This window comes from Neoalteromonas flava (assembly GCF_002807685.1).
Lineage (GTDB): Bacteria > Pseudomonadota > Gammaproteobacteria > Enterobacterales > Alteromonadaceae > Alteromonas_E > Alteromonas_E flava.
Genome location: NZ_PEAX01000001.1, coordinates 634,387 through 692,057 on the forward strand (window position 1 = coordinate 634,387; position 57,671 = coordinate 692,057).

Sequence of the window (57,671 nt, forward strand, 5' to 3'; positions counted from 1 at the left end):
CGCTTAAATAGCGAAAAATCACACGCGAATCAAAAATAAGATTTTCATCGTCCTCCAGCATGGGTATTTTCATCGCAGGATTACGCTCGGCAAGCAGGGTCCGGTCAGGACCGTCAAAGATTTGCATATTGATGAATTCATGCTCAGTATTGGCAAGCCAGATCCGCAGTCTGCGAACAAAAGGAGATGTGGTAGAACCGTATAGCTTCATAGTTAAATTCTATTTACTTTTTCCTTGAGTATAGCTTAGCAGTTGGCGATCAACGCAGGCAACTTCCGGCCAGCCATTGTTGAATTTCGTGCGCGAAAGTGGCACGCCAGCGCTGCGCTGCTTGTTGTTCGCTTAGTCCTTCAACAAATACCAATGCAGGTGCTTCAATCAACATTTCCTGACTAAAACTGACATTGACTAAAAACTCATAAACACATGGATGTGATTGGGTTAAACCTGGCCAGATCAGCTTTTGGATCCAAACGTCAGTTGGATTGGCACAATCATGGGTCATTTGCGGATTTACCCCCCACTTTGGATCACTTTCACACTCTTTTGTGTATGGAGGAAATTTAACGAACTCGCCGGGTATATGTTTTTCGGTCCAATTTGGCGTCCAATTGTGCAGCAATATTGGCCTTTCACTTTCAGCATACCGCCTGAGTGTTGACCAGAGTTCCGACGAATTGGTCATGCGATTAATAGTAAAATCCAAATTTAAAGAGCGGATAATTTCAGCATCATGGCTGTCCCATCCGCCACTGAATAAGGTGCCTTTGGTGACTACTTGCTCATCATCAGTGGGCTCGGCAAAAATCGCCGCACAGGCGTTTAACGCGCGCCAATCGGGTAGACCTGGACAATATTCCTCAACATACTTGGGATACCACCATTCCTCTCGCGCACGCACTTGATGAGTACCAATGACCAAAATTTGCTTGCGCGCGACAAGTCTATCGTAAGTCTCTGACTTGTCGGGTTCCCAAGCCTCAATCTGAACGTGAGCAACACCAGACCTTAACGCACCGAATTGCTCGTTATACTGTAACTGGACAAAGTCTGCAGCTATTCCATGCTCTTCCAGTATCTGGGCAATTGCAACCGTATGCACGCGCTGTGAAGCCCAATCATTCAGGACAAAACTAACTGGCGGTGGTTTATCTTGACTATAAACACTAGTAACAAACCAGTGGGTTAGCATGGCGACAACAATAAACTTATACAAAAGATGACTTCGACTAAGAGACATACTGATATAAAGGTATAAATAGTAATCAACGTTTAATCAAGTCAGCGTCTGTATTTGGACACTCAACCTTGAGATAAAGAAAAGAGCACTGAACTAGCGCATAGTCCGTTTGAACGCTTTAGGCTTGCTATTGATCAGTCAAAAGCACCAAGCTAGTTCGCAACAGTCGATAAAAGGGATCTACAATGCAGCGCTACGTAAAACCATCAAACAACTCATTTAGCATTAGCACTGCGTTGTGTTTACTGTTACTCGCCTCGAATGCGCATGCTGGGTGGGAATTAGCGTGGATAGACGACTTCAGTGGTGCATCCGTCAATTGGCAAAACTGGACTGCGCAAACTCAAGCCAATTACAACAATGAAGTGCAATGCTACACCGATGACGAGACTTCGGCTCAGCGCAATTACGAGGTTTCTGACGGCACATTGAAGATCACGGCTCGACGAATGGATATAGCCTGTCCGGGGCTCAGCGATGAGCCTCGCACATGGACATCTGGGCGTATCAACAGCAAAGATAAAGCCGAGTTTTTGTACGGTAGAGTAGAAGCTCGACTGCGCTTCCTAGAACTAAAAGGGGGCACATGGCCGGCATTTTGGATGTTGGAAAATAGGATCTCTGAACAACCCTTCCAAGGCGACAACGATTTCGCCAATTGGCCAAATCCTGGCGCGGGCGAAATAGACGTTTGGGAATGGTTTTCCAACTCTGGCAGCAGTTACATTACCAACTTTTTTAATACTGGTGGCTGTGGCAGTGAATATCGTCCGGTCTATGCTAACGGCAGCACTGATGTTACCGAATACCATACTTATGCGATGGAGTGGACGCCCGATAAAGTTGCCTTTTTTATGGACGACACCTTGGTCGTGGAACATGACATGACCAACTGTGGGCAATATGAAGAACCCATGTTCGTACTCCTTAATGTCGCAGTGGGGGGTAATCTGGGCGGTGCCATTGATCCCAACCTCAATAGCGCAACCTTAGAAATCGATTATGTTGCCCACTGTGCACACTCTACCGCCAATAGCATTGCAGGATGTAGTGCGGCAACCCCAGTTTTGCAAGATGCGGATGGTGATGGCGTGAGTGATAGTATTGACCAGTGCCCGGATACGCCAGCAGGTGCATCGGTCGATTTTTACGGCTGCCAAATACAAACCGAGCCAAGCTCAGGTGCAGCAGTTCCAAGCGAATCTGAAGCAAACGTGATTTCACTCTACAGTGACAGTTTCACCAATATTACCGGTATTGACTACAACCCAAATTGGGGACAGGCGACAGCAGTTTCCGAAGTCGATTTCGACGGTAATAACGCACTGAAATACACCGGATTAAATTACCAAGGGACCGATTTTAACAATAACCGTCAGGATGTTTCTGAATTCGATTACTTGCATATCGATTTTTGGACCTATAATGCCGATGCACTGAGCCTCTACCTGATCAGCCCTGGCCCGGTTGAAACGCCTTTTCACTTTGCGGTCGAACAACAAAGCTGGCAACGTCATAAAATTCCGTTATCACACTTTGTTAATGTGGATCTGACCAATACGTTTCAACTTAAAGTGGAAGGCAATGGAGATGTTTACATCGATAATATTTTCTTTAGTCGTGAAGCAGAGGCCAACATAGCGCCCACAGTCAACCTCACCGCCAGCCAAGGCAATGGTTCAATCACTGAAATCACTGCCGGGAATGGCGACGTAACCGTAACGGCTGAAATCCAAGATCCGAATGAATCTGATGGGCATGTAGTTGAATGGCAGGTAGAGGGTGTTGCAACGTATACCGATAATGGCACGTCGATTGTAATCGCTGAAACCAACATCAACGCGAGCCAACTGAATATTTCGGCTACAGTGACGGATGATGGCGAACCCCAGTTAACCGCCTCTTCAAGTATAACGCTGACTGTTCAAGCAACAACGCCGACAACACCAGCCCCATCACCAAATCAAGCAAGCTCATCTGGTGGAAGCTTGAATTACGGCCTGTTGTTGCTGTTAGTAATCAGCTTGCTGAAAATTCCGCAACGATATAAATAACCCACTACAGGTAATTACAGTTGTATGAAAATGTGTCTGCAACGCGATGAACATTAAGCTAATGCAGACTAAAAATGCATCAAAATGTTACAACCGTGTTTGGTCGAAGAAATAAGTGGAATAGGCGTTACCCGTGCAACGATTTGGTCTTTAAAACCTACTATTAAAGGGCAAGCTGATTATTTTGACCCTATGAGGATGAGACCATGCGCCCAATCAACAAACGTTTTACAGTAACTCTTTTGGCATTATTTAGCGGAGTCGCTAGTGCTAACCCCTTTACCCCAACTCAAATTAATGATGCTGTTTATGTATCCCTTGCTCATGAAGTAGCCACAGTACAACAAGCCCTGCATGAAGAGCTGCAAGCAGATCTCAGTTGTGAAATTAAGAATGTGGGTGAACGAGCTAGATTTGCATCAAAAGCGCAACCCATGATGCTGGCATTATCAGCTAAAAAGTCGGATACAAGCGCTTCTGAGTAAATGCGTATACACAGAATGTTACCTGAGTACTGCTAACGTGTGTCGCGGTCAGCCTTAACCGCGACGTGCACTCCTTTAATTGTGCGACTGATTAAATGCTAAAACTAGCGCCGCAGCCACAGGTAGTTGTGGCATTAGGATTATCAACCAAGAAACGTGAACCTTCTAAACCCTCGGTGTAGTCAACTACGCCACCCACCAGGTACTGTAGACTCATAGGGTCGACTACTAAGGTTACGCTATCTTTCTCGATTTGCATGTCATCCGGGTTGACATTTTCATCGAAGGTAAAGCCATATTGAAAGCCAGAGCATCCCCCTCCGGTGATATAAACACGGAGTTTCAAATTCGGGTTTTCTTCTTCAATCAAACTTTTGACTTTCGCTGCAGCAGCATCAGAAAACTCGATGGGCATAGCACTTTCAACTGACACTAATTACCTCTTTCTATGCAAATTGACTAAATTCAGGGCTCAGAATTATCTAATAACCAAGTAATTTAATCAAGTATTCAAATCCTCTAGACAGATTAACCATTACCAAAGAAACGTTTTTTCAATAGGTAATTTAAGCTATATTAAAAAGCCAACTGATCCTGAACTGTCGTATGCTATTGAAGATTGATATCTCGCGCTTGTAGTCATTAGCTCAACTCGTACAAGGAAGCATATTGTGGCATCAAATTTCAGCGCAACTATCCTTCTTCACTTAATTAGCACGCTACTTTTATCTGTAGTTAATGTGTCATTTTCTTTTGCTAGCGACTTAAATGCTAATACTCAGTTTGAGTCAGATAATGTTTTCCTGACAACCCGGGTAAACAAGTCACAAGAACAATTCTCTACCTCTGTGGATAGTGTGCAGTTACTGTTTGATATTCTTGGCTATGAGACTCCAGTGAATCACGTTCCCATGCAGCGCAGTTTGAAAAAGCTCGATGAAGGCGCAACTATCTGTGTGGTAAATAGAATTAAAACAAACGAAAGAACAGATACTTACGCGTATTCCTTGGCACTAAATTTCTTTCATACGCAACGCCTATATCAGCACGCTGAACTGCCCGCCCTATCCCCAGATTTACTTAATGACAGTGGTGAAGTAGTGAGTTTGAACAGAGTTTTTGAGTCATACCCTGAGGCATTGATCGTAACGGCAAAAGGGTTCTCGTTTGGCGAAAACATCGATCGTCAGCTTCGCAAAATTTCCCACACACAGAAAATACAATTAGCCTCCGATACCTACTACCAACGTGCTATTCAATTACTGACCAAAGGACGTATTCAATTTGGACTATTTTTTCCGGCGTCAATGTATCTTCAATTTGGGGAGCGAGTGCCGGTTGCCACGCGACAATATATGATTGCGGATAATCCTCGATTTACAACCGGACATTTTATTTGCGCCGATAATGCTACAGGACGCAAAACCATTCAAATACTCAACTCAGGCATACGTAATCTATATGGCGAACCTGAGTTTTTGGCCTTACACACTCGCTATCTTCCCAGTAAGTCTCACGCTGAAATAGAGGCTATCATTCAGAGATATATTGAACGTTTAAATACAGAGAAACCAAAATTGTAGGCTAGAGTGCAAGCCTCGCTTATTATTGAATCAACGTATTCACTAACCAAGCACCCTCGTCATCCACTGTTATTTTGAAGCTTTGACGGTAAGTACCTTTGTAACGTTGGTACTGGCGGATACCGGCCTCTATCTGAAGGGCTTCAGGAACAAACTCTTCAGGCACAGAGAAATAGGTATCAATGATCTGAAAATACTTGAAACGGAAGGCGAAAGGATCGCCATCGCTAACCAGTTCTTGCAAATCTAACGTGATGGCCTGCCCCGCAATATTGCCAAGTAATTGGATCTTTAATGTTCCATAAATAACGCCTTTCAAGCGCAATTGCTGCACTAACACCAGCGATAACTGCAACCGGTTTGCGGTAGCGGATGGCGCTATCTGAATGCTGTCAATGGTAAAGCCGTCTTCACTCTCCTCAGGCGCAATGACCTTTTGATAGAATGACAGCTGTTCTTTTAACTGAGTTTCACGGGTTAATCCTTGCTGGATCTCTTGATCGAGGTTTTCTTTAGTTAACTCAGCAATTTCAAGTTGCGCGCGCAGCGTGTTGTTAGCACTTGTTAAAGCTTCATTCTCATTAGTGAGATTCGTCATAGTCACCTGTAACTGCGCTAATGATTGTTGTTGCCGCTGTTGGTTAAATAACGCTAATTGATAACCTATATAGACCATGAGTAGCATGACCCCAACCATCACCAGGGTGTAGCGCGTTTGGCTTAATTGGGTGCGTAATTGATGTAAATTCATTTCACTCCACGACTTTACATGCTGATTTTGGCGCTTGGCCTACATTCCATGCACCTAGTATGCCGTAAATGTTTCACACTGTCGCTGCTTTGCACATCAGTGTTATTTTCGACAGCTTTGATTATGCTATTAAATACAAGTACTTGTGATATCCTCTGTATAACCGTTATTGGCATTGAATAAGCATGACGTTACAAGGATTGAGATTCGAACTTGCCCACCCCCGCACCAGCATTCAATTATGTGTGTTGGGAATCATTGCTGGGATAATGGCCGCGTCTCTGATTATTGTATTCCGACTTTGCTATGAATGGCTGCAACTGTATGTGTTGGCAGAGCTCGGTGATTACGCCAGTGTATCTTTAGCGACACGATTTGCCATGCCGTTTGTCGCAGTAAGCGGTATTTTGATGGTTGCTTATTTAACCGGCTTTAAACACTATCGCCTCGGCATTCCCTTTGTCATCCACCGGGTTAAATACCATTTTGGCCACATTCCTTTCCGTACCACAATCAATCAATTTTTGGGCGGTATGTTAGCGCTATCCAGCGGTTTTTCTGTTGGCCGCGAAGGACCGTCTGTGCACTTGGGTGCTGCTGGTAGTAGTTTCATCGGGCAATGGCTGCGCTTACCCTATAACAGTATTCGTATTCTTGCTGGCTGCGGTATTGCCGCAGGTATCTCTGCGTCCTTCAACACTCCATTTGCTGCCGTCATATTTGTTATGGAAGTCGTGCTGCGGGAATACAAGATCCATATATTTGTGCCGGTTATGCTCGCAGCTGCATGTGGTTCGCTACTGACCCGCGCTGTGTTCGGCGAATTCAACGAACTGGCTTTTCTAACTTTCGGCGAGTTTAATCCGTGGCTCTACGCCTATTTGGTTTTATTTGGCATTTTACTCGGTGGTTTAGCGGCGTTATTCAATAAAAACCTAATGATGGTGATGCGTTTTTTTCGCCCCGTTGCAATGCACTGGCGTTTAGTGCTGGCCGCATCTATCACCGCTGGACTTGGAGCCCTAGTGCCTGAAGCTATGGGAGCGAACTTTGAAACCGTGGATCGTTTGTTTAGCCAACAACCAGGGTTGTTATTGCTAACCGTCGTCTTGGTGGTTAAATTTGCACTAACCATTGCTGCCATTGGTTTAGGTATACCCGGCGGTATTATGGGCCCGGTTATGGTGATGGGGATGATCGCTGGAGCACTCCTGTTAGTCCCCATGAACTACTTCTTCGACACCCAAAACTTAACCAGTAGCTTTGCCTTGCTGGGCGTCGCCGGCATGCTAACCGCGGTTTTACACGCTCCGCTAGCAGCCCTCTCAGCTGTAATGGAGCTATCGTATAGTCCACAGATTATATTGCCCGCTATGCTGGTTATTGTGCCGGCGTATGTAACCTCTACCCAATTTCTTAAGAATCGTTCAATATTTATTCAACAATTGGATTATCAAAAGCTTCCCTATGCGACCTCTTCGGTGCGCGAAGCGCTACAAAAAACCGGTGTATTAGCCGTAATGGATACCGAGTATAAGATGTTTTATGATGCGCCAGACAAGGCCATTTTGGCATTTCTGGATAAGTCCCCTACGCACCCTGTGGTTCAGCGTTCCAATTTTGAAATAGACGTCTTGTATCAACTAGTCGAGTACAACGTATCTTTAGAACATGATGCCTCGCCATTAAACTATACCAGCATGGAAGGGTTAAGTTTTCAAGCCACGCTATCAGAGGTTTACGAGGCTCTGCAAAGTGCTCGCAGTGGCGCGGTCTATATTTATCAGGATAGTCATGAGCAGCTCATCGGGGTTATTACCTGGAACATGCTGCAAAGTTATTTGATGCGCGAACAATATTAGGGGGACCAATGTCTATTTTGTGGCTTAAAGGACTGCATATCTTTTTCATGCTGGCATGGATGGCAGGCTTGTTTTATTTACCCCGCTTATTTGTTTATCACGCTGAGAGCAACAATGCAGACGTACGCGCACAGTTTTGTATCATGGAACGCCGCTTATGGTGGTTTGTCACTCCTTTCGCCATACTCACCGCGGTTTTTGGCGGACTGTTAATTTATCAATACGGGCGTGACTGGTTCAGAGTCTCGACATGGCTGCACATAAAACTCGCACTTTTACTTGCGATTTACGGCTATCACTTCTATTTATTAAAGGTATTACGCGACTTTGCGGCCGACAAAGTAATGCGTAAACCGGTGTTTTATCGCTTCCTCAATGAACTACCGGTTTTCGCAATCTTAGCGATAGTGCTTTTGGCCGTCATTAAACCGATGTAACTGAACAAACGGACACCTATCAAGGAGTTGAAATGGACGTCAATAATGCTCACCTTAAACAACTGATTGACCGCACTGACGAAGCGTTTAAAGAGTTGATCAGAGATCCGGCCTCAGATGAACTGAACAACGCCTACGAAGATGCCAAAAAGCAACTTGAACAGTATTTGCTGGCGGTTAGGCAGCGCCACGATATTGAACAAGAACGCTAATCATTGTGGCGTCATTTGTTGAGTAAACGACTCGAACTGATTGGGTAAATAACCTGCCAACGTATTGGCTAATTGTGCGTATTGATTTAGCGCACGTGGTAGCGTTTTTGCGATGCTGGGAAGCTGTTCTCGAAAGTCTTGCTGCTCAGATTTAATGGTTAAATTATCCGGATCAGCGAGCACTGAAAATACCTTCAAACAATGCTTGAGCGTATTGGCGGCTTCCACTGCAGCCGCATCATCGCTTTGCACCTGCAAATGCTCCCATGCATTCTGCCATACGGGTTGCAATTGTTGATGAGCAAGCAAAAAGCCTTGTAACCACATCGCTTGAGATGACTTACTGCCTGCGGCTGGTTCATACTGATAAGATGTCGGTAATAGCGTCTCGCCCGCACGCAGGGCTGATAAGATATCGCGTAATTGCCTGACTAAACAATCAGTTATCAATTCCCAGCGCGCCATATCACCACCCGCTAAGTCATCACCGGCATCAGCTGCAAACACCCAAGGCATCCACTGTGGCGGCATGGGAATTTCAGGGCAACAAGAAACAGCGGCAATAATCCCCTCAACAAACGCTTGCGGTTGCAGTTTACCGACAATAAGTGGGTCTTGATACAGTTTAGCGATTACAGCCACGGGTTTAACTCTGATCATTTAGCAATATTTGCAGCTTAACAGGATTATACGTAGAGTGAAGCCAAACGAAATGATTAGGTAAAATTGCAGTGAGCAAGCCGACTGAGGTGAAACCAAAGCACAACCAAAATCGCTATGCTGCGTGGCTTATAGCTGCCGCGTTTATTGGACCCGGTACTGTTACCACCGCAAGCTTAGCGGGAGCACAATTTGGTTATCAGTTACTTTGGGCATTACTCTTTTCCATTGTCGCAACCCTCGTGCTGCAAGATATGGCCGTACGTCTCGGAGTCGTTACCCGACTTGGCTTAGCTGATGCGATTCACCGATTGTTCCAGCGCAAATGGTTGCGTTACAGCGCTTGTGCGTTAGTCATTGCGGCAATTGGGATAGGAAATGCTGCCTACGAGGGCGGAAACCTCACCGGAGCCGCATTAGGATTAAGTCAATTGACCGATGGCAGCATGACCCTTTGGGTAGTGATTTTGGCGAGTCTCGCGGGTGGGCTTTTGTGGTTTGGGCACAGTGGTGCTGTGGAAAAGGTTCTAGTCGCACTCGTCGCTATTATGAGCGTGATTTTTATTATCACTGTAATTGCGGCCAAGCCCGACTGGACAGGGTTATTCAATGATGCAATCCGTCCTCGTTTTGACAGCACCACAATTACCTTGGTTCTAGCACTCATTGGTACCACCATCGTGCCCTACAATCTGTTTCTGCATGCCAGTCTGGTGAGTCAATATACCAACGAACCAGAGCAAGAACTGCGAATTCAGCGTCACAACACCCGCATTGCGGTCCTAACCGGAGGACTCATTACCCTCGCCATCATGACCACCGCAACAGCCGCTTTCTATCAGCAAGGTCTTGCACTCGACGCCAGCAATATTGCTTCGCAACTGGCGCCGCTATTAGGTGATATGGCAGGTAATATCTTCGCTATTGGGCTTTTTTCGGCAGGACTAACAAGCGCGATAACTGCACCGTTGGCTGCCAGCTACGCAGTGTGTGGCGCACTAAAATTACCGCAAGAGCGCACCTCTGCACCCTTTCGCGGAGTATGGTTGAGCGTATTGCTGTGTGGAGCGTTAGCCGCTAGTTTGGGGATAAAACCACTTCTCGCAATGCTCTTTGCCCAAGCAACTAATGGGTTACTACTGCCATTTATAGCCATCTTTTTACTGTTTGCTATGAATGACAAACAGCGCCTGGGTGAATATCGTAACCGCATTGCCATGAATGTTGTAGGCAGCGCTATCGTTTTGGTTACCTTATTCCTTGGCTTGAGTAAACTTATCGCAGCCTTTTAATCAGCCGCCCGCAGCCGTTGAATTGCGGTTTCGAGATCCGCGCGCGGACAGCCAAAGTTCAAGCGAAAAAATCGCTGCTCACCAAAGTCTCTCCCCGGCGAGGGGCCGACGCCACGCTGCTCACACCATTGCTGAGTATCTTCCACATTCAGGCCACTGGCATCTACCCAAAGTAGAAACGTGGCCTCTGGCGTTAGCGCTTGCAAGCCTTCAATCTCATTAATCGCTTGCACGGCATAATCTCTATTGCCTCGCAAGTAATCTAACAGTGCTCGATGCCATTCGTCACAATGGGTAAACGCCGCCTGAGTTGCCACTAGACCGAGTATGTTCACCCACGGTACCATGCCCTGCGCAGCTTGTACGAAACGGCGGCGTAACCGATTATCCGGGATAATCGCAAATGCCGCACCTAAGCCAGCCACATTGAAGGTTTTGCTGGCGGCCATCAACGTAATGCTCTGATTGGTTAAGTGACTGACTTTACCAGCAGGAATATGTTTGAGGTTTGGGTTAAGGATCAGATCACAGTGAATTTCATCAGAGCACAGTGTAACAGCATGACGCTCACATATTGCAGCCACGCGTTCGAGTTCATCTGCACGCAAAACGCTACCCACCGGATTCATCGGATTACACAGGATAAACAAGTGACAATCCGGATCGGCAGCATGTTGCTCAAGTTGCACAAAATCCAACGTCCAGCGCCCATCTTCAATCACAGTACCGACCTCTAAGCGCTCAGTACCGTGCAACGCCGGAGCCGCCAACAAAGGTGGATAATTCGGGGTTTGCACAATCACTTTGTCACCGGGTTTAGTGAGGGCTTTACATGCCACATTAAACGCCGGTACGACACCTGGGATCCAAACTATCCATTCGGCCTCTATCTGCCACTGATGTTGCTGGTTTAGCCAATGCACTACCGCCGCATTTGCACCGGTGTGTTGAGATGGCAAGGTGTAACCTAAGATCCCGTTAGAAACTTCCTGCTGAATGGCCTCAAGGATAGGTTCGGCGCAGCGAAACTCAGTATCAGCGACCCACATCGGCAAAATATCTGTCCCGGCATACTTTTTCCATTTAAATGCATCAGTACCGATGCGTGGCGATGGCTGGTCAAAATTCATCTAGCTTCCTTTGTTTCATTAGGTGTTATGCATAGGCACGTGCAGAGATATTTACTCAACCCCTGAGGAAAATATGTCATCTAATTTATCAAGTAGGTTTTGCGTTGAAAATGGCTTGGCAATAAATGCTGTTGCACCCAATTGCTTGGCTTTTATCACGCTCTCGCGGCGCGTGTTTGCGGTTAACAATATAAATGGAATGGCAGTATCTCGAGCACGTAACACCGCAAGCAAATCCAGTCCCGTCTTATCCGGCATCATGAGATCGCTGATCACGAGATCAAAGCGTTGCTCAGGATCTGCTATAACATCCACTGCGAGGTTACTATCATCCATCGCAATAACCCTGCCGGAGGTGTATTCCTCCAGCATTAACGTCAGCAACTCAAGTGTGACGCGGTCATCGTCAACAGCTAAAATATCAAGATTTCTTAGACTCATTCAAATAACGCTTTATGCAGTACTGAAACAATTTCAGCGCTATCATCAGCATTCACTAAAAATGACATATTGTGCGGATTCGCGCCGAAACAAATCATGCGTAAATTATAGTCGGCAATTGCGGCAAAGATACGACTTGAAACACCTTTGTTTGATTGCATGTGATTGCCCACCACAGTGATCAGGTCGAAGCCCTGTTCCACACTAACTTCGCTCATACTTTCGAGTTCTTCAATGGTGCGTCGATTTAAACGCTCGGCTACTGAATTCGGCGGATTATCTAAGGTAAATGCAACAGCAATTTCGGACGTTGTCACCAAGTCTACCGACAACTTATTCTTGGCAATGATGCCGAAAACTTTTTCCAAATATCCCTGCGCATACAACATTTTAGGGGTTTTAACGGTTACCATGACTTGCTCACGACGCCGGGTAATCGCTCGATATGGCGGCTCATGTTCGCAATCGCGCACAATCCAAGTACCACCCTTCTCCGGTTCGCGGCTTGAGCCAACAAATACCGGAATATCACGGCGCAATGCGGGCTCCATGGTTGCCGGATGCAACACTTTTGCGCCGAAAGTGGCCATTTCTGCGGCTTCTTCAAAACTCAATTCAGGCAATGGACGTGCCGCTGCCGTCAGACGCGGATCGGTGGTGTATACACCAATAACATCGGTCCAAATTTCACAGCTTTTGGCATCTAAAGCCTCGGCGAGTAACGCTGCCGTAAAATCTGAGCCACCACGCCCCAAAGTTGTGGTGTTACCGGCTTCATCGGCACCAACAAAACCTTGAGTGACGACAATGCTATTAGTTAATTCCGGGCGCAGCAATTCTGTACAGCGTTGCTGAATTGCCACCACATTTGGCACAGCCTCACCATAAGTATCATCAGTAAGCAGTACTTTACGTACATCGAAGTTAAGTGCTGGAATGCCTAGCTGTTTGAATACTTCAGCACACAGCAATGACGACATGCGCTCCCCCATCGACATCAACTCATCTTTGAGATCATGGCGATGCAGAATTTCTTCATGACGGGCAAGCTGCTCAACTTCGTTTAATAGATCATCAAGTTTAGTTTTAACTTCTTCCTGTTGGTCTAAGCCACTTAATATCGCATACTCGATTTGCTTTATTTGCTCACATACTTCGGCAATTTGTGCTTGGGTTAATGGTGAAAACCCTAATTTAACTAATAAGTTAGTGACACCCGCCGCCGCGCTAACTACGACTACCCGGGTTTCAGGATTCCGTTGAACAACCTTTGCACATAGGCTAATAGCAGTAAAATCAGCGACACTGGTTCCGCCAAATTTGGCCACATTAATGGCATTACTCACAACTAATCACTCCTCTACTTAGGGGGCTTCTTGTTGACTAATTATAGTGATCCGGTCACCAACCACCACATCATTGGCGGCAAACCAGCCTTGGTTCATTTCCAATGCATACAATACGGGTTTAGACGACGGAACTGGATCTAACACTAACGGATACATGGGTTTGATATCTGTGATCACACCACGCTTGTCAAGATAGGCAATATCCAGAGGGATCAGGGTGTTTTTCATCCAAAACCCTGCCTCTCTCGGGTATTCAAACTCAAACAACATGCCACACGAATCACAAAGTTCAGTGCGATACATCAATCCACGTGCGCGCTGCTCAAAAGTCCCTGCATATTCCACCGTTAGACGCTGCTCTCCTACCTGGATAATGGCTTGGCCAAAATTGACCTTTAACGCCGGATCCGCCGTCACCGGCTTAGCCCAAATACTAAGCGAGAGCACCACTAGAAACCACGATATTCGATATAACATGTCGGACTTACTCATATTTTTTCAAAAAAAAACCGGGTGGCGTAAAACGCTACCCGGTATTGTCTAGTTAAGACCGTTTATGCAACGTTTAACGTTGGGATAATGTTTGCTTTAGCTGCATCTTCAGCTTGTTTAAACACTTCCATTTGGTCAAAGTTTAAGTATTTGAACACTTCTGAACTCATTGAGTCAATCTTGCTCGCGTACTGCATATACTCTTCTGTGGTTGGCACGCGACCAACGATGGCTCCCACTGCCGCCAATTCAGCTGAACAAAGGTACACATTAGCACCATCGCCCAAGCGGTTAGGGAAGTTACGGGTTGATGTTGACAACACTGTCGCACCCGCTAATACACGTGCCTGGTTACCCATACACAATGAACATCCCGGCATTTCAGTGCGCACACCTGCACGGCCATAGATGTTGTAATAACCCTCTTCCATTAACTGTGCTTTGTCCATTTTGGTTGGTGGAGAAATCCACAAACGCGTTGGCAAAGTACCGTTGTATTGCTCTAACAGCTTACCCGCCGCACGGAAGTGACCAATGTTAGTCATACATGAACCAATGAAGACTTCATCTACATTGTCGCCGGCAACGTCAGACAAGGTTTTTGCATCGTCTGGGTCATTCGGGCAGCACAGAATAGGCTCTTTGATGTCATCTAAGTTGATTTCAATCACTTCCGCATACTCTGCGTCTTGGTCAGCTTCCATCAACTCAGGGTTAGCTAGCCATTCTTCCATCTTACGCGCACGGCGCTCAAGAGTACGTGGATCACCATAACCTTCGTTGATCATCCAACGAAGCATAGTGATGTTTGAACGCAAGTACTCAGCAACCGAGTCTTCAGAAAGCTTAATCGTACAACCTGCAGCTGAACGCTCCGCAGAGGCATCTGACAATTCAAACGCTTGCTCAACCGTTAGGTTTTCAAGTCCTTCAATTTCCAGAATACGGCCAGAGAATGCATTGATCTTACCTTTCTTAGCAACCGTCAACAGACCTTGTTTGATGCCATACAACGGAATTGCATGAACCAAGTCACGTAACGTAATACCTGGTTGCATTTTACCTTTAAAACGCACCAACACTGACTCAGGCATATCCAGTGGCATAACGCCTGTCGCCGCAGCGAAGGCAACCAAACCTGACCCTGCAGGGAAAGAAATTCCCATTGGGAAACGTGTGTGTGAATCACCGCCAGTTCCCACGGTATCTGGCAACAACATACGGTTCAACCATGAGTGAATAATACCGTCACCCGGGCGCAATGACACACCGCCACGATTCATAATGAAATCAGGTAGCGTATGTTGCGTATCAATATCAACTGGTTTTGGATAAGCCGCAGTGTGACAGAATGACTGCATGGTCAAGTCAGCGGTAAAGCCCAGACACGCAAGGTCTTTAAGTTCATCACGCGTCATTGGTCCGGTGGTATCTTGGCTACCCACAGTGGTCATTTTCGGCTCACAGTAAGTGCCCGGGCGAATACCGTCGACGCCACACGCTTTACCCACCATTTTCTGTGCCAGCGTGAAGCCTTTACCCGAATCTATCGGCTGCTCTGGACGACGGAACAAGTCAGTCTCACCTAAGCCTAGTGACTCACGCGCTTTCTCAGTCAAGCCACGACCGATGATCAAATTAATTCGACCACCCGCACGCACTTCGTCGAGTAAAACTTTTGACTTATAAGCGTATTCAGCAAGAACTTCGCCGCTATCTGCATTTAAGATTTTGCCGTCTAATGGGTAGATATCGATTACATCACCCATATTCATTTTATCGACGTCAGCTTCAAACACTAACGCACCAGCATCTTCCATGGTGTTGAAGAAAATTGGCGCCACTTTACCGCCAATACAAATACCACCACCGCGCTTATTCGGTACACCCGGCAAATCATCACCGAAGAACCAAAGTACGCTGTTAGTTGCAGATTTTCTAGATGAACCAGTACCTACAACATCACCCACGAAAGCAACTTTATGGCCTTTGGCTTTAATCTCTTCGATTTGTGCCAACGGACCCACTTCGCCGTGCTTTTCTGGCTCTAAACCATCACGGGTCATTTTATACATCGCACGTGCATGCAATGGAATGTCCGGGCGTGACCACGCATCTGGCGCTGGCGATAGATCGTCAGTGTTAGTTTCACCCGTTACTTTAAATACGGTTGCAGTAATCTTCTCAGGCAGATCTGGGCGTGCAGTAAACCACTCGCCTTCTGCCCACGACTGCATGACTTCAGTCGCATACTTATTGCCCGCTCGGTGCTTTTCTTCCACGTCGTGGAACGCATCAAACATCAGCAAGGTGTGCTTAAGCTCTTCTGCGGCTAGTTCAGCTAAGTCAGCATCGTCTAGCAACGCAACCAATGTTTCGATGTTGTAGCCGCCGTGCATGTTGCCCAGCAATTGTACCGCAGCATCTTTATCGATTAATGGACAAGTCACTTCGCCTTTCGCGATTGCACTTAAAAAGCCAGCTTTTACGTAAGCAGCTTCATCAACGCCTGGAGGCACGCGCTCTGAAATAAGTTCAAGCAGGAATTCGGCTTCACCCGCTGGTGGATTCTTTAATAGTTCAACCAATTCGGCGACCTGCTCTGCGTTAAGCGGCTTCGCTGGGATACCCTCGGCAGCGCGTTCGTCAACGTGTTTGCGATACTGTTCTAACACTTTATGATTCCTCGTGGTTGGTTGCACCTACACTTCACTAGCGCAGGTGTTAGCAATGAATTATAAAACAGCGGAAGTATAGCGCTTTGCCTAGGTAAATTAAATCCGCATAGCGCTTTTGTTTGGTTATAACCGCCATTCACCGTCAGAATTGTTTATTTTGGGACCATTTTTAACAGTGATGCTTCACTCCCATCAGTTAAGATGAAAATGGCGCCGGAACGACTGCGTTGAATGTCGCGTAGCCGAGTTTGTAATGACTCTACCACTGGGCGGTCAAATAAAACCTCACTTTGCCCCAAACGCACCCAATACAAACGCTTTGCCGCCAGTGATGTCACTAAAAAGTCACCCGTTTGTTGCGCGAACAGTGGGCCTTTAATTTGAACCATCGAGGACGGTGCAATCGATGGCGTCCAATTAACGACCGGTGGACGCATGCCAGGGTAGGCATCAAATGGCGAGATGTTTGCTCCGCTGTAGTCTTTACCCCAAGTCACCACAGGCCAACCGTAGTTTTCACCTGCTTGAAGTACATTAATTTCATCACCCCCTGCGGGACCATGTTCATTGAGATAGACAGTTCCTTGCTGCTCATCAACAACCAAGCCTTGCGGATTACGGTGCCCCAAAGTGTAGACATAATCAATTGGACTGCCAGCTCCGGTGTAAAAGGGATTGTCGCTTAGCGCCTGTCCTTCATCACTCATCCTTAACACTTTGCCAAGATTAGACGATTTAACCTGCGCTTGTTCACGAAAATCAAACCCATCACCACTGGTGATCAATAACGAACCATCTGGCAAAAACGCCATACGCGCACCGTAATGCACGGGGGTGGGTTTATCCGGTGAGACGCGGAAGATAGTTTGCCATTCTCCCAAGGATTGTTGATATAACGTTGCCCGCGCGATCGCTAATCGATTCCCTTCCTCATTACCCTCGGCATAGCTGATGTAAACGTAAGGCTGCAAGGCAAAATTTGGATGCAGCTTGATATCCATCAAACCACCCTGCCCAGCAACATACAAATTCTTTGGCATGTGGGTAAAGCGGGTTAACTCTTTACCTTGAGCATCAAGCATCAGGATTTGGCCGGCTTTTAAAGTTACTAGCCATTCTCGCGAGGGCAACTCGGTAAGTGACCAAGGTTGCTGTAACTCACTATTTAGCGTTTCAATGGTTACTTCTGGAAACGTAATATTGGCCAGACTGGCAGGCGCATAAAAACTACCTAAGTAGCACGTTATTAATAAGCAATGCAGAGTCTTACGGAGACCTTGAAACCTATTTCGCATATTCATATTTGCTCTGTGTTTAGCGCATTAGTGGTAGTAATCTAGCTGATATTAAAGCAACTGCCAATGTAAGCTGCGGACACTAACAAGGATCACCAACGTGTGGGGGGAGTATTCGCATCTCTGAAGTTCGCCGGTGAGTCCTCTCGAGTGCCGCTGCTCTTTAAGTGATTCATGCACTTGTAGATTGCTTGAAATTCTCTATCAAGCGCTGCAAGATGAGCCTATCGATACGTGTTGTTGGGCTTTAGTACAAGGGGTAAGGCATTGAACAAGACTTTGCAATGGATCAAAGCATGGTTAATCGCGGGGCTAGTCACTTTTTGCTTGGCCAGTTTTGCCCACTCGCAATTTGTGCTGATTGAATTGCTGTTAATCAACGTTAACATTGGTGTCGGTGACTGGCTAAGCATGACGTTTTCTGACCTATTCGGACTGAGCTTAACTTATGGTGTAGCCATAATCTTATCGCTGTTTGTCGCTTTTTTGGTCCTTAGCTTGTTAAAAGCAAAATTTAACAGGCTGTCACTTTCCCTGTTTGTTGTTGGCGGTGGAGTCACCATCGCAGCTATGCTACTGGCTATGCAACCCATTCTCGATGTTACCTTAATTGCCGGAGCAAGAACTACATTAGGCTTTATTGCGCAGTGCTGCGCTGGCCTAGTCGGTGGCTGGGTGTTTGCACGCATTCATTTTGCCAAGGGCTGAAGTACAATTTGCGATAAGTCACTTCCGAAAAGTGGCTGTTCCCAACAGACAGTGCAGAAGCCGCTATCCTCTAGATATCGATGCCTCGAACAGACAAGCAGCCGACGTTCGGTTCAGACTGAAAGTAGTCGTGACAAGTGCTCAACATGAATGTCATTGCTAACATTAGCGTGGCAAAAATATCGATTATTATCCTGATAGATGACTTAGAAACATTTGTAGTTTTTACTAACCATGAGAACTACACGGTCAGTTTTTGTACAAAAGAAAAGTCAAACACTTTAAGCCGGCTTAAATAAGGTACTGTAGAATGGGGATTTCGATGATATGACTACCTGAAGACCATAAAGGACTACATGAAAATGAAAAGGCGTAATTTCGCTGCTGTTATTCTGGGCTTAGTTCTCGTTCTTATTGTTACGTACTTCTCTACTCTCGAGGAACAAAACACTCATGAAGGTGATTCTAAAAGGGTAGATGCCGCAGAGCCTAAAACTGATACGGAGGAGGCCAAACACCAATACTATAAACCAACTCCAGCTCAAAAAATGACTTCGTTGGAAAATGCTGAACAAACCTACGCAGCAAGCGAGGTTTACAGTCAATGTGAGGCCGAAAACGCAGAGGTTTGGGACCGACTCGAAGTTATAAAAAACACTATTAACAATGAACTCAAAGGCATAGAGAAGCAGGCTCTTCTAAGAGATGCCATATTCTTACTCCAGAGTGAAGGTTATTTTGACGCTTATGAAGCACCGATAGTGTTATACCAGCGACTATTAGAGAATGAAGCGCAACACTTTGAGCGCGCGCCTTTTCGACCCACTCGCGCTGAAATGGAAAAATATACGAGTGTGGGCTATCTCCTGCGCGATGTTTTCGATGCAGTCAGGGAGCTCGATATTGAACGGACTGTTTTGGCTGCTGATGTTTTTAGACAGAACAATAGCAAACGCGGGTTATTACTTCGTCGAGGGAAAAATAAACTGCTTTGGACACCAGACGTTATTATTGGTCACAGTCTCGCAACCGCCCCATTGAGTTTTGTTGACGATATTGCTGCACATTACCCTGTCAGTCACTTACTGTTCACTCAAGCCGTTCGTTCGGGGGCAAGCGAAGAGGTCTTAAAGAAATTGCTGGCGAGTTTTGACTTTAACAACACGCCAATTTATACCAAACACAACAAGCTCCAAACGGCATTGCAAGCAGCAATTGAGATTGAGTCGCTTGCAGCAATCCAGCTAATCCTCGTGCAGCCTGATCTCCTGCATACTGACCTTTTCTTTAATCCGTTAAATACTATTGTTTTTGATACATTAAATACTGAAGGGCAGGAGTTTACCGATGCTCAAAAGGCTATGATAGCCCTTTTAGTTGAGCACGGTTTTCGCGTCGATGTAGTTCCTGGGCCTTTTTCCAAGAGTCGTATGCTAGCTGGCTACGCAGCTATGCTTGAGCGCCCCATTGTCGACCAGCTACACGCCTTATCGATTCCTCCTAGGCACATCGAAAAGTTTAGGATGCACCCTGATTCCGCCGTGCCATTGAGTTTGCAAGATCAGCTAAAACGTAACGCGTCTGATAGCCAACTGCTAAAGGAGGAATACAATGAAAGAGCAAAAAACTGTGGTGCTCTTAAGCAGAGACTGCAGTCTTTGGTACCGCCGCTTACCAGAATTGACGACGTTTTGGCTTTCGCCAGTGCCGATAACAGTTTTGCCGAAAATATTCAGTTATTGAAACAACAATCGCTGACTTTGGTTGACGCCTATTACGCCAAAATGGAGAGGGAAAGTGGAGATACTCAACGAGTAGATGCGCTAGCAGCAGCTACTCATTCGCTACAAGATATCCCCGCTACCGTGAAGGCACAAATTGATCAACTGACGCCTTTTGAGCGACACCAACTCAACGAAGTTTACTGTGAAAAATTCGGTAAACGCTTTATGGAGGATATATTTGATGCCGTTCAGTACATGAGTTTTAGCTTATTTAGTTATGAATCTTGCTTAGCTGGTACCCCAGATGATTACACTGAGACCGAACGAATTTTCTATCTTAATGAGAATACGTACCCGGGGATCATTTTTAGTAAGTTAGAGCGCTATGCGTTCGATAAAGCAATCAATCTATTAGCCGATCCAGCCTTTCAACGGCCAAAAGATTTGCGCGGCCATCCTCATGGTCGCGATGCGTTGATGTTGGCATTGGATTTAAAACTCGCCTCACACAGCGTCGATAAAAAAGACTATAAAACATTGATAATTGATTTAATCGCGAGAACGGAATTACAAGACGGGCATTTCAAGCGACTTCACCGGCTAAAAATAGAACATTTTATGTTGTTTGAAGAAATTGCCTTGTTTCATCCGCAAATTCGCCAAGCAGTTGGCTACCCGCTGGCAATGTATAGAACACATAACTGATGAGCATGACTGACTGAAACTGGCCTCAATGGAAGAGTAATCTCCTCTGGCAACAACAGACAATAACCGGTCGTTCGGTCTTGAGCAGAATTTGAGGCAACGAATGATCAAAGAGTACGTTAACCAGCCGGTCACGAGTTTTCATATCGAACGGTTGAATAGAGAGAGTAGCGGACCGTTCTAGGTACGAAGCTAGTTGCATATATTCCGCTGAAAGCGCTCTTTTAAATTTGCTGCAGAACACACGTTCACAGTAATACACGAGACTTGACTTTTTAAGCGCAGCCGTTGCTAGTGTATGTTTGGTGTACCTAAAATTTAGTCAGTAGTAGATACGACCGTTTACGGCCGTTCTAGTCTGAATCAAATTCGAAGCCCCGAAATATGTTTACTTTCTTCTTATTCCTTTAGCCAGCCATTAAGACAGGCAACCTCTATTTGGGAAAGAGCGAATTCCCAGAGTTCAGGAGCTGCTACTTTTAAAAACTTATTTCGTCTAATAACTTGATGTTTATATACATTATTATTAACCCAGCTACCTCCCCCATTTGCCATATTTTGAATAAGCGGTAATATCCTATCAATAGAGTTTGCAAAACGCGCATCGGCAGAATCTGCTTTTTCAAATTCATTCCATAAGCTCAAAAAATCGGACCGTTGAGGTTCAGGTAGCATACCAAATATTCTCTCTGCTGCTCTTTTTTCCTTTATTGCCTGTTCAATTTGTACACTGTTATCTTCAAAAGCAAACGTATCTCCAGCATCTATTTCTACAATATCATGAATCAATAGCATTGATATCACTCTGGAAATGTCTATGTTTTCGTTTGCGTAAGGCGCCAATATTTGAGCCACCAGAGCTACATGCCAACTATGCTCTGCACTATTTTCGAATCGGTTGTTGTCTATCCTTATCAGAGCTTTACGATGCACTGCTTTTAACTTGTCCAGTTCGCGAATGAAACTTATTTGTTGCATGAAGTTCTTTACTATACCTTCATTACAGCCAAAAGCGTTTAATAACCTCAAATAGGACTGGCTTGTCTCAGTCTGCATATTCATTCCTTACTGAGTCAAGCCTTGTTTTTAACTCTTCTTCAGGATGATAGTTACCCGTTTTAAATAAGGCGTATATGTTTTGGGTGTTCATAATGTCATCAAATGGGTTCTTATTTAGTATTAAAAGATCAGCCTGATAGCCAGGAGCTATTCGTCCTACTTTTTTACCTATCCAATCCCCTGGAATTGATGTAGCACTTCTTATTGCTTGCTGAGGTGTCATGCCAATTTGAACGAGAGAAGCTAGCTCTTGATGAAGTGAGTAACCTGGAACAACCATTGTAGTCATTGCATCTGTACCAGCGAGAATAATAACTCCGTTTTCTAACAAGATATTCAGGACTATTTCATTTGCGCGAACAAAAGTAGTCCACCATTCATAATTATTGGAGTGTTTTAATGCAAATTCGTTTTTGTCCGGCAACCAATATTGAAGCCTTTTGGGGTTTGTAAAAGACAAATCTATTTCTTGTATCAATGAATCGAGGTCGCTTATTTGTCTTGGTATGCTTTGCATATACCAAAGCGTCGTTCCTACAGCTATGTTGTTACTACTTAGCGTTTTTGAGTAAGTTTTTACTTTTTGTTCAACAAATGACAAGAATTCCTCAGATGTATCAGTTGAATAATAACCAAATTCCTTATTAAGTGTTTTGACCAATTCCTCTATGTGTGCAATTTCCCTTTGGCCACTCTCAATAAATTCCTCGAATGAAACTGAGTTTGGGATATGCCCTACAACTTTGTAACCTTTCGCCTTTGCAGCGTGAGTTAATGCAAAGTACATATTTTTATTTATATCGGAAGCTATCTTTGCGTTTTCAAAACCATCGTTTTTTAAACGCTCTATCAAGTCTATAGCATCTTGTTGACTTGTTATATTAATTCGATTCCAAAATAATCCATTTATGAATCCCCAAATACCACCTTTGCTTGAGATTTTTTCAGAAGATACTTCAATTGATGGGCCAAATTGCCCCAAGGCCATTTGCTTACTCCAATCTAAATGCTTGTAACTGCCGGACATCTCTCGGATATAAGTTATGCCGTATGAAAGATACACTTTCAGATCGTTTGCTGAATCCTGTAAGTGAACGTGTGAGTCTATAAGACCAGGAATAATATACTTACCCTGTGCATCAATAATTTCATGGTCATCAATTTTTGGTTTACCGCCTACTGATTGAATTTTTCTATTATTAATTACTAATGTTGTATTGGGTAAAAACACTTCACCATCTGCGCTCAACACATTTGCATTGATAATGTAGTATTTTGAAAACGGCTTAAGATCACCCACCTCTTTTGGATGGGTGAAAGAAGCGCAAGCAACTAGGCTACTGACGAACACAGTTAGTATAAAAGCTAACTTTCTTGGTTTTTGAATTGTATGCATTATTTCTCCAATCTTTAATGTGCCAGTCATTAACATGCAGTAACTAGCAAAATGAAGCGGGAGTGTATGAAGAACATAAGAAAAATCACTCTCAAAATGTATATTGAGAGTATCTATTGTTTACTTTTTACATACTCAGTGGGGGTGAGCCCTACACTTTTCTTAAATATCCTGTAGAACGTTGCCTCGGAGTTAAAACCTGATTCTAGTGAAATAGAGAGGATTGATGCTGATTTGTGATTGGACAGTAGCAGTTGCTTTGCATAAGTAATCCGTTTCTGATTGACAAGGTCCCTAAATGAAACATTAAGTTGCCTATTGATTGCCTGAGAGATTGCATTCCCTGTAACGCCAAGCTTATCCGACAGTATTTTAACATTCAGTGTTGGATCAAGATATAAACGTTCATTTTCAATCAGTGAAATTATTCTGTCCGCAAGTCCCAACAAGCTTTCATTTTGAACATCATTCGTAATGTAAGATTTATCCTCCGATTCTAAAACGTTTGCGTGAAGGTAAAGTGTTAAATGAGGGGCTTTGTAAGCAATAAAATATATGATTCCTGCCATATATAGAAAATAAAACTGCCAATGAATGTTATCTGCATTATTCAGCCAAACAGTTCTATCCAAGAGCATATTAAAAAATAACAAGCCAAGAAGTATAAACATCAATATATGAATACGCCTCAACCATAAGAATATAGTGTGGCCATTATCAGAAGTGAAACTTTCTAGTCTATTGCGGAAGTCCTTGAGCTCTCTGTAACCGAGAAACAAATAAACAATAATTAATACTAACGTTATGTAGTCCTCCAACTCTTTGACCATATAAAAATTTATATTCGCGAGAAATAAATCGATCCCTTTCTGGGTTTCAATTTGAACTGAAGTTGCATAAACATAAACGCCAAACACAATGAAAATGAATGAAGGTATAAAGTGTAAAAAGTGTATAGCTTTAAAAATAAAATTACGCCTCGTAATTGTAATACAGTACAAATAAGCGAGGGCTGGGAGTGCGGTTTCAAAAGGTAATGGAATGTTCCGCAATACAGGAAAAGTACGATCTAATTCAACAGAGTAGATAATCGTCTTCAAACATATACAGCTGAAAAATATAAGAATAAGAGAAAGTAGGATACTGCCAACTTTACTCTTCGATGTTTTTTTTAAAAGCACAAAAGCAGTTAAAAAGCCTTGAATAATGCCAACAAATAATAGTACTTCAAATAAAGAGAAAAGCATAAACAAGTCTCTGCTGTTGATTATAATATGAATTAGTCTCGACTTAAGCTACATGGGTAAAACTCGATATGAGTCGCCCCTGCTTGAACTGATTATAAAAGCAAACTCGACTTTCTAGCATCTTTTGATTCATAGCCTTTCATGTTTTTGAAGAGAGCTAGCGACTGTCTGTCTTTTGCGTCTTATGCCGTCGATTATTTACTAAAGGTGAGCGTTAGCTACGCTTATCCATTTGATCATTTTTTTCTTCAATTTCTGTTTCTGAACGACCGACAGCTTAAATTCCAATTTCTGACGTGGGATTGGACTAATCACCAACGACCGCTTCACGTACTCAGCAGATCCTGACTGTAGTCAGGGTGACGGACTGATGTCAGTGCTAAGCAACTTCTAAACTGCGTCTAAATAAATAATTCGCCGTGCCTTCGTTATTCAAGCAGGAATAAAAAAGGGCGCCAAATTGGCGCCCAGTGCGAGACCGTTAATTTTGTATCTCACTCAAAGATTTAATTCTCGTCTGGTCCCATGAGCGTGTATCCTTGTGGCGATAAATCAAAGAGTGATGCCTCCAAGGTTTGGTTGAAAGCCACATCAGCTTCAAAGATAAATGATTGATCCACCTGAGTTTCAACGCGGATTTTTATTGGCAGTTCAGTGTCAGGATCGACCCATAGGGTAACCCGCATGTTTTCAGGTTCAATAACGTAAACGGTTGTCTCTACACCGTATAACAATACCGATGGTTCAATATTAACGTCTCCTTGGTAATTCAGGATTGTCGAGTACCAATCAAAAAGCTCATCCTCCAACGCAGCTTTAGCGTCGCTTGCAGGCGCAAAGTCTATTGGCATCGCCATGTTGCGATCAGGAAATAAAATTGATCCTTTGCCTTGTTCCGTATCTACTACGTTAATGATTGTAGGCGCTCCATTGGCGTTGGGTCGCGGCGAATTGACCACTCTCAATTTACCCGGTGCTTGGTAGTAAACTTCTATATTCATCATGGCCTGCCCATTTGCAGTCATTTCACCTGAATACACCATACTGGTTATGGCATTCAGTTTCTTTACTACCGCAGCAAAGGCCGGTGCGCTCGCAGTACTGGTTACCAGTACTGCGACTGTTAGCACAAGCGCTGCTGCCGAACCGGCAAAGCCCAGTTGCTTTGGCACACTCACCTGCTTTAACCACTGCCAAAACCCAATTGTCGCTTCACTTTGTTCCGGGTCTTCGGCCACGGGCCCCGCATACGCTTCAATTGCCTCGTTTAACCTGTTCTGCATGGCGATGTCTTCCTGTTCAGTGGTGTGTTGGCTTTTCACGATGCTGAGAATCTTCTCCAGCTTTGCTTCAGTCGAATAATCACTCTTCATGACTGGCTCCTAAAAACTGTGACTGACCTACAATAGTTGAGAGTTTTATTTGCGAACGATGTAGGGATACGCCCACTAAATTGCTGGAGACATGCATTAATTCTGAGATTTCCTGATAGGAATAGCCTTCGACATGGCGTAAGCAGTAGATTTGCGCATCCTGTTCGGTAAGTTGCAACAGCGCATGGGTAAACAGGGTTAGATCACGGTCCTGCAATACTTGATTTAACGGTTGTGCCGCACTTTCACCTACCTTTTCAGGTACAACGGTAAAGGTATCTTCTGCGCGTTGCTTGTTTTTGCGTAGATAATCTATCGCCGTTGATACAGCCAGTGTTTTCAAATAAGCAGGCCAGTTTTTAACGTCGTTTAAGTTAACCAAAGGCTTTTTAAACAGCTTAATAAAAACGTCTTGCGTCACGTCTTCGGCTAGATGCGTATCGGCCAACAACCGATAGGCACAATGAAAGACGAGCTTTCCATGCTGCTGCGCCAAGTCTGATATTTTAGCTTTGTGTTGCTGCAATGTAGTTCTCCAAAATTACATCTCAGCCTAAAGACGAATGGGTCGTTTGAAATATTACAGACTTTTTAAAACTTTTTTATCCATTTGGGAAAAAACGAAAATTAGCCGGTTTTGTTTGGCAACAAAGTATTTACTGTAAATTCCATTCAACCGAAGCAATTAATCCCACTTCGCTAGCATTCGCATGCTCAATGTAAATCCATTCATCAAATGTAATCGAATTGTTAATTCAATCCGTATATGCTGAACCTTTGACTATGCAATAAAAAAAGCGAGAAGCCATGTTTCAAGATTTGTTACCGGAAAACGTCCACTCTTTACCCGATTACATTGAGCACGTGTTCGACAAGTACACCGATGCGCCAGCTTATACCGCGCTCGGTCAAACCCTATCTTTCAGTGAGATTGAGCAACGTTCAGCCGCATTGGCTAATTACCTGCAGCATGAAGCGGGCTTGGAGCCTGGTGACCGGATTGCGATCCAATTACCTAACTTATTGCAAAACCCTATCGCAGTATACGCGGCGCTGCGCGCTGGCTTGGTGGTGGTTAACACCAACCCCTTGTATACGCCGCGAGAAATGCAACACCAATTCAGTGATTCCGGTGCCAAGGCACTCATTATTCTGGCTGACTTACTGCCTAACTTTGAAAAAATAAAAGCAGACACACAAGTACAGACGGTTATCATCACCAGCGCCACAGAGTTGTTACAACCTGCCAGCGCCCCACAACATGAAACCTACGTTGCATTAAGCGCAGCTATCGATAAAGGTGCTAGCTTACCGCAGTTTTCCCGCCCAAGCGTCACCATGGACACGCTATGCATGCTGCAATACACCGGTGGTACTACGGGTTTATCTAAGGGTGCGGCGTTGTCGCATGGTAATGTATTAAGTAACAGTGTACAGACCTTAGACCGTCTAGGTGACCGCTTTAAAAGTGGCGAAGAAATCGTGGTATGCCCGCTCCCGCTTTATCATATCTACGCGTTTACTGTGTGTATGATGACGTTTTTTGCCAAGGGTTGTTTAACCATTCTGATCCCCAATCCTCGCGATCCAGATGCTTTTATTAGTGCCATCAAGCCGTATAAATTTACCACCTTTGCTGGCATTAATACCTTGTTTGTTGGATTGGGTCAGCACCCCGATTTTAAAGCCTTAGACTTCTCAGCGTTAAAGCTCACGCTGTCTGGTGGTACCGCACTGACCAGTGCTGCTGTGGATATTTGGCGTGATGTGACGGGTTGCAGCATTACCGAAGGTTATGGGTTATCTGAGACCGCACCGGTTTTGACCTTTAATGAGCCCGGCAATGAAAAAATTGGTACCATCGGTACCCCACTGGTGGGTACAGAAGTGCGAATTTTAGACGAGAACGACCACGCCGTGCCTGACGGACAGGAAGGCCAGATCGCCGCCCGTGGTCCACAAGTTATGTTAGGTTACTGGCAACGCGAGGATGCCACTGCTGAAGTGATGACTGACGACGGCTTTTTCAAAACCGGCGATATCGGTGTGCGACTGCCGGATGGTACCATCAAGATCGTGGATCGCTTGAAAGACATGATCTTAGTCTCTGGCTTCAATGTGTACCCGAACGAAGTTGAGAACATTCTTACTGCCTTCCCAACTATCGTTGAAGCTGCCGTGGTTGGTGCTCCGGATGATAAGACGGGCGAGCGCGTATGTGCTTATGTGACGACTTCAGCGCCCCTAGATGAGGACGCGGTTATCGCCCATTGCCGTGAACAGTTGACTGCCTACAAAGTCCCAAAAGAAATTCATGTACTCGATGAGTTACCTAAATCAACGGTAGGTAAGATCCTACGTCGTGAATTACGTAAGTAAACGGTTCTAACCACATTTAATAGCCCAGCGTCAGCGCTGGGCTTTTTCTTTATCCGTCCACACTAACACTCTAATAATACGTGAGCTTAGTGGCTTTACCGCGAAACACCGTATACGCAAATACGGTATAACCGATGATAAATGGCATAACGAAAAGAGTGCCAATTAACATGATCCTAAGTGATTCAGGTGCGCTGGCGCTGTTGTATATTGTCAACTCACCCGGCACCAAGTAGGGATAAAAACTCAATGCCAAACCGGTAAAGCAACAAATAAACACAATCACCACCATCACAAAAGGCAACCAGCTGCCCCGGTCATCAATCAATGGCAGGCGGCGCAGTACCTGATAGCCGAGCAAAAACATGCTGAAACACAACAGTGGTATCAGAGCAATGAGGAAAGCTAACGGTGGTGTAAGCCAGCGCACATAAACAAACTCATTGATCAACGGATTAACCGCACAAACCGTCAGAATGCCTAAAAACGTCAGGGTTCCCGCACGCTTTGCCCAACCAATTGCGCGCAGTTGCATGCTCCCTGCGGTTTTCATAATCAACCAGCAACTACCAATTAATGCATACGCGGCCATAACGCCGAGCCCGCTCAAGCAGGCAAAGATGACTGCCATCAAGGTAAATTCGAAGCCCATTACATACATACCAAGCATGTACCCTTGGGTGAATGCGGTAAGCGTTGAACCGATCTTAAAGCAGCGGTCCCAAACTATCTTCCTTTGCGGTTTTACTTTGGCACGAAAATCAAAAGATACCCCACGCAAGATAAGGCCAAAGAGCATAATCGTGGCCGGCAAATAAAGGGCATGCAATACCGCACTGTGCGCGGCTGGGAATGCAACTAACAGCAGGCCCACTGCCAACACTAACCAAGTCTCATTGGCGTCCCAAAATGGGCCTATGGAAGCAATAGCGAGGTCGCGCTGCGCCTCATCATCAAGCGGTAGCAAAATCCCTACCCCGAGGTCATAGCCATCGAGTATGGCATACACGAGCACGGCAAGTGCCATTAAAGCCGCGAATATCAGGGGAAGTGTGTCGTCGGCAAATAACCATTCAAACATTAGTTTTCTCCCAATAGTGTGCTGTGCTGAGTTGATACCGCTTTTTGCTGCGGTGTACGAGGTTCGAACTCTTCAATATCCACCGAGCGGCGCGCCATATAAAATAGGGTTTTCACATAAGCGAAGAGCAACACAACGTACAACAGCAGGTAGGCCACCAACGTAAACGCCACATTGCCTGCAGGCTGTGTAGTTACTGCATCGGCAGTACGCAAAACTCCCGAGACCAAGTAGGGTTGACGCCCGATTTCAGTCACATACCAGCCCGCCAGTGAGGCTATCCACCCCGAAAAGCTCATGCTAATTAACACTTTGAGTTGCAGTACAGAAAGTCTATTTTGCTGCCACAAGCGCGGTGCGCACCACCAGGCAATCAAGATCATCAATAGCCCCATGCCGACCATCACACGAAAACCATAGAACACGGGCTTAACCGGAGGGTGTTCTCCTACAAAGTCATTTAAACCTTTGATCTCACCTTCCATATCATGAGTGAGAATTAAGCTAGCTAAATTCGGGATTGCCAGTTCAAAGTGATTTTCGCGCGCTTGCTCATCAGGTATGGCAAACAATAACAGGGGCACGCCTTTCTGGGTTTCCCATACCCCCTCCATCGCTGCTACTTTCTGCGGTTGATGTTCCAATGTATTAAGACCGTGCAGGTCGCCAATAAAGGCTTGAGTAGGAGCCAATATAGCGGCAGTCAACACTGCGGCTTTAAGCGCCAGTCGCGGCGCTTTTTTATCGTCTCCGCGGTACAAACGATAGGCGGATATCCCAGCAATCAGAAAGCAGGTTGTCAACGCTGATGCCAGCAAGGTATGACCAAACCGATAAGGAAACGAAGGGTTGAAGATTATTGCCAACCAATCCGTTGCGTGCACCACACCGTCTCTAATTTCAAAACCTGCGGGAGTTTGCATCCATGAATTAAGTACCAAGATCCAAAATGCTGACATGGTAGTTCCGAACGCAACGAGAAACGTACTCAACGTATGCACCCAGCCTGGAACCCGATTAAACCCAAACAACATAATCCCGAGTAATGTGGCTTCAAGAAAAAAGGCGGTTAGAATTTCATAGGCTAGAAGAGGCCCGGCAATGTTACCGATAGTTTCCATAAACCCAGGCCAATTAGTACCAAACTGAAATGACATTGTGATCCCACTGACCACTCCCAAGGCAAAGGTCAGGGCAAACACCTTTACCCAGAAACGATAGATGCGCATCCACACCGGATGCTGACTTAGGTCATAGCGGATTTTGAAATAAACCAGAAACCATCCCAGCGCAATGGTTATGGTTGGGAATAAAATATGAAAACTGATATTCGCAGCAAATTGAATGCGCGACAGTAACAGAACATCAAACATAGCGGTTACCTACTACTAAAGAAATTAGTCAAAGTGCGGTCGCTCATTGTGTTTGGCACTGCACTTTGACAAACCGCTTTAACGGCTTGCTAGGTTAACTATTCGATTTTAATAAACGGTCTTTCATGTCGAGAACTTTGCCAACACCAGAACCCAGTTTCATCAACGTGTTAAGTTTTTCCGGGCTCAGACTTTGTAGCGCTTGCGTCCATTCAGTAATTTGCTCAAGCAAGTTGTGAATATCTTCAATTTGGCTTTGCGCAAATTCTTCTGCGGGGTTTGCTGGCTCATCCAGTAAGATATCTCTAAGCAAGCTTAAGGTTGGGTCCATCTCGCGCTTACGTCGCTCTTCAAAAACCCGGTTGGCCATATCCCAAATACTGCCCTTGGCACCGTAAAATTCTTTACGCTCACCCGGCTTATGTACGGTACTGATCAGCTGCCACGAGTGTAGCTCTTTTAATCCCATACTAACGTTGCCACGGGAAATACTCAGGGCTTCGCCGATTTCGTTGGCGGTTAACGGTTGCTCATTAACCACCAGCAATGCATAGATTTGACCAACCGTGCGATTGAAACCCCAACGACTACCCATCTCACCAAAGTGCATTACAAACGACTCAATCATGGGTGTCATGGTCATAAACTTTCTCAACTTTCAATATTTTCTGAAAGTATAATAATTATTTGACATAGATCAAGTTTTTTCGGTTTGTTCACTTGAGCGTATGAATTCAGGATAAGTCGCAAGTTATGCCGCCAGAATGAGTTTGCTGACTTACTCTTTTATTGGCTTATTGGCTTATTGGCTTATTGGCTTATTGGCTTATTGGCTTATTGGCTTATTGGCTTATTGGCTTATTGGCGTATTGGCGTATTGGCGTATTGGCGTATTACAGCAGGGTATTTTTTTATTATCGGCTCCGCTACACTCTGGCGATAATACAAAGACAACTTGGTTGACCCACTTCAAAATGCTTTCAGTCGTAACCCTTGATGACACTCAATTAGCCGCATGTACACTAGTGAGTGGCACCAGTGGCCGCGCAGTGCGCTGGTTAGTCGCAGGCTTTACCTTAGGATTTGGGGGGCTGATTTACGCCTTGGTGATTGCTAAACCTGAAGTACCGATGGTGATAAAGAGTATCTGTCTGGGATTGTTCGGCTTTGCTGTGTTTGCCCTACTGCTCAGTGGTCGACTTAAACGCGGCTGGCCCAATATCTTGCACGACAACCAGTATCTTTACGTGGTCTATGACCCGGCTAAATCAGAATTTCTGAAAATCCCGTTTGCGGCTATTGCTGGATGTAAAAAGAAAATGCTTTATCCCAACACGATGGCCGTGTCGGTGGAATTTAAACCGGAGTGCTTGACCGAGAATTGTGATGCGCTGCTAAAAAATGCAATATTCCCTGCACAAGGTGCGGTGCACATTTACAGCGCACTGAACAGTCGTAACCGCATTATTACCCAAATAAGCGCGCTTACCGAAGTAAGCGCGAAGTAACTACTACTTATTGTTGGCTCGCAATCCATTCATCAATCAAGCGTTCAAGGATCGGCAAGGGCACAGCCCCGCCGCCTAACACCACATCGTGGAACTGACGAATATCAAACTTATCACCCAGCGCGGTGCGCGCTTTCTCGCGTAGCTCGAGGATCTTGATCATACCAATTTTGTAGCCTGTGGCTTGTCCTGGCCAAACGAAGTAACGTTGCACTTCCGAACGAATCTGCCCAATAGGCACGGGCGAGTTTTGTTGGAAATAGTCGATGGCTTGTTGCTCCGTCCATCCCTTGGCATGAATGCCGGTATCTACAACTAAACGGATGGCGCGCCACATCTCAGTGACTACCCGACCAAAATCAGAGTAAGGGTCTTGGTAAGCGCCCATTTCTTTGGCTAACAATTCTGAATAGAGCGCCCATCCCTCAACATAAGCATTGAAGAATTGCTGGGTTCTGAAGGTCGGTACACCTTCAAGTTCCTGTGCGATGGAAATTTGCATGTGATGCCCAGGATTGCCTTCATGATAGGCAATCGCTTCCATTTCGTTTTTCGGCATGGAGGTCATATCAATCAAATGCGCATAATAAACGCCAGGTCGAGAACCGTCCGGTGTTCCCGGATAATAGTGCTGAGCAGCACCTGGTTGCTCACGAAACGCTTCGACGCGTTTTACCACCAAGTCGGCTTTTGGCAGGATCCCAAAATACTCGGGTAACTTGCTATCGATATACGCCAAGAAAGCCTTTGAGTCGTCGATGTAGCCTTGGCGACCTTCATCAGTATTGGGGTAGAAGAAACGCTCATCATCAGTGGCGGTTTTGATAAATTCGAAAAACGCGGCAAGGTCGCCCTCAAATTCTACTGCCTCTTTAATCGCTTCCATTTCTGCTCGCAGACGCGCGACTTCGGATAATCCTAACTGATGAATTTCATCCGCTGTCATCTGCGTTGTCGTCGAGTTAAAGAGTGCTGCGTTGTATGCATCAATCCCATCAGGTAAGGCACTCATGCCACTGGCTTGTTCTGAGATATTTTCGCGATCGGTTTGATGCCAAGTAATTAACGCTTGATAGCTATTGTAAAAGTCGGTCAACAGCGCTTCTTTGACTTGAGCAGTAAACTCATCAGCTTGGGCTTGGTCAATCTTGCCGGCTTCAAGTAATCCAGCAATTTTACGTTTGGCGTCGCCATAAATCGCAGAGTCTTCTTGTGCAGCTTCAGTAAAGGGTGCGCCTGTGATCAAGTTGGTCGCCTGTTCTATTACCCCATCGTAGGCAAAATACGGTGGACGAACGCCTTCAGTGGCATGCAACTCTGCGCGTTTAAGCAATTGTGCCACCGCTCGCGCAAGCCCGCTGATCCGCGAAATATAGTCGCGCATGTCTTGTACTTCAGTGACATTATGAAAGTTGATTAATAAATTGGGTAATGAACTCTGCGGCCCTGACATCTGCGAGAAGATATAAGCCCGACGTTGGAAAGGGCGCATGGCTGTAGCCACATCATAGCCGTAAATCCAAAGGTCATACGAAATCTTCGCGTCATCGCTGAGCTTGGCGTAATCAAAAGAGCTTTTTAATTCTTCCACAGTGGCTTTCAGCCATTCGTATTGTTGCTCACCCGCAAGCTCGGACATATCGTCAAACTCGCCATACCGTTCTTTTCGTCCCAATGAGGTCAATGTCAGTGGCGACTGCATCAACTGTTCTTCGTACTTCGTTTCAAACCATTCATTCAAACGTGCAGTTTCTGCCGCTTGTATCTCAGCGGTTACGCTCTGCTCTGCCGTTGTTGTTGCCGTATTTTGTGAAGTTGATTCAGGTGCCTTAGAACAGGCGCCAAGTATTAGCGCGGTGCCTAAAGCGAGCGCAATTTTGCTGGGTTTTATAATCATTTTCCTTCCTTTCTGTCGAGGCTTGGTAAATTTGAATAATAGTCAGTCAGCGTTCTAAACAAGGCTAAATGGCGAGCTGACCACTGTAAGCTTTTATCGTTAAACCGATGGTTGACCGATGTTTTAACAATCACTACCTTAGCATCTGGCGCTACGTAAATATATTGATGATAGATACCACGTGCCATAAAGTCAGAATCACTACCGGGTGGCAACCACCATTGGTAACCATAACCGTAGGGCCCAGCGAGATTGGCCTCAGTGCTACGTAATACATGCGGGTCAGTGGCATGTGTAGATTCATATACCCATGCCTCAGGCACAACTTGCACTCCGTTAAAACGCCCTTGATTGGCGTACAACCAACCAAACTTCGCATAATCTCTGGCAGTCACATTTAACCCGCCCAAAGCTAATTCCATGCCCTCATCATCACTCAGCCAATAGGCTGTATCTTGCATCCCAAGTGGCTCCCAAAGATAGCGCTGGGCATAATCTGTGAGCGACATTTGGGTTGCCCTTACCAACACCATACCCAATACCTGAGTATCAATACTGACGTAATGGTTCACTTGGCCGGGCGCTCGCTCTGACTCAAGGGATGCAGTGAAATCATCTAATGAGCTGCCAAACGCAATGGCCCGCGAGAAACGATTAATATCGGAATTAAAATCAGCGTAATCTTCATTGAAACGCACGCCGGAAGACATTTGTAGTACGTTTTTTATTGTGGCGTGTTGATAACCACTCGCGGCAAGTTCAGGCACATAATCAACCACTGGCTGATTAATATTTTTGATGAAGCCCTGTTCAAGCGCAATTCCTACCAACGCTGAAACGAAAGATTTGGCGACTGAAAACGAAATATGTGGCCGGTCAGCAGCGCCGGTCTCACCATAGTATTCATAAACAATGGCACCATCTGCAATCACCAATAAACTGGTGGTGCGACTGGCAACCAAAAACTCGGCTAGGGTTTCGCTTGTTCCTACAGCTTGCAGTGCCAGGTCTGTAGGTTCATGTATGGTTACGCGAGGAAATTTATACGGCTGGCTGCTGGGCGTTAACGTGGTGACCGTAAACGCCGCTGGCATTGAGACAAAATTCTGTGCGATTTTATCTTCGTCATACAAAGTAACCGCCATATACAAACGCTTCAGATTGTCGCCATAAACAATCAATAACGCCACCAGTACTAGCGTGACTAACGCAAACCCTATGGCCGATTTACGCATCTTCATGGGTTATTCCTGGATGCCGTGGGCAAGCAGTTGAAAGGCATATTCTTGAGCACGATCTTTTAGCCTGCCATAGCGCCCACTGTTAGCGAAATGACCGGCCCCCATATTCATGCGCATCACCAGCAGGTTGTTGTCGGTTTTGGTATTGCGCATTTTGGCCGTCCATTTCGCGGGCTCCCAATACGTCACTCGCGGGTCGTTCAAACCGCCGGTGACAAGCATTGGCGGATACTCGCGGGCAGTGATATTGTCGTACGGCGAGTAAGACAATAAATATTCAAATACGGTTTTGCTTGCCGCAGGATTCCCCCATTCCTGCCACTCTGGCGGTGTGAGGGGTAACGACTCGTCAAGCATGGTGTTGAGTACATCCACAAAAGGAACCACTAAGGATACGGAGCGCCACAAATCGGGGGCTTGCACCGTCATTGCGCCCATCATTTTGCCACCTGCACTGCGCCCGGATATAGAGATATTACCCGCACTGACATAGTTTTGTGCGATCAGATATTGAGCAACATCAATAAAATCAGTAAAGGCGTTCATGCGTTTATCCAGCTTACCGTCCAAGTACCATTGATAGCCCATTTCATCGCCTCCGCGCACATGGGCAAGCGCAAACGAGAAACCGCGATCCAGCAAACTCAGGCGTTCTGCAGAGAAACTCGGGCTCATACCTGAACCGTAGGCACCATAGGCATACAAAGACATTGGCGCGTTGCCATCGCGCTGAAACGATTTATGATAAACAATCGAAATCGGCACTAGTGCACCATCACGCGCCGGCGCCATCAAGCGCTCAGTAATATAGTTGCTGGCATCGTAACCCGAAGGGATCGCTTTGACTTTGCGGGTGACTAACTGTTGCGAAGCAATATCGTAATCGAACACAGAATCCGGTGTGATCATTGATTCATAATTAATGCGCACATGATCTTGCTGAAACTCGGGATTAGTGCCCAAACTCACTGCCCGGGCAGACTCAGGCAATGCAAGTTGCTGTTGCAATGTGCCATCGAAGTCATGTAGTTGGATGTGTTCTACGCCATCAACCGACAGCTCCAAGGCCAAAAATGTTTGGAAGGCTTTAAGACCGGTTAAATACATCGCGTCATTGCCCGCGATCAAGGTTTGCCAGTTGGACTTATCGCGCATGGCAGCAGGCGCTAAACCACCATCGACCTTGACTAAGCGACCGTTGACATGCAAGTCGTTAATCATCACGAATAATTGTTGCCCCACTGAGTCAACCTCAGCACTGACCGCATCGGTGCGCTTGATTAACTCAACTGGCTCGCCAAATAGGTCATCTGCGGGTAACAACTCAACATCATTGTTGCCACCACTATAGGAAGACTTCACCAACCAGCGATGATCTGAGGTAAACGACGCCCCCAGGAAGAATTTGGGATCACTCTCAGTAAACAACACGTGATCAGGCGCTACTGCTTCACTGGGGTCTAACAGACGTAAATTGATGGATTCAACATACCAGCGGTCGAGGCTGAGTTTTTCATACACAATGCCATTGCCGTCAGGAGTAAACTCCACGCTACCACCAATATTATTTAAATCGATGGGTAATACTTCGTCGCTGCGTAAATCCTTGACTACCGCTACATAACGTTCGTCACCGCTGGTATCGACGGTGTATATCAAAAGTTGGTTATTGGGTGAAATCTCCCAGTCGCCGACGACGAAATAGTCATACTCTTTAGCCAATGCGGGCACATCCAGAAATACCTGTTCATGATCACTATCTAGGGCTCGCCGCAGATAGGTGGGATAATTGTCACCCTGCCGATACTCGTAGCGATACTCATAGCCATTTAAGGTAAAAGGTACTGACGACTCAGTTTCATCGACGCGCCCCTTAAACTCTTCAAACAAAGTGTTAACCAATCCTTCATGAGGCTTAAGGAAAGCGTCAAAGTAGGCATTTTCGGCCTTTAAATACCCTAGCACCTCAGGATCTTGAGTGTCGGGGTAATTAGGATCTTTTAACCATTGATAGGGGTCATCAACGGTGATCCCATGATGCGTATAGGAAAATGCCTTGGCTTGGGCTTGTGGCGCTGGGATCGCTAACGCTTGCAGGCGCGGATAAGTGTCTGTCACGGTAGTATCCAAATCAGGGTTATTAGGAGTACAACTAAACAACATGCCAGACGCGATGGCTAAGCACGCTATAGAAAAAAGAGAGTGTTGCATTGAGGTGGAGACATTTTTGTTATTGTTTACCCCAATATACAAAAAAACGCCGCAATTGCGACGTTTTTATTTTGTTACAGCTGTTAAGTAGCTTGGCCAGAGAGGCGCTTGGGTCGAATTTAATCTGCCGAACCACTCAACTCAGCTTGATTGCGTTCGAAGGACACTTTCTCGCCCTCAACGTACTTACTCCATTGCTGTGCCATACCGCGGCTAGCCGCGAACTTTTCAGCTTCTGCCAGTTGATTTAGCGCATCAACGAAACGACGTTGATTGTAATAGGCCATACCTAACACTAAGTGAGCGGTACCTTGATTGGACAATCCACCTTTTTCCATGGCCTTTTGTGTGGCAGCAACAGCCTTATCCCATTCTTCCATATTCAGATAAAGCTGACCTAACTGGGCGTCAAGATCACCATCTTCAGAAAGTTCTGCTGCAGCCTGCATCACCGGCACGGCTTTTTCATTTTCTTTTGCTTGAGTCCAGCATTGCGACAAAAACTTAAGATTACGTAAATTACGTTCAAGGGTGCCTGATGCCAGTGCTTGCTCCATCAAGCGTGCACATTTATACGGCGCTTGGTGAAAATAATACAGCTGTGCCAAGTTAAAGGTATCTGAAGCTGAGGTCACATAGCCTTGTTGGTACGCAGCTTCCATCAATGCGTATTGTTCTTGCTCACGCTCCAGTTCGCCGTACATCGCCGCTAACTGAACCCAATACTTGGGTTCATCAAACAAACGCACCATCTTTACCAACACGTCTTTGACTTTTTCTGGCTGCTTCAGTTCGTAGAACACCGCGCGTTGCAGAATTAACCAGCCTTCGTCTGGCAGCATGCCTTCTGCTTCGTGGTCTTCAACGGCTTTGGTTATGTAGCGTTCAGCTTCCGCATATTGCTTATTCTGATAATACGCTTGTGCCTTGATAACCAGATTTTTCGGTGGAATTGGACCGGTATTTAACGCTTCCCAACGCTCTAGGGCATCAATACTTTCGGCATAATTCCCACGCATCAACTGCAATTGGGCAAGACTAAACAGGGTCGTTTGTTCGAAGGTCTCAGGAATAGGGTCTTGGGCTACGACTTTCTCAAAGGATTCAATGGCTTTGTCGTAATCTTCGGCGTTGTAGTAGATAAAGCCATAGAAGTTGTAGAGCATTGCCAGCTCATAGCTGTTCATTGAGCTTTCTTTCGATTCAACCACGTCGAGTACCGCAATGGCTTCATCGATATTGCCTTCATCAGCAATCGACTGCGCGCGCGATAGCTGATCATACACGCGAGAGCGCAACGCAGGTACTTTACGCGTTTGCTTTTGACTGGCAGCAGTTTCTTGCGCCAACGTAGGCAGCGCTGTCAGACTTACAACGCTCAACAACATCGAGAGCGCGGCGCTGCGAATAAACCAATTACATTTGTGCGATCGAAGTAACATCAGGATCACCCATCTATCTTAAAGGTTATACGGTTTTGCACACCAGACACTTCGGTCGGCTCGCCATTGACCACGCGCGGCTTGTATTTAAATTTAAGTGCGGCATCTAATGCAGCTTGCTCAAATATGCCTTGTGGATTGGCTTCAACCACAACCGGGTCGCGTACAGAGCCCTGTTTAGTTACCGTAAACTCAACGATAACAAAGCCTTCAATCCCGCGCTGAAGTGCTCTGCGCGGATAGACCGCAGCAACTTTTACAATCGGTAAGTATTCACCGTCACCCGACTCCAGCGCCAGACCTCCATCCAAAGCGACATCACCTGACACATCGGCGGCAAAGTCTAAGCCAGAACCTTCACCATCAGGCGAAGGTGAATCCATTTGCGGCTGCTCCATTGGGGGCGGCGGCTCTTTGGGCGGTGGTGGCTTGCGTGGCTTGCGCTCTTTAGACTCTACCTGTTCGTCCTGTTTCACGCGCACGAAGTCAAGCACGCTACCTTCCGGCGGCTCAGTTAATGCACTGCCACCGGATTGGATCAACGACTGCATCAAAAAGAACAGTCCTAGCGTGATCGCAAGTGAAAGAACAATGGCACTAATAAATCGAAGCATTGTTTACGGCTCTTGTGCAGCAATTGATACGTCATAAACCCCAGCCGCTCGCGCAGCGTCCATCACTTTGATCAGGGTCTCAGTGGTTGATTTACGGTCCGCTTGGATCACTACCGTGCCCTGCGGGTTTTCTGCATGTAAACGCTCGATATTGGCTTGCACTGCGCGAACATCAATGCGCCGCTTATTGATCCAAATCTCACCCGTATCAGAAATTGCAACCAAGATATTTGCTCGGTCTTTCTTAACCGCAGTGGCAGCGTCTGGGCGATTCACATCAATCCCCGCTTCCTTCACAAATGAGGCGGTCACAATAAAGAAGATCAACATGATAAAGACCACGTCTAGCATGGGAGTCATGTCGATTGTTGCTTCTTCTTCATCGACTAAATTTTGAAAGTGCTGCTTCATAACTGAATTCCTCTTCTCGATGCCTCAGTGCATCGAAAAACATTAACGCTGTATTTCCATGGCATCTTCAAGATGCATACGCTCGGATTTAACTGTCCGCGTTAACCAAGTGGCGGCAAACACCCCTGATAACGCACCGACCATGCCTGCCATGGTTGGAATAGTGGCTTTTGATACACCCGATGCCATTGAACGTGCATTGCCCGAACCCGATATCGCCATAACATCGAATACTTCAATCATGCCGGTAACCGTTCCCATCAATCCGAGTAATGGACACAAGGCCACTAACGCTTGAATGATAGGAATGCTGCCATTCAGCTGAATGCTCAAATTTGAAATGGTCTTTTGGCGAATTTGCTCCGCAAACCAGGATGAACGGTCTTCTCGGGCACGCCATGCACTGATGGCGGCTTTCTTGTCCTGCTTATATGTAAAGAACAAGTACAATGCGCGTTCGAGTATCAATAGCCACATCACGAAGATCAGCAGACCAATGACCAAGAGAACTTGGCCACCTGTCTCTGTAAAATCGCGAATTGCTTCGAATATCTCGATCATCGGTTAGCTCCGCTCAGCACGTTCCGCGATAACGCCAGACGCTTGTTCTTGCAGAATGTAAACAATGTTTTTACTGCGCGTATTTAACATGGCGTAAAGTAGTGTCGTTGGGATTGCAACGACCAGACCAAGTACTGTAGTAACCAACGCGGTGGAGATACCACCTGCCATCAATTTAGGATCGCCCGTACCGAACAAGGTAATCGCTTGGAAGGTATTGATCATACCGGTTACCGTACCAAGTAGACCCATCAACGGCGCTACCACTGAAATAATTTTGATGATCGTGAGGTTTCTGCCCAACTTAGGTACTTCGCCTAGGATTGCCTCTGTTAGATGCAGTTCTAACGACTCAGTGTCCGCTTCTGGATACTTGTCTTTCACCTGCATGACGCGCCCTAGCGGGTTATCGTTTTTAAACGTATCTGACTTCAACTGACGATTGACCTTGGCACGGATAATCGACAACGACACTAAACGCTCTAAGGAAAGAAGTAAGCCAATAGCACCCACGATAAGGATGATATAACCGACGAGTCCGCCTTGCTCAACACGCTCGCGCAGATTCGGCGCTTGTACCAATAAACCAAGGATTGAACCACCAGTAGGGTCAACACCAAACTGAACTAAATTACCGTTTGACTCTTGTAACGCGGCCGCACTGTCGTTGTAACGAGCAGCAGGTTGACGAACAAGTTCTGCCACGGTACCCGTCGCACTATTAAAGTCGAGGTACATGCCGTCAGCAACCAAAGCAAATGGGCCAACACGCACAACTTCTTTGTTCACTTTTTTACCGCCGGCTTCAACCACGTCGGTGATGAACTTAGTGACTTTGCCTGATTCTGTCATTTCTCGCTGGATCTCAAACCATACGCGCTCGATCTCTTCAATCGATGCTAGTTTAGAGCTTGAACCCATGGATTGGGCCATTTCGTCAAGGAAGTCAGCACGCCCCGGAATCTGCGCAGAAATCACTGAGTTATAAAATTTGTTTTTAGTATCGCCAGCCACTTGCTGCAAGACACCAAACAATTCTTTTAACGAACCTAAGCGATTGTTCAATGTCTCGTTCAAGTTGGCTAATTGAATTTCATTTTCTTCAAAGGTAGTTTCCAAACGCTCTGAGGTTTGTAACTTTTGATCACGCAACTGTTCAGTGTTGCGCAAAATCTGATCCTGCTCTGCGCGCTTTGCCGTGAACTCTTGTTCACGTTGCGTATTCTGTTGTGATTGAGCAAACTTGCCCTCTTCTAACTGCTTCAATAGCGCGTCTAGGTCAAGCGCGCGGTCTTGCGCAACTGCGGCACCAGCAAAAGCACTGAAGGTTACCGCGGCAAGTGTCATTTTAACTAACTGTTTCATTGCTAACCTCTTAATCCGTCAATGCCACAGGCAACATGAGAAGATCCGGTGCCAATTGCTTCTTAGCCATACGCAAGCCTTTGGTTACCTGGGTACGATAACTAGAATCAAGCTCCTGCCATTGACGCGTTTGCTTATTCCATACACCTTGACGGCTCGCATCACGGGTCTGCCAGATTAAGGCTGTACGGCCTAAGCGTAAGAATTCTACGTCACGTTCTTCGCCATCGATTACATGGATGCCGTTGTATGCTTCCAATGTGCGGCCATAATCCATTTCTACCTGATAAGCTTCCATTACCCGACGGAATTTTTCTGAAGGCGCTACGTCAGCACGATCCATCATGGCTTTTAGATCAGCGATACGCTTGTTGCGCTCTTCAGGCAAAAACGGCATATCTAAGGCAACAAATTGCTCTAAGCCTTCAATCATACGCAGCATCAATGGTGTAATTTGACGCTCAATGACGCTCACTTCGTCGATCGCAGCATTGAGATCAGCCATTTCCTGCTCTTGATTGGCGATTTGACGACGCAATTGCTCGTTGTATACGTCTAAGCCTTCAATTTCCTTATTGAGGGTCTTGAACTGTTGGAGTTTGTCATCAATTTGGTCAGTGATTTGATTGATGCGTTGCTGCGAGGTCGCCGCAGACTCATTGGTTTCCTGTGCGACTTTTACCACAGGCTCCAAATATTGGTCTTCCTGCGCGTGCACTGGCAGCAATACCAAGGCACTGGCAAGCAGTACAAACGGTAGTGAATTCTTAAACGTCATATGCGCATATCCTAGATAATTAAAAAGTCGGCAAAATCCGACTATTCAAACTGGCGGGAAGTATGCAGAATATCTATGACAGTTTTATTACATATTGCACATTTACTATGACAGGAGTGTCATATATCAATTGGCCGTATCGTTATGCTTAACTAGCCACGGAGGCTTTAGTTGAGAGCATTAACTTATAACCTGTATTTCGACGCATAATGCCAGATTCACAAGGCTCCATTGGTGAGCGCTAATGTATCGACTGTTATCTCCAGAGTATCTGCCAGCGAGTCTTCTACAGCGATCGCCAGGCTGACGCCCTCATTCACCCCAAAGTGCTGTACAGCCCAAGATGTGCTGCACAATGATGCTGAAGTGCAAAGCTGCCACGTATTTGCCCCGTCAGTTGGCTTTGCTACCACACTAAATTGATTAAACGGCTGTGACATGCCAACACCGGCTGCTTTTACCAGTGCCTCTTTCAATGTCCATAGTGAATAAAATTGGCGGGGAACGTCGGCGTCATTTAATGTCGCTAGATAATCCCTCTCTTGGGGATGAAAATAATCTTGTGCGATCTGTTTAACTCGGCGCGCCGGTTTTATTACTTCTACATCCACCCCGATATTGCGCATTAAACAAACTGCGACCGCATTCCATTGCCCAGAGTGCGACAGGTTAAAACGCAATGCCGTGCTCGGACTATTGATAAAGGGCTTGCCATGTTGATTGTGGGAGAAGCTAAGTGCGGTTGGTGCACAACCGGAATGATACTGCGCCAATATATGGCGCAAAAACGCCTGCTTTACCACGCAATTCTGCTGTGCTTGGCCGGCTTTCTGATCCGCGTATGCTTGCTCAGCGGGCGTTAGTAAAGAACGACAGCCAAGTAAACACGCAGGGTCGATTGTTACTGGCGATTCAAAAAGCCAAACCTTGATTTCATTGGCTTGCAATTTTGCATTAATGTTTGGCCAGATTAATTCAGGTTGCATCCACGCTATCGCTCTGTTTTCAAGCGTTTATGATAACACCATTCCCGGTGCCATTACTTCAATTGAATAGGGCTAGGTTGTTGATTTGTTGCCACAGTGTGCACAACATCAGTTTTGCTTAATCCAAACTGGCTGAATTACTCGCTTTTTTCGTACTCCATTATCGCCTGCAAACATTGATTCTAATGGGCGTTTCACTTACTCTTCGCAATAATTTTTTGGGAATGTTGTTAGCAATAATGGAAATTGAAATTATTGATTACGACTCGTGCTCAGCTGCGGGAAATAATATGTCCGCGCTACGCGATGCGTTACGCTCTTATCAGAGCGGATTGGTCAAGAATTGTATCCCCGGATCAGATATTGATACCTGGATCGGAAAAGTCGCAGACGTTGACCACGTGAATGGTTTAGGCGCATGGCAGAGTCGCAATAATGCGTTAGCTGCACTAGGGCTTGAACAGGGCTCGCTCAAAACAACTCTTGCTAGTCTAACTCAGCGCTATGGTCCAGCACGTATTGGTATTGTCATGGGATCAAGCACATCCAGTATTGATCGCACCGAAACGGCCTACACCCAACTGGACGACAATGGTGAGTTAAGTTCAGATTTTCGCCAACCCTTGGTGCATAATCCACATGCGCCAAGTCTGTTTGTTGCGCATTACACCGGAATCAAAGGGCCTGCGCTAACCATCAATACCGCATGCTCCTCCTCTGCCAAGGTATTTGTTACCGCAGCGCGTTGGCTTGAACACAATATTGTTGACGCAGTTCTGGTTGGCGGTGTAGACACCTTGTGTTTGAGCGTATTGCATGGCTTTAATTCGTTGCAATTATTATCTGCAAATCCCTGTAAACCTTTCGATCAGCATCGAGATGGGATTAATCTTGGTGAGGCATCGGGTTATGCAATTTTGCAGCGTAAAGGTGAAAATGATAACGCCCTAGGGATCAAGCTAGCTGGCTATGGTGAAAGCTCGGATGCTCATCACATGTCGCATCCTCACCCAGAAGGACTCGGTGCGCGCATATCAATGACGCAAGCGCTAAAGCGTGCCGACTTGGATCCCAGCGTGATTGACTACATCAATCTCCATGGCACTTCGAGTCGCGCAAACGACACCATTGAAGGTGGTTTAGTCGCCGACTTGTTCCCACGGTCAACCCAATGCTCTTCAACCAAAGCATGGATGGGGCACACCCTTGGCGCCGCAGGGATCACAGAAGCGATTATCACTATGGATACGTTGCTTACTGATTTACTGCCCGGTTCAATGAACCTGGAGACACTTGACGAGGCTCTGGATTTTTCGATTCAGCCTACTAACCAAACACGTAAGTGTAATCACGTGATGACCAATTCGTTTGGCTTCGGTGGTAACAACTGTACGTTGCTTTTTAGTCGGGTGGTATAACATGCAGGCAAATCAACTTACATGCAAAGTCGCGAGCATTGGCACATGGAATGGCTTTTTTGAAGATTGGACAGCACTACAAGCGCTGTTAAACGGCAGCCCCATGCCTGAAGACAAGCAAAAAAGTCCAAAGCCAGGGATAATTCCTGCCAACGAGAGACGTCGCGCTCCACTGCCGGTAAAATTGGCGATAGAAAGTTCCATGCAAGCGACCTTAAACCAACAGATTGACCCTAAGACCTTAACCTGTGTGTTTGTTTCTGGCTTGGGCGATACCGACCTTACCGACTACATGTGTAAAGTCTTGGCGTCTGACAACAAGGAATTATCACCCACCAAGTTTCATAACTCAGTGCATAATGCTGCCGCCGGCTACTGGACAATTAGCACGGAAACCATGAGTGCAGCGAACTCTATTGCGGGCTATCAGGAATCAGTTTCACTGGCCTTGTTTGAGGCCATGGTGCAGTGTCAGTCGGAGAATGTGCCTATCCTTGTGACGTTCTACGATGCACCGGTTTCTCAAGTGTTACAACCGTTATTGCACAATCAAGAAGCCTTTGCATTTTCCTTAGTGCTATACCCAACGAGCAGCCCAACTCCTGGTCAGATTGTGACAGCACGAGTCGAAACAACACAGCGCGCTGATTGGCCCTCGTTAAAAGTGGATAATGAATATTTGCATTCACTTTATCAGTCTAACCCGACGGCTCGGGTGTTATGTTTGGCTGAATTACTCAATAATCCATCTTTATTCGATGGTTGCTTAACTATGCCGTTGAGTGACTCGACCACATTGTCGATCCAGATTAAGTAGGTGCCTTATGCAAAGTATTAAGACTGATATCATTATCGCGGGTGGTGGACTTGCGGGCATGACGCTAGCCTTACAAGTATTGCAGGCACAGCCAAAGGCTAAGATCGTCATTATCGAAAAGAATACATTCCCGGTACACGACACCATTGCCAAAGTTGGGGAGTCGACCGTAGAAATTGGCTCACACTATCTAACTGACGTGCTGGGTCTGAAAGACCATTTTGATCAACATCACTTACGCAAGCATGGTTTACGCTGCTTTTTCGGCAATGTCGAGGGTGACTACAGTCAATATGATGAACTCGGTGTGAGTGAGCTGTTTGGTATTCCCACCTATCAAATCGAACGTGGTGTACTGGAGAATCATCTTTATCAGTTATTGACCGAAAAAGGCATTACCTTTCTCGATGGCGCTACTCCACGTAATATCTCACTGGGTCAAAATGATCATCAGGTAACCTGTGAGCGTGGTGACCAAACCTATACTATTCAAGGCCGCTGGGTCATTGATGCTGCAGGCCGACAGGGACTCCTAAAAAGCCAGCTCAATCTAGCGCAAGATAATGGCCATGAAGGTAATGCGGTTTTCTTTCGAGTCGATAAGAAAATTGTCATCGATGAATGGTCAGAGGCCAGCGATTGGCAAGATCGTTTGAATGACAAGGGAACCCGCTGGCTAAGCACAAACCATCTAATGGGCAAGGGTTACTGGATTTGGATTATTCCATTAGGTTCAGGTGCGACGAGCTTCGGTGTCGTAATGGATGACCAAGCATTAGCCGACAGTAATATTCAAACGTACGCGGATACATTGGCATGGTTGCAGCAAGAGCATCCCAAATGCGCAGCGGCGTTGGCTGATGCAGAGCTACTCGATTTTAAAGTTATTAATAATTACTCCTACGGCTGCAAGCAAGTGTTTTCCCATGAAGGCTGGGCTCTAACGGGCGAGGCCGGCGCATTTGCTGATCCGTTTTATTCACCTGGCAGTGATTTTATTGCTCTGAGTAATACCTTCATTAGTAAACTCATAGACTGTGACTTAAAGGGTGAAGACATCACCCTAACCAGCATTCTCTATCAAAAATTTTATCGCTCATTTTACGACAACACCTTGTCACTCTATAAAGGTCAGTACGGTGGGTTTGGCGATCGTCGTATGATGTCGATTAAGTTAGTCTGGGATTACACCTACTATTGGGGCGTATTGACGCTTCTGTTCTTTACTAACGCCATCACAGACATCGAACTTATGCGTAAGCTAAACCCCAATCTAATGCGTGCGCAGAAGTTAAATGCCAAAATGCAGATGTTGATGAATGAACGGGCACAAAAGCGTTTAGTCATGCCAGCAAAAGGGGTTTTCATGGACCAATATTTGGTTCCTTGCCTCAAGCAATTGAACGAAACCCTTAAGCAACCGAATATTGATGTTGAAGCGGCGTTGACAGAAAACCTGGTAATGATGGAAGAAATCGTACCCTATTTTGCTGAAATGCTGGCTGATGAGCCGGATAGAGAAATTAAAGCCAAAGAACGTATGTGGTTGGGTAATTATCGCACTAGCGTACTAGCTTGATGCAGTATCAACGTCCTGGCATACGCAGCCTTGTAGTTGGATTTTTGCTTGCAACGGTAGTCATCAGTTACCCGTTTTTGATCTATTCCTACATTGACATTCTGAGTCCCGCGGCCTTTGCGGGGCTGCTATTGTTGCTAATAGTTATCCGTTTTGTAGTGCTGAATAAAAAGCCGCAGAAAAGTGATATCGCAATGCTAACGGTAATGAGTGTTTTTTGTGCTTGCGCTATTTGGCTTAACAGTGAATCCCTCCTGCGCTTCTACCCGGTTTTAATGAATGTGGGCATTGGCTTATTATTCCTTACCTCACTGTACGGCGACGAGTGTTTAATCGCGCGTTTTGCCAAGCTCAGCGGCAAAACACCACCTCCTGCTGCTACCGGTTACTTGCGAACACTAACTTTGCTGTGGAGTTTATTATTGTTTTTAAACGGGGCGATTTCTGCCTATACAGCATGGTATACTGACTTGTCGACCTGGGCGCTATACAACGGTTTTATTGCCTACGCCGTGATGGCTATTTTTGCGCTTAGCGAACTGCTATACCGACGACACTATAAAAAGAAGCACAACATAATTGATGATTAATACACAGCACACAGCATTGACGGAGCTATTCGAGCAGGATCATGGACCTGACATTCTCGCGGTCGAGGGTGACGACTCAGCGGTACAGATTAACCTCTATGTTCCCAACACGACGAAATGGTTTGCAGGTCACTTCCCCGAGCAACCCGTACTGCCCGGCGTGGTACAAATAGATTGGGCGATTAAATTGGCAAAAGCCGTGTTCCCTTATTCGGGGAAATTTTCACAGGTCACCAATTTGAAGTTTAAATCCGTGGTTATGCCTGATACCGCATTAACCCTGGAGTTAGCCTTCGCTCCAGCGAAAGGTAGTGTGAGCTTTCATTACTTCAACACGACCGAATCCTTTTCTACTGGGAGTGTAAAATTTCACAACTCATGAACTGCTGTATCATTATACCCCACTACAAACATGACCAGTTGTTTGCGCGCTTTTTGCCCAAACTGCTAACGCTTGATCTTCCCTGTATCGTTGTTGATGACGGCAGTGATCCAGACACACAAGCACGTTTAAGCGACCTATTGGCGGCATATCCACAGGTGCATCTGTTCCAGCACCACACTAATCGTGGCAAAGGTGCGGCCGTTATAACGGCGTGTTACCACGCTCGGGCCATGGGGTTTAGTCACGTGTTACAGCTCGACGCCGATGGCCAGCACAACATAGATGATGCAACGCAACTGTTAGATTATGCAAAAGTACATCCACACACGATTGTATGTGGTCGTCCTTTCTTTGATGAGTCAGCGCCTAAAGTGCGAGTTTATGGCCGTAAAGTGACGGATTTTTGGGTGGCATTCGAATCCCTGTCGTTCCAGATCAAAGACGGCTTGTGCGGCTTTCGCATTTATCCGCTGCAAGCCATGGAAACGGTTATTGACAATTACTACATTGGTCCGCGTATGGACTTTGATCCGGAAATATTGGTTAAGGCAGCGTGGGCTAACATTGATATGCATTTTATCCCGACTAAAGTCATCTATCATGCAGACCCTGTCTCGCATTTTAATTATTTGCGCGATAATCTGCAGATGATCCGCTTACACGTGCGGCTTATCGCGGGCATGTTGATCCGGTTGCCTAAGTTACTCTATCAGCGTTTTAAAGCGGTCACCTCATAGTCATGCAGCAGGGTCATACCAAAGCGCTCGATAACGAGCAGGATCAGACTGAGCATTGGTCAGATATTCATGAAGCCGGCACTTTATTTGGCATGCGCATAGTGTACTGGATGTATCGCTTATTTGGGCGGCGCGTGTTTTCGCTTATTATGTATCCAGTAGCATTGTATTTTGTGTTGTTTCGACGTGAGCAACGCCACGCTTCCTTACAGTTTTTACGGAGCCATTACCGCGTCAACCCAAGCGTTTGGCGGCGCCAGCCAAACTACTTCCATGTGTTACTGCATTTTAAAAGTTTCGCCGAAGTAATTTTAGACAAACTGTTAGGTTGGTTAGTCGACATCGACGAAAACGATTTTATCCTCACTGATCCTGACTTGATTGAGTCCTTACTGGCTGATCCCCGCGGACAACTCATTGTAGGCTCGCATTTTGGTAATTTGGAATTTTGCCGCGGCTTTATGCAGCGCTATAAGAGCAAAGTCATTAACGTCCTTTTGTACGACAAGCATGCCGGCAACTTTGTCAAAATGATGCAGAAAGAAAGTGCAGATTCACGCTTGAATGTGTATCAAGTGGATGAGTTTGATGTCACAACTATCATGACATTTAAAGAAAAAGTCGAGCGTGGTGAATGGGTATTTATCGCGGGTGACCGTATTCCGCTGACCGGTCTTGAACGCACCGTTTCAGTCAATTTTTTGGGTCAGCCGGCGCCTCTGCCTATCGGCCCTTATATGCTAGCCAAAGCCCTTGCGTGCCCAGTGAAATTTATGTTCGCCTATCGCGAACCAAACAATGAGCAAAAAATACGCTTTGATGTTACCGCCGTTTGTGACCGTCTAACCTTATCACGCAAACATAAGGTGCAGGACATTACGCAGTATGCACAATTGTTTGCCGATAAATTGCAGCAGCATTCTAGCGTTGCCCCGTATCAATGGTTTAATTTTTATGATTTCTGGCACTCTGAAGCAATGGCGGTTGAGTCTCAGAGCGATCCCCAGAAGACCCCATAATGAGAGAAAACGCCCCAATGGATGAAAGGTTTGATCCAGAAATTTTAACCCTTATCCCCCACCGTCAGCCCATGTTGTTGATCAATCACATGACTCACCTCGATAAGAGTCATTCGGAAGCGTTAGTGGTGATTGACGAGGAGACCCCTTTCTTCGAACCTGGCAAGGGCGTTCCGACGTGGATCGGGATTGAATATATGGGGCAAACTGCAGCCCTTATAGCAGGCTATCGCTTAAAACATGGGTTGTTACCTCCTCACCTAGGTTTTCTGCTCGGTACACGGAGCTTTTCTGCGACGTGTGAATACTTTGCCCCGGGTACCGTGTTAAAGGTTATTGCCAAAGAAAATGCCGTCGTAGCAGACGGCTTTGCAAAGTTTGATTGTGTGATTGAGAATAATGCAGCGCAGCAGGAAGCTGCTGAACCACTGGCCAAAGCCAGCTTATCGGTGTTTCGAAAAACCATCCCAGAAGGAGCGGATAATGAAAAATAATAATTATAAACGAGTGGTTATCACAGGCGTAGGGGTTGTATCTTCGCTTGGCAACGATTGGGATTCGGTTAAACGAGCAGTTCAGAGTGGCAAATCTGGCGTTTGCTTTATGGAGGATTGGCAAAAGTATAACGGCCTTGGGACTTATCTTGCCGCCCCTATTCATGATTTTGAATTGCCTGAGCATTACACCAAAAAGAAAAAACGCAGCATGGGCCGAGTCGCTCAGTTTGGAGTGCTTGCCACCGAGCGGGCATTAGCTGATGCTAATCTTCTTGACGACCCGAAAATCAAATCGGCGGCTACAGGTATTGCGTACGGTTCAGCAACAGGCAGCAGTGCCGCGGCACTCGAATTCGTCCCCATGCTCGAGAGCTTATCTACCTCACGGATCAACAGTAGCACTTATTTACGCATGATGGCGCACACTGCTGCGGTCAACATCAGTGTGTATTTTGGTACTCAAGGCCGAATGTACACTACCTCAACCGCCTGTACCGCGGGTAGTCAGGGTATCGGTTATTCCTATGAAGCCATTCGATATGGCATGCAAGATATCATGATTGCAGGCGGTGCCGAAGAGTTGTGTCCATCGCAAGCGGCAGTGTTTGACACCCTATTTGCGGCGAGTAAGAAAAACGATACACCAGAAGCTACGCCGCGCCCCTTTGACCGTGATCGCGATGGTTTGGTACTCGGTGAAGGCGCCTGTACACTGATTTTAGAATCTCTGGAGCACGCTCAAGCACGCGGTGCGACAATCCTTGCTGAAGTGGTCGGTTACGGCACTAATACCGACGGTGCGCATCTGGTTAAGCCTAATTTAGATACCGTTAAACAAGTCATGTCTGACGCACTCAACGATGCTGATCTGAGTGCCGACGATATCGGTTATGTGTCAGCCCATGGTACGGCGACCGCACATGGGGATATCTCTGAGAGTCAGGCGACCTTTGAAGTGCTCGGTACTAAGCCGGTGAGTTCGATGAAAAGTTATACTGGGCACACGCTGGGGGCCTGCGGCGCCTTCGAGGCTTGGGTCGGCATTAAAATGATGAATGAAGGATGGTTCGCCCCTACCCTCAATTTGGATAATGTCGATCCGCGTTGTGCACCGTTGGATTATATCCAACATGAGTGCCGCGAGATCCAGACAGACTACTTTATGAGCAACAATCTAGCCTTCGGTGGCGTTAACACCTCACTGATCTTTAAACGCTTTACTGCATAACTAAAAGAAGGGCACCGTTGCCCTTCTTTTCTGTTCGCTCAAAATATCACGCAGTAACTCAGTGAAATATATGGCAGCAACGTCTAGTTAACACATACCACCGTTGACACTGATCACTTGACGGGTAATGTATTTCGCGCCATCAGACATGAGAAAGGCAATCGTATTGGCGACATCTTCCACATGACCAAATTCGCCGAGTGGGATCATTTTCTTTGCTTCATCCGCAACCACACCCTCTATCATGCCGGTTTCGATGACACCAGGAGCGACGCAATTGACGGTAATTTTGCGTTTGCCCAACTCTATCGCCAGTGCTTTAGTCGCACCGATAATCCCAGCCTTAGAAGCACTGTAATTGGTTTGACCGCGATTCCCCACCAAACCAGAAACTGACGATAAGGTAACGATGCGACCGCCTTTACGTAATCGGATCATAGGCATAATGGTAGGGTGCAATACATTGTAGAAACCATCTAGGTTGGTGTGCACCACCTGCTTCCATTCGCCTTCACTCATCGCAGGAAATGCGTTGTCTTTGGTGATCCCTGCGTTACAGACCACGCCATAGTACGCACCATGCTCAGCAATATCCTGCTCAATAGCGGCCTTCGTTGCTGCGCAATCACTCACGTCAAATTGAATGCTGTGAGCACTTCCACCTGCGGCTTGAATCCCAGCCACTAACGCATTCGCTGCATCTGCACCATTGCGATAGTGCACAGCAATAGCAAACCCTTCTGCGGCCAACTTTGCCGCTGTTGCTTTACCAATTCCACCACTAGCACCAGTGACTAAAACGCGCTTGAGCTCAGACATCAGAAGCTTCTCCTTGAATAGCAGGTTGATTAAATAAACAAATAGCAGCAATAAAATTAATACTGTTAGCAATCAGAATGGTACTGCCAAACGCCTGCACTATCGGCATTGAGCTAAAGGCTAACAAACCAAAAGAAAGCAAACTGGTGAGTGCTGATAGTAAAATCGCTTGCTGGGTAATGGCTCGTTTATGCTGCATTTCTTTGGCAAAGATGATGTAGTCCATCCCCAAACCAAGCACCAAAAACAGTGCCATTACATGAAATACCGTGATCGCTTGCCCAAGGATTATCAAAATCGCAAGCGTAATAATACTCGCGGTACTCGGGATCAACAGTAATAGGATTACAGATAACTGGCGATAATACAGCACCAACATAACAGCGATCAGGCCATAAGCGACAACCAACAAGCTAGCCCCATGCAGACGCTGTGCCTGTAAAGCCGTAACCGCACTATCGAGGCCACTGACATAGCGAATGTTAGCAAACTGCGCGCTGGTATTTTCCAACACGGTTAAATCCGCATGCTTTTTAATCAGTACAAAACTATAAACAGACGACTCATGTTCTATCCATAATGGGGGAATAGCGGGGATCGCTTGGTTGAGCTCAGGAAAAGCCAAGTAAGCCTCAGCGCCGTGCTCTCGATAAGCCGCTTGCATTGATTGCGCTTGTTGCGGGGGCATACCAAGCAGACCAAAGAATGTCTCCAAAACGCCACCGTCTTGATACAAGACCTCTTGCAACCGGTAATTGTTTTGCTGCTCGCTTGGGCTGGGTAACCAGTCCAACACACTCGTTATTTGCTCAGAAGGGTTATCAAGAACCTGATAAAACCCATTCAACGTTTGATAAATATCATCAGCAGAGCGCCCCTCAACAATAAAATAACGCCCGGGTTCATACACTTGAGTTAATTCTGCCACTGCTTGCTCTTGCGCAATCAATTCTGCTGAAACATGGAAGAACCGACGCGGGTCGTCGTTGGTCGCAATGTTCGCGGTTGCAAGGTAGACAGCGCCAAAAAAAGCGCTTAATAACCCGATTATAGCTAGCCGCTGGGGTTTACGGGCTAACAACCGCTGAATGGCCGTTATGACTTGAACGAGCACAGTTTGACGCGCCACTATTGAGCGGCGAGTAACAAGCGGACCTAATACCATGACTGACAACCAAGCGAGTACCAATCCTGAACAGGAAAATAGGGCGACTTTTTGCAACAGTAACAAATCCGATAACGTTAAGGCGCCATAACCGACCAGTGAAGTAATTACACTTAGCGCCATTGCGCGACCTAGGCTGTTAGTTTTAGTGGCTTCTGCACTAACCGCTGCTGCGTCACTGTCTGGCGCCAAAAAGTGATAAAAGTAATGTAACGAGTAGTCAACGACGATACCAATTAGGCTAGCACCAAAGACAATAGTTAATACATGAATGGAGCCGAAGACCCAGATACTGGTTAGAATGCCAAAGCCAATCCCGATGGCGATAGACGTAAGCGCCAGTGTTAATGGTAACAGAGAACGAAAAACCACCAGCATTAAAACGATTACGCCAACGATTGAGCCAATGGCGATCAGCTGAATATCCCCTTGCGCAGATTGCGCTGAATCGACGGCGAAGAAAAACAATCCCGAGCGTAATACTTGCACGTCATATTGCTGTGCCACGCCATCGATGGCTTGAACAATTGTCTGGTAGAGCACCTGCTGCTCAGCCATTGACTCTGGATAAGGTCGGATCAATACAGTAAAGGTAGAAGCACTATACTTCGCTTCGCTGTCATCGATGGCTCCCTGTGCTGCATTGTCAAATTGCTGAATACTGCTTAACAAATAATCAGAAAACCAGCCGAGCGGATCATCGGCAAAAGGTACCAAGCGTATCCCATCACCAAATTGGTACAACTTGCGTTGGGCTTCAATGGCCATCGCCTGAGCATTTGCATTAAGCAAGCGTTGTTGTTGCTCAGTGGTTAATAAATTGAATTGAAACGGGATCAGTTCCGCGAGATAGGCAGAAGCGATTTCACTACTATCAATAACCTGTAATGCAGGTTGCGCAGCAAATTTTTCGGCGAGAGCCGCTTTAGCTTGAGTCAGTGTGTTTGCATTAGTGCCCTTAAGCACAAGGGTAAAGCGCTGACTAATGTCTTGAGTTAGAGTATCAACGGCAAACTGGGCACCAGGTTCAAACACATGGACCGGATTGAAATCTTGCAGATTAGTATCGATTCGGATACGTTCGTTGCCGACTGTAAACAACAAAATACAAGCGCTAACGGCAACAACAAAAATGGCTCTCCCTATCCAATTAAGCATACACTTACATCCTTTCGTAGTAATCGCGGGAGCGTAACACCCGACACCATTCTAGAGGGCTTGGATAAAGTTGCTGGCATTGCTCGTATGCGGCTTTTTTGCTGTCAAAGCTATAATTGACCGTATCGCCAATTTTGATCACCGTATCCTGTCCGGTAACATCAGTAATAACCACATGCAGAGTTTCAGCTTGCTCATTATCTGCTAACGGGTTGACCACAATTTGTTGTAAGCCCTTACGCATAAACTCCCCTATTGGCGTTAACCGGGTCGCCTGCGTCGTTGTATCCCTGGTCACATCAAATTCTTCGGCGAAATATGCCGTATCACCTTTTAACAGACGGATAAATACATTCGACATAATGTAGCGAGCAGTCCCTGCCAGAGGCTCTATTTCGCCTTGAGCATCAACGCGATAACTGGCACTAGAATTGGCATACAACAAGGCATCTTGAAAGGGCGCTTGGGTATTCCACACTAACCCAAAGTCACAGGAGTAATAGAAGTCGCCAGTCGACACCAGAGGAAAATCGAGACCTTGAATGCGCTTTTGCTGTTGGAATTGGCCTGAAAAATGACAGCTCGGCGGGAATATCGCGGCTAATAACTGTTGTTCCGAAAGTGTGGACTTGTCGGTTTCTGCGCTCGTCGCATTGATGCTTTGCCCCAGGAATATAAAAAGCGCACCCGATATCGTTAGTCGCTTTACAATCTTTGCGAACAAACTAAGCATCATTAGCAAGTTCCAGCCAGGCCTCTACTTTCTCAACCAAAAAAGCAGGCGATTCAAATTGAGTAATATTATCAGGCATGGCGATAGCGAATTGTGTAGACACCGCTTTAGTAAACACTTCACGGGTGTCAGCATCGCGGATTTCGTAGCGAATTCGTAAGCGGTTTTGCCACTCCACAAACCACGCCTCAAAGGTAACTTTCTGTTTGAACAGCAGTGGCCTTACATACTTGATTTGGAGATCAACGATGGGGAAAAAGAATCCTTTCTCCTCCATCAAACTGTATGGGCACCCTGCCTCTTCCAATAGAGCACACCGCGCAATTTCAATGTATTTGGGATAATTCCCATGCCAAACCACACGATAGGAGTCAACATCGAAAAAGGGAATTTCATACTGGGTAGCGACGCGCTTCATAAAGCCTTAAGGGTTATTGGATAATTCAACAAAAGCGTCGATAACGTCTTGGATCGTTCGAACTTCGTTGAATTTTTCCGACGAAATATCAACCTCAACCGATTGCTTAAGATCAATTAACAAATCCACCGCGTCGATACTGTCAATATCCAGGTCTTCGTACAATTTTGCTTCTGGAACAATATCAGCTTCATCTAATTCGAATAAATCCACTAAGATACGTCTGATTTCAGCTAATATTTTTTGTTCTTGCTCTGTCATCTTTGTCTTTCACTGTGTTGGGGATAAGCTCCCGTTTTCTCTCTAGCCTGACTGTGCACTAAACCAATTATCGTAATAAGACTCTAGAAAACTGGTCAGTTGTCTATACTGTAGTGTTCTTGGAGTGGTGCTATCAACACATTGGGTGAGCTGGATTAAATCGCCTGAAATCAACGTGAAGGTCGGACCACCGTCGGGAATATTATACCACTTGTCATCTTTTTTTAAGGCACTCGGGTAACATTTAATTAATATCGGTAAAATGTCCACCTTAGCATTGACTGCAATGTTTGCAGCGCCCCGTTTAAAACATACCGGATCCGCGTTATCACGGCGTGTCCCTTCTGGAAAAATCAACACGTGTTCACCACGCTCTAGCTTTTCTACTGCCAACGTTAACGCGTGCTCAGTATTATTGGGTATAAAGCCTGCGAGTCGAACCACCGCTCCGGTAAAAAAATTATCCCACAACGAACCTTTCACAATACAAGTAATATCCTTGTAAGCAGCAAATAACAACACCACATCAATCAATGATGGATGATTGGCAATTATTACCCGGCCCGGCATCACTGGCTGGATAGGGTCCAAATTAAAGGTATAACGAATTAAGCGTAAAAGCTTAAGCCAACGAATAAAGGTTAAACAGCCCCAATGGATAACACGCCGGATCCACCGCTGTTTATGCTGACTGGCGATGCCCGGCGCCCAATCTAAAACACGGAACACTAAACCGACAACAATAATTCCCAGCCCAAACAATGAATAACTGATTGCTGCGCAGAAAAGTTGCCACGCTTTTTTAAAAAATCTCTTCATGACAGTC

The 57,671-nt window shown here is 45.9% G+C and carries 55 protein-coding genes (1 of these 55 running past the window's edge); 20 read left to right on the forward strand and 35 right to left on the reverse strand.

Annotated elements, in window-relative coordinates:
- On the reverse strand, window positions 1-211 hold the start of the coding sequence (locus CSH92_RS02975) for a glutathione S-transferase family protein (protein ID WP_100656103.1). Its footprint begins 365 nt before the window's first position; the window shows 211 of its 576 coding nt (coding positions 1-211); its start codon is at window positions 209-211; the stop codon falls past the left edge of the window.
- Between the two features lie 49 nt (window positions 212-260).
- The gene (locus CSH92_RS02980) at window positions 261-1,217 is read right to left on the reverse strand and encodes an ABC transporter substrate-binding protein (RefSeq protein WP_164084642.1); all 957 of its coding nucleotides are present in this window, start codon (window positions 1,215-1,217) and stop codon (window positions 261-263) included.
- A gap of 209 nt (window positions 1,218-1,426) precedes the next feature.
- Here CSH92_RS02980 and CSH92_RS02985 point away from each other — a divergent pair, with 209 nt between their 5' ends.
- Entirely contained in the window at window positions 1,427-3,295 is a 1,869-nt protein-coding gene (locus CSH92_RS02985; protein WP_100656105.1) for a glycoside hydrolase family 16 protein, read from the forward strand.
- A 206-nt stretch (window positions 3,296-3,501) separates the two neighbouring features.
- On the forward strand, window positions 3,502-3,780 hold the full coding sequence (locus CSH92_RS02990; protein WP_100656106.1) for a hypothetical protein: 279 nt from the start codon (window positions 3,502-3,504) through the stop codon (window positions 3,778-3,780).
- A 91-nt stretch (window positions 3,781-3,871) separates the two neighbouring features.
- On the opposite strand, the gene erpA is transcribed toward CSH92_RS02990, so the two are convergent.
- Window positions 3,872-4,213: an iron-sulfur cluster insertion protein ErpA gene (erpA, locus tag CSH92_RS02995; RefSeq protein WP_100656107.1), complete on the reverse strand. Its 342-nt coding sequence runs from the start codon at window positions 4,211-4,213 to the stop codon at window positions 3,872-3,874.
- 238 nt (window positions 4,214-4,451) lie between these two features.
- Here erpA and CSH92_RS03000 point away from each other — a divergent pair, with 238 nt between their 5' ends.
- Window positions 4,452-5,363, forward strand: a complete 912-nt coding sequence (locus CSH92_RS03000) for a hypothetical protein (protein WP_100656108.1) — start codon at window positions 4,452-4,454, stop codon at window positions 5,361-5,363.
- A gap of 22 nt (window positions 5,364-5,385) precedes the next feature.
- On the opposite strand, the gene CSH92_RS03005 is transcribed toward CSH92_RS03000, so the two are convergent.
- Window positions 5,386-6,114: a DUF6776 family protein gene (locus CSH92_RS03005; protein WP_100656109.1), complete on the reverse strand. Its 729-nt coding sequence runs from the start codon at window positions 6,112-6,114 to the stop codon at window positions 5,386-5,388.
- Window positions 6,115-6,299: 185 nt separating this feature from the next.
- Between CSH92_RS03005 and CSH92_RS03010 the strand changes: the two genes are divergently transcribed.
- From CSH92_RS03010 to CSH92_RS03020, 3 genes are read left to right on the forward strand one after another with little or no spacing between them, the layout of a single operon-like run.
- Window positions 6,300-7,976 carry a chloride channel protein gene (locus CSH92_RS03010; RefSeq protein WP_100656110.1) on the forward strand — a complete coding sequence of 559 codons (1,677 nt, stop codon included), beginning with the start codon at window positions 6,300-6,302 and terminating at the stop codon, window positions 7,974-7,976.
- Between the two features lie 8 nt (window positions 7,977-7,984).
- Window positions 7,985-8,413: a CopD family protein gene (locus CSH92_RS03015; RefSeq protein WP_100656111.1), complete on the forward strand. Its 429-nt coding sequence runs from the start codon at window positions 7,985-7,987 to the stop codon at window positions 8,411-8,413.
- A gap of 32 nt (window positions 8,414-8,445) precedes the next feature.
- A complete protein-coding gene (locus tag CSH92_RS03020) occupies window positions 8,446-8,625 on the forward strand; it encodes a hypothetical protein (RefSeq protein ID WP_100656112.1) in 180 nt (59 codons plus the stop codon).
- Here the strand turns inward: CSH92_RS03020 and CSH92_RS03025 are convergent, their stop codons facing one another.
- Window positions 8,626-9,285: a UPF0149 family protein gene (locus tag CSH92_RS03025; RefSeq protein ID WP_100656113.1), complete on the reverse strand. Its 660-nt coding sequence runs from the start codon at window positions 9,283-9,285 to the stop codon at window positions 8,626-8,628.
- Between the two features lie 71 nt (window positions 9,286-9,356).
- Here CSH92_RS03025 and CSH92_RS03030 point away from each other — a divergent pair, with 71 nt between their 5' ends.
- The gene (locus CSH92_RS03030) at window positions 9,357-10,577 is read left to right on the forward strand and encodes an Nramp family divalent metal transporter (protein WP_240612712.1); all 1,221 of its coding nucleotides are present in this window, start codon (window positions 9,357-9,359) and stop codon (window positions 10,575-10,577) included.
- On the opposite strand, the gene CSH92_RS03035 is transcribed toward CSH92_RS03030, so the two are convergent.
- From CSH92_RS03035 to CSH92_RS03060, 6 genes are all read right to left on the reverse strand, one after another.
- Window positions 10,574-11,707: a MalY/PatB family protein gene (locus tag CSH92_RS03035; protein WP_100656114.1), complete on the reverse strand. Its 1,134-nt coding sequence runs from the start codon at window positions 11,705-11,707 to the stop codon at window positions 10,574-10,576. The two genes, CSH92_RS03030 and CSH92_RS03035, sit on opposite strands and share 4 nt — an antisense overlap.
- Before the next feature lie 51 nt (window positions 11,708-11,758).
- Window positions 11,759-12,148, reverse strand: coding sequence for a response regulator (locus CSH92_RS03040; RefSeq protein WP_100656115.1), 390 nt, complete (start codon window positions 12,146-12,148; stop codon window positions 11,759-11,761).
- Window positions 12,145-13,494 carry a lysine-sensitive aspartokinase 3 gene (gene lysC / locus CSH92_RS03045; protein ID WP_100656116.1) on the reverse strand — a complete coding sequence of 450 codons (1,350 nt, stop codon included), beginning with the start codon at window positions 13,492-13,494 and terminating at the stop codon, window positions 12,145-12,147. The genes CSH92_RS03040 and lysC overlap by 4 nt, the downstream gene beginning before the upstream one ends.
- 18 nt (window positions 13,495-13,512) lie before the next feature.
- Window positions 13,513-13,989: a DUF192 domain-containing protein gene (locus CSH92_RS03050; RefSeq protein WP_100656117.1), complete on the reverse strand. Its 477-nt coding sequence runs from the start codon at window positions 13,987-13,989 to the stop codon at window positions 13,513-13,515.
- 62 nt (window positions 13,990-14,051) lie between these two features.
- Window positions 14,052-16,664 carry a bifunctional aconitate hydratase 2/2-methylisocitrate dehydratase gene (gene acnB / locus CSH92_RS03055; protein WP_100656118.1) on the reverse strand — a complete coding sequence of 871 codons (2,613 nt, stop codon included), beginning with the start codon at window positions 16,662-16,664 and terminating at the stop codon, window positions 14,052-14,054.
- A 155-nt stretch (window positions 16,665-16,819) separates the two neighbouring features.
- Window positions 16,820-17,962 (reverse strand): PQQ-dependent sugar dehydrogenase, encoded by a 1,143-nt coding sequence (locus tag CSH92_RS03060; protein ID WP_164084643.1) that lies wholly within the window; start codon window positions 17,960-17,962, stop codon window positions 16,820-16,822.
- 267 nt (window positions 17,963-18,229) lie between these two features.
- On the opposite strand from CSH92_RS03060, the gene CSH92_RS03065 reads away from it, so the two are divergent.
- Together CSH92_RS03065 and CSH92_RS03070 are read left to right on the forward strand one after the other, a co-directional pair.
- Window positions 18,230-18,670 carry a hypothetical protein gene (locus CSH92_RS03065; RefSeq protein ID WP_100656120.1) on the forward strand — a complete coding sequence of 147 codons (441 nt, stop codon included), beginning with the start codon at window positions 18,230-18,232 and terminating at the stop codon, window positions 18,668-18,670.
- A 356-nt stretch (window positions 18,671-19,026) separates the two neighbouring features.
- Window positions 19,027-21,099: a hypothetical protein gene (locus tag CSH92_RS03070; RefSeq protein WP_100656121.1), complete on the forward strand. Its 2,073-nt coding sequence runs from the start codon at window positions 19,027-19,029 to the stop codon at window positions 21,097-21,099.
- A gap of 399 nt (window positions 21,100-21,498) precedes the next feature.
- On the opposite strand, the gene CSH92_RS03075 is transcribed toward CSH92_RS03070, so the two are convergent.
- The 5 genes from CSH92_RS03075 to CSH92_RS03095 form a co-directional block, all read right to left on the reverse strand.
- Window positions 21,499-22,077 carry an HD domain-containing protein gene (locus CSH92_RS03075; protein WP_100656307.1) on the reverse strand — a complete coding sequence of 193 codons (579 nt, stop codon included), beginning with the start codon at window positions 22,075-22,077 and terminating at the stop codon, window positions 21,499-21,501.
- 67 nt (window positions 22,078-22,144) lie between these two features.
- Window positions 22,145-23,554, reverse strand: coding sequence for an amidohydrolase family protein (locus tag CSH92_RS03080; protein WP_164084644.1), 1,410 nt, complete (start codon window positions 23,552-23,554; stop codon window positions 22,145-22,147).
- Between the two features lie 113 nt (window positions 23,555-23,667).
- Window positions 23,668-24,801, reverse strand: coding sequence for a helix-turn-helix domain-containing protein (locus CSH92_RS03085; RefSeq protein ID WP_100656123.1), 1,134 nt, complete (start codon window positions 24,799-24,801; stop codon window positions 23,668-23,670).
- Between the two features lie 506 nt (window positions 24,802-25,307).
- The gene (locus CSH92_RS03090; protein ID WP_100656124.1) at window positions 25,308-26,174 is read right to left on the reverse strand and encodes a LolA family protein; all 867 of its coding nucleotides are present in this window, start codon (window positions 26,172-26,174) and stop codon (window positions 25,308-25,310) included.
- Complete coding sequence (locus CSH92_RS03095) at window positions 26,164-26,700, reverse strand: RNA polymerase sigma factor (protein WP_100656125.1); 537 nt, start codon at window positions 26,698-26,700, stop codon at window positions 26,164-26,166. The genes CSH92_RS03090 and CSH92_RS03095 overlap by 11 nt, the downstream gene beginning before the upstream one ends.
- Before the next feature lie 281 nt (window positions 26,701-26,981).
- Here CSH92_RS03095 and CSH92_RS03100 point away from each other — a divergent pair, with 281 nt between their 5' ends.
- Window positions 26,982-28,553 carry an AMP-binding protein gene (locus CSH92_RS03100; protein ID WP_100656126.1) on the forward strand — a complete coding sequence of 524 codons (1,572 nt, stop codon included), beginning with the start codon at window positions 26,982-26,984 and terminating at the stop codon, window positions 28,551-28,553.
- A 70-nt stretch (window positions 28,554-28,623) separates the two neighbouring features.
- Here CSH92_RS03100 and cydB read toward each other — a convergent pair whose 3' ends face one another.
- The 3 genes from cydB to CSH92_RS03115 form a co-directional block, all read right to left on the reverse strand.
- Window positions 28,624-29,634 carry a cytochrome d ubiquinol oxidase subunit II gene (gene cydB / locus CSH92_RS03105; protein WP_100656127.1) on the reverse strand — a complete coding sequence of 337 codons (1,011 nt, stop codon included), beginning with the start codon at window positions 29,632-29,634 and terminating at the stop codon, window positions 28,624-28,626.
- Window positions 29,634-31,007, reverse strand: a complete 1,374-nt coding sequence (locus CSH92_RS03110) for a cytochrome ubiquinol oxidase subunit I (RefSeq protein ID WP_100656128.1) — start codon at window positions 31,005-31,007, stop codon at window positions 29,634-29,636. Before CSH92_RS03110 ends, cydB begins: the two co-directional genes overlap by 1 nt.
- A 94-nt stretch (window positions 31,008-31,101) precedes the next feature.
- Entirely contained in the window at window positions 31,102-31,650 is a 549-nt protein-coding gene (locus tag CSH92_RS03115; protein WP_100656129.1) for a GbsR/MarR family transcriptional regulator, read from the reverse strand.
- A gap of 121 nt (window positions 31,651-31,771) precedes the next feature.
- Here CSH92_RS03115 and CSH92_RS17050 point away from each other — a divergent pair, with 121 nt between their 5' ends.
- Complete coding sequence (locus CSH92_RS17050) at window positions 31,772-32,515, forward strand: hypothetical protein (RefSeq protein ID WP_124916908.1); 744 nt, start codon at window positions 31,772-31,774, stop codon at window positions 32,513-32,515.
- Between the two features lie 7 nt (window positions 32,516-32,522).
- Here the strand turns inward: CSH92_RS17050 and CSH92_RS03125 are convergent, their stop codons facing one another.
- From CSH92_RS03125 to CSH92_RS03170, 10 genes are all read right to left on the reverse strand, one after another.
- Window positions 32,523-34,412 (reverse strand): DUF885 domain-containing protein, encoded by a 1,890-nt coding sequence (locus tag CSH92_RS03125; protein ID WP_240612713.1) that lies wholly within the window; start codon window positions 34,410-34,412, stop codon window positions 32,523-32,525.
- Complete coding sequence (locus CSH92_RS03130; RefSeq protein ID WP_100656130.1) at window positions 34,409-35,653, reverse strand: serine hydrolase domain-containing protein; 1,245 nt, start codon at window positions 35,651-35,653, stop codon at window positions 34,409-34,411. Before CSH92_RS03130 ends, CSH92_RS03125 begins: the two co-directional genes overlap by 4 nt.
- A gap of 3 nt (window positions 35,654-35,656) precedes the next feature.
- Window positions 35,657-37,864: a S9 family peptidase gene (locus CSH92_RS03135; protein ID WP_100656131.1), complete on the reverse strand. Its 2,208-nt coding sequence runs from the start codon at window positions 37,862-37,864 to the stop codon at window positions 35,657-35,659.
- 119 nt (window positions 37,865-37,983) lie between these two features.
- Window positions 37,984-39,252 carry a tetratricopeptide repeat protein gene (locus CSH92_RS03140; RefSeq protein WP_240612727.1) on the reverse strand — a complete coding sequence of 423 codons (1,269 nt, stop codon included), beginning with the start codon at window positions 39,250-39,252 and terminating at the stop codon, window positions 37,984-37,986.
- A gap of 59 nt (window positions 39,253-39,311) precedes the next feature.
- Window positions 39,312-39,920 carry an energy transducer TonB gene (locus CSH92_RS03145; RefSeq protein ID WP_100656133.1) on the reverse strand — a complete coding sequence of 203 codons (609 nt, stop codon included), beginning with the start codon at window positions 39,918-39,920 and terminating at the stop codon, window positions 39,312-39,314.
- A gap of 3 nt (window positions 39,921-39,923) precedes the next feature.
- Window positions 39,924-40,331, reverse strand: a complete 408-nt coding sequence (locus CSH92_RS03150; RefSeq protein ID WP_100656134.1) for an ExbD/TolR family protein — start codon at window positions 40,329-40,331, stop codon at window positions 39,924-39,926.
- Window positions 40,332-40,373: 42 nt separating this feature from the next.
- Window positions 40,374-40,892, reverse strand: a complete 519-nt coding sequence (locus tag CSH92_RS03155; protein ID WP_100656135.1) for a MotA/TolQ/ExbB proton channel family protein — start codon at window positions 40,890-40,892, stop codon at window positions 40,374-40,376.
- Window positions 40,893-40,895: 3 nt separating this feature from the next.
- Window positions 40,896-42,239 (reverse strand): MotA/TolQ/ExbB proton channel family protein, encoded by a 1,344-nt coding sequence (locus CSH92_RS03160; RefSeq protein WP_240612728.1) that lies wholly within the window; start codon window positions 42,237-42,239, stop codon window positions 40,896-40,898.
- A 28-nt stretch (window positions 42,240-42,267) separates the two neighbouring features.
- The gene (locus CSH92_RS03165; RefSeq protein WP_100656137.1) at window positions 42,268-43,035 is read right to left on the reverse strand and encodes a DUF3450 domain-containing protein; all 768 of its coding nucleotides are present in this window, start codon (window positions 43,033-43,035) and stop codon (window positions 42,268-42,270) included.
- Window positions 43,036-43,253: 218 nt separating this feature from the next.
- Entirely contained in the window at window positions 43,254-44,021 is a 768-nt protein-coding gene (locus CSH92_RS03170; protein WP_100656138.1) for a 4'-phosphopantetheinyl transferase family protein, read from the reverse strand.
- A 239-nt stretch (window positions 44,022-44,260) separates the two neighbouring features.
- Between CSH92_RS03170 and CSH92_RS03175 the strand changes: the two genes are divergently transcribed.
- Genes CSH92_RS03175 through CSH92_RS03215 form a run of 9 tightly spaced genes read left to right on the forward strand, consistent with a single transcriptional unit; the run spans window position 44,261 to window position 52,291 of the window.
- Entirely contained in the window at window positions 44,261-45,439 is a 1,179-nt protein-coding gene (locus tag CSH92_RS03175) for a beta-ketoacyl-ACP synthase (protein WP_205662117.1), read from the forward strand.
- A 1-nt stretch (window position 45,440) separates the two neighbouring features.
- Entirely contained in the window at window positions 45,441-46,256 is an 816-nt protein-coding gene (locus CSH92_RS03180) for a beta-ketoacyl synthase chain length factor (protein ID WP_100656139.1), read from the forward strand.
- 7 nt (window positions 46,257-46,263) lie between these two features.
- Entirely contained in the window at window positions 46,264-47,835 is a 1,572-nt protein-coding gene (locus CSH92_RS03185) for an NAD(P)/FAD-dependent oxidoreductase (protein WP_100656140.1), read from the forward strand.
- Window positions 47,835-48,425: a septation protein IspZ gene (locus CSH92_RS03190; protein ID WP_100656141.1), complete on the forward strand. Its 591-nt coding sequence runs from the start codon at window positions 47,835-47,837 to the stop codon at window positions 48,423-48,425. The genes CSH92_RS03185 and CSH92_RS03190 overlap by 1 nt, the downstream gene beginning before the upstream one ends.
- Window positions 48,418-48,807 carry an ApeI family dehydratase gene (locus CSH92_RS03195; protein ID WP_100656142.1) on the forward strand — a complete coding sequence of 130 codons (390 nt, stop codon included), beginning with the start codon at window positions 48,418-48,420 and terminating at the stop codon, window positions 48,805-48,807. Before CSH92_RS03190 ends, CSH92_RS03195 begins: the two co-directional genes overlap by 8 nt.
- Window positions 48,804-49,547, forward strand: coding sequence for a glycosyltransferase family 2 protein (locus CSH92_RS03200; protein ID WP_100656143.1), 744 nt, complete (start codon window positions 48,804-48,806; stop codon window positions 49,545-49,547). The genes CSH92_RS03195 and CSH92_RS03200 overlap by 4 nt, the downstream gene beginning before the upstream one ends.
- Window positions 49,548-49,549: 2 nt before the next feature.
- Window positions 49,550-50,566 (forward strand): LpxL/LpxP family acyltransferase, encoded by a 1,017-nt coding sequence (locus tag CSH92_RS03205; protein WP_100656144.1) that lies wholly within the window; start codon window positions 49,550-49,552, stop codon window positions 50,564-50,566.
- Window positions 50,566-51,060, forward strand: coding sequence for a hotdog family protein (locus CSH92_RS03210; protein ID WP_100656145.1), 495 nt, complete (start codon window positions 50,566-50,568; stop codon window positions 51,058-51,060). The genes CSH92_RS03205 and CSH92_RS03210 overlap by 1 nt, the downstream gene beginning before the upstream one ends.
- The gene (locus CSH92_RS03215; protein WP_100656146.1) at window positions 51,050-52,291 is read left to right on the forward strand and encodes a beta-ketoacyl-ACP synthase; all 1,242 of its coding nucleotides are present in this window, start codon (window positions 51,050-51,052) and stop codon (window positions 52,289-52,291) included. The genes CSH92_RS03210 and CSH92_RS03215 overlap by 11 nt, the downstream gene beginning before the upstream one ends.
- An 87-nt stretch (window positions 52,292-52,378) precedes the next feature.
- On the opposite strand, the gene fabG is transcribed toward CSH92_RS03215, so the two are convergent.
- Genes fabG through CSH92_RS03245 form a run of 6 tightly spaced genes read right to left on the reverse strand, consistent with a single transcriptional unit; the run spans window position 52,379 to window position 57,664 of the window.
- Entirely contained in the window at window positions 52,379-53,110 is a 732-nt protein-coding gene (fabG, locus tag CSH92_RS03220) for a 3-oxoacyl-ACP reductase FabG (protein ID WP_100656147.1), read from the reverse strand.
- The gene (locus CSH92_RS03225) at window positions 53,103-55,433 is read right to left on the reverse strand and encodes an MMPL family transporter (RefSeq protein WP_100656148.1); all 2,331 of its coding nucleotides are present in this window, start codon (window positions 55,431-55,433) and stop codon (window positions 53,103-53,105) included. The genes fabG and CSH92_RS03225 overlap by 8 nt, the downstream gene beginning before the upstream one ends.
- A gap of 4 nt (window positions 55,434-55,437) precedes the next feature.
- Entirely contained in the window at window positions 55,438-56,169 is a 732-nt protein-coding gene (locus tag CSH92_RS03230; RefSeq protein ID WP_100656149.1) for an outer membrane lipoprotein carrier protein LolA, read from the reverse strand.
- Window positions 56,159-56,584, reverse strand: coding sequence for an acyl-CoA thioesterase (locus tag CSH92_RS03235; RefSeq protein ID WP_100656150.1), 426 nt, complete (start codon window positions 56,582-56,584; stop codon window positions 56,159-56,161). Before CSH92_RS03235 ends, CSH92_RS03230 begins: the two co-directional genes overlap by 11 nt.
- A 6-nt stretch (window positions 56,585-56,590) precedes the next feature.
- Window positions 56,591-56,845, reverse strand: coding sequence for an acyl carrier protein (locus CSH92_RS03240; protein WP_100656151.1), 255 nt, complete (start codon window positions 56,843-56,845; stop codon window positions 56,591-56,593).
- A gap of 42 nt (window positions 56,846-56,887) precedes the next feature.
- Window positions 56,888-57,664: a lysophospholipid acyltransferase family protein gene (locus tag CSH92_RS03245; protein WP_100656152.1), complete on the reverse strand. Its 777-nt coding sequence runs from the start codon at window positions 57,662-57,664 to the stop codon at window positions 56,888-56,890.
- Between the last annotated feature and the right edge of the window lie 7 nt (window positions 57,665-57,671).

Excerpts from the sequence above, each read along its gene's own strand:
- CSH92_RS03195 (WP_100656142.1), top strand. The coding sequence starts at position 48,418 with ATGATTAATACACAGCACACAGCATTGACGGAGCTATTCGAGCAGGAT.
- CSH92_RS03180 (WP_100656139.1), top strand. The coding sequence starts at position 45,441 with ATGCAGGCAAATCAACTTACATGCAAAGTCGCGAGCATTGGCACATGG.
- CSH92_RS03215 (WP_100656146.1), top strand. The coding sequence starts at position 51,050 with ATGAAAAATAATAATTATAAACGAGTGGTTATCACAGGCGTAGGGGTT.
- CSH92_RS03085 (WP_100656123.1), bottom strand. The coding sequence starts at position 24,801 with ATGCTTTTCTCTTTATTTGAAGTACTATTATTTGTTGGCATTATTCAA.
- CSH92_RS03060 (WP_164084643.1), bottom strand. The coding sequence starts at position 17,962 with ATGCGAAATAGGTTTCAAGGTCTCCGTAAGACTCTGCATTGCTTATTA.
- CSH92_RS03135 (WP_100656131.1), bottom strand. The coding sequence starts at position 37,864 with ATGCAACACTCTCTTTTTTCTATAGCGTGCTTAGCCATCGCGTCTGGC.
- CSH92_RS03140 (WP_240612727.1), bottom strand. The coding sequence starts at position 39,252 with ATGTTGTTGAGCGTTGTAAGTCTGACAGCGCTGCCTACGTTGGCGCAA.
- CSH92_RS03090 (WP_100656124.1), bottom strand. The coding sequence starts at position 26,174 with ATGAAGAGTGATTATTCGACTGAAGCAAAGCTGGAGAAGATTCTCAGC.
- fabG (WP_100656147.1), bottom strand. The coding sequence starts at position 53,110 with ATGTCTGAGCTCAAGCGCGTTTTAGTCACTGGTGCTAGTGGTGGAATT.
- CSH92_RS03010 (WP_100656110.1), top strand. The coding sequence starts at position 6,300 with ATGACGTTACAAGGATTGAGATTCGAACTTGCCCACCCCCGCACCAGC.
- CSH92_RS03015 (WP_100656111.1), top strand. The coding sequence starts at position 7,985 with ATGTCTATTTTGTGGCTTAAAGGACTGCATATCTTTTTCATGCTGGCA.
- CSH92_RS03230 (WP_100656149.1), bottom strand. The coding sequence starts at position 56,169 with ATGATGCTTAGTTTGTTCGCAAAGATTGTAAAGCGACTAACGATATCG.
- CSH92_RS03115 (WP_100656129.1), bottom strand. The coding sequence starts at position 31,650 with ATGACCATGACACCCATGATTGAGTCGTTTGTAATGCACTTTGGTGAG.
- CSH92_RS03205 (WP_100656144.1), top strand. The coding sequence starts at position 49,550 with ATGCAGCAGGGTCATACCAAAGCGCTCGATAACGAGCAGGATCAGACT.
- CSH92_RS03070 (WP_100656121.1), top strand. The coding sequence starts at position 19,027 with ATGAAAATGAAAAGGCGTAATTTCGCTGCTGTTATTCTGGGCTTAGTT.
- CSH92_RS03155 (WP_100656135.1), bottom strand. The coding sequence starts at position 40,892 with ATGATCGAGATATTCGAAGCAATTCGCGATTTTACAGAGACAGGTGGC.
- CSH92_RS03210 (WP_100656145.1), top strand. The coding sequence starts at position 50,566 with ATGAGAGAAAACGCCCCAATGGATGAAAGGTTTGATCCAGAAATTTTA.
- CSH92_RS03025 (WP_100656113.1), bottom strand. The coding sequence starts at position 9,285 with ATGATCAGAGTTAAACCCGTGGCTGTAATCGCTAAACTGTATCAAGAC.
- CSH92_RS03200 (WP_100656143.1), top strand. The coding sequence starts at position 48,804 with ATGAACTGCTGTATCATTATACCCCACTACAAACATGACCAGTTGTTT.
- CSH92_RS03020 (WP_100656112.1), top strand. The coding sequence starts at position 8,446 with ATGGACGTCAATAATGCTCACCTTAAACAACTGATTGACCGCACTGAC.
- CSH92_RS02985 (WP_100656105.1), top strand. The coding sequence starts at position 1,427 with ATGCAGCGCTACGTAAAACCATCAAACAACTCATTTAGCATTAGCACT.
- CSH92_RS03245 (WP_100656152.1), bottom strand. The coding sequence starts at position 57,664 with ATGAAGAGATTTTTTAAAAAAGCGTGGCAACTTTTCTGCGCAGCAATC.
- cydB (WP_100656127.1), bottom strand. The coding sequence starts at position 29,634 with ATGTTTGAATGGTTATTTGCCGACGACACACTTCCCCTGATATTCGCG.
- CSH92_RS17050 (WP_124916908.1), top strand. The coding sequence starts at position 31,772 with ATGAGTTTGCTGACTTACTCTTTTATTGGCTTATTGGCTTATTGGCTT.
- CSH92_RS03110 (WP_100656128.1), bottom strand. The coding sequence starts at position 31,007 with ATGTTTGATGTTCTGTTACTGTCGCGCATTCAATTTGCTGCGAATATC.
- CSH92_RS03235 (WP_100656150.1), bottom strand. The coding sequence starts at position 56,584 with ATGAAGCGCGTCGCTACCCAGTATGAAATTCCCTTTTTCGATGTTGAC.
- CSH92_RS03080 (WP_164084644.1), bottom strand. The coding sequence starts at position 23,554 with ATGCATACAATTCAAAAACCAAGAAAGTTAGCTTTTATACTAACTGTG.
- CSH92_RS03160 (WP_240612728.1), bottom strand. The coding sequence starts at position 42,239 with ATGACACTTGCCGCGGTAACCTTCAGTGCTTTTGCTGGTGCCGCAGTT.
- CSH92_RS03190 (WP_100656141.1), top strand. The coding sequence starts at position 47,835 with ATGCAGTATCAACGTCCTGGCATACGCAGCCTTGTAGTTGGATTTTTG.
- CSH92_RS03240 (WP_100656151.1), bottom strand. The coding sequence starts at position 56,845 with ATGACAGAGCAAGAACAAAAAATATTAGCTGAAATCAGACGTATCTTA.
- CSH92_RS02990 (WP_100656106.1), top strand. The coding sequence starts at position 3,502 with ATGCGCCCAATCAACAAACGTTTTACAGTAACTCTTTTGGCATTATTT.
- CSH92_RS03040 (WP_100656115.1), bottom strand. The coding sequence starts at position 12,148 with ATGAGTCTAAGAAATCTTGATATTTTAGCTGTTGACGATGACCGCGTC.
- CSH92_RS03130 (WP_100656130.1), bottom strand. The coding sequence starts at position 35,653 with ATGAAGATGCGTAAATCGGCCATAGGGTTTGCGTTAGTCACGCTAGTA.
- CSH92_RS03225 (WP_100656148.1), bottom strand. The coding sequence starts at position 55,433 with ATGCTTAATTGGATAGGGAGAGCCATTTTTGTTGTTGCCGTTAGCGCT.
- CSH92_RS03150 (WP_100656134.1), bottom strand. The coding sequence starts at position 40,331 with ATGAAGCAGCACTTTCAAAATTTAGTCGATGAAGAAGAAGCAACAATC.
- CSH92_RS03185 (WP_100656140.1), top strand. The coding sequence starts at position 46,264 with ATGCAAAGTATTAAGACTGATATCATTATCGCGGGTGGTGGACTTGCG.
- CSH92_RS03075 (WP_100656307.1), bottom strand. The coding sequence starts at position 22,077 with ATGCAACAAATAAGTTTCATTCGCGAACTGGACAAGTTAAAAGCAGTG.
- CSH92_RS03165 (WP_100656137.1), bottom strand. The coding sequence starts at position 43,035 with ATGACGTTTAAGAATTCACTACCGTTTGTACTGCTTGCCAGTGCCTTG.
- CSH92_RS03005 (WP_100656109.1), bottom strand. The coding sequence starts at position 6,114 with ATGAATTTACATCAATTACGCACCCAATTAAGCCAAACGCGCTACACC.
- CSH92_RS03145 (WP_100656133.1), bottom strand. The coding sequence starts at position 39,920 with ATGCTTCGATTTATTAGTGCCATTGTTCTTTCACTTGCGATCACGCTA.
- CSH92_RS03050 (WP_100656117.1), bottom strand. The coding sequence starts at position 13,989 with ATGAGTAAGTCCGACATGTTATATCGAATATCGTGGTTTCTAGTGGTG.
- CSH92_RS03100 (WP_100656126.1), top strand. The coding sequence starts at position 26,982 with ATGTTTCAAGATTTGTTACCGGAAAACGTCCACTCTTTACCCGATTAC.
- CSH92_RS03175 (WP_205662117.1), top strand. The coding sequence starts at position 44,261 with ATGGAAATTGAAATTATTGATTACGACTCGTGCTCAGCTGCGGGAAAT.
- CSH92_RS03035 (WP_100656114.1), bottom strand. The coding sequence starts at position 11,707 with ATGAATTTTGACCAGCCATCGCCACGCATCGGTACTGATGCATTTAAA.
- CSH92_RS03170 (WP_100656138.1), bottom strand. The coding sequence starts at position 44,021 with ATGCAACCTGAATTAATCTGGCCAAACATTAATGCAAAATTGCAAGCC.
- CSH92_RS03125 (WP_240612713.1), bottom strand. The coding sequence starts at position 34,412 with ATGATTATAAAACCCAGCAAAATTGCGCTCGCTTTAGGCACCGCGCTA.